General features: G+C 73.7%; 50 protein-coding genes (1 of these 50 only partly in view). 28 read left to right on the forward strand and 22 right to left on the reverse strand.

Going from position 1 to position 56,095, the window contains the following annotated elements; translation table 11 throughout:
• Positions 1–1,759 carry the 3' portion of an acyltransferase family protein gene (locus tag Q0963_RS04075; RefSeq protein ID WP_299442964.1) on the forward strand. It extends 305 nt beyond the left edge of the window, so the window shows 1,759 of its 2,064 coding nt (coding positions 306–2,064); its start codon lies off the left edge, out of view; its stop codon occupies positions 1,757–1,759.
• Here Q0963_RS04075 and Q0963_RS04080 read toward each other — a convergent pair.
• Positions 1,685–3,742 (reverse strand): glycosyltransferase family 2 protein, encoded by a 2,058-nt coding sequence (locus tag Q0963_RS04080; protein ID WP_299442967.1) that lies wholly within the window; start codon positions 3,740–3,742, stop codon positions 1,685–1,687. The genes Q0963_RS04075 and Q0963_RS04080 overlap by 75 nt on opposite strands.
• A gap of 81 nt (positions 3,743–3,823) precedes the next feature.
• On the opposite strand from Q0963_RS04080, the gene Q0963_RS04085 reads away from it, so the two are divergent.
• Together Q0963_RS04085 and Q0963_RS04090 are read left to right on the forward strand one after the other, a co-directional pair.
• The gene (locus tag Q0963_RS04085; protein WP_299442971.1) at positions 3,824–4,174 is read left to right on the forward strand and encodes a hypothetical protein; all 351 of its coding nucleotides are present in this window, start codon (positions 3,824–3,826) and stop codon (positions 4,172–4,174) included.
• Positions 4,171–6,990: a glycosyltransferase gene (locus Q0963_RS04090; RefSeq protein WP_299442974.1), complete on the forward strand. Its 2,820-nt coding sequence runs from the start codon at positions 4,171–4,173 to the stop codon at positions 6,988–6,990. Before Q0963_RS04085 ends, Q0963_RS04090 begins: the two co-directional genes overlap by 4 nt.
• Before the next feature lie 15 nt (positions 6,991–7,005).
• Here Q0963_RS04090 and Q0963_RS04095 read toward each other — a convergent pair whose 3' ends face one another.
• Complete coding sequence (locus Q0963_RS04095; protein WP_299442977.1) at positions 7,006–8,019, reverse strand: glycosyltransferase family 2 protein; 1,014 nt, start codon at positions 8,017–8,019, stop codon at positions 7,006–7,008.
• A gap of 8 nt (positions 8,020–8,027) precedes the next feature.
• Positions 8,028–9,548, reverse strand: coding sequence for an LCP family protein (locus tag Q0963_RS04100; protein ID WP_299442980.1), 1,521 nt, complete (start codon positions 9,546–9,548; stop codon positions 8,028–8,030).
• A gap of 131 nt (positions 9,549–9,679) precedes the next feature.
• Between Q0963_RS04100 and Q0963_RS04105 the strand changes: the two genes are divergently transcribed.
• The 3 genes from Q0963_RS04105 to Q0963_RS04115 all read left to right on the forward strand — a co-directional run bounded on the left by Q0963_RS04105 (position 9,680) and on the right by Q0963_RS04115 (position 13,822).
• Positions 9,680–10,900, forward strand: coding sequence for an LCP family protein (locus Q0963_RS04105; protein ID WP_299442983.1), 1,221 nt, complete (start codon positions 9,680–9,682; stop codon positions 10,898–10,900).
• A gap of 100 nt (positions 10,901–11,000) precedes the next feature.
• Entirely contained in the window at positions 11,001–12,530 is a 1,530-nt protein-coding gene (locus Q0963_RS04110; RefSeq protein WP_299442986.1) for an LCP family protein, read from the forward strand.
• Positions 12,527–13,822 (forward strand): GDSL-type esterase/lipase family protein, encoded by a 1,296-nt coding sequence (locus tag Q0963_RS04115; RefSeq protein WP_299442989.1) that lies wholly within the window; start codon positions 12,527–12,529, stop codon positions 13,820–13,822. Before Q0963_RS04110 ends, Q0963_RS04115 begins: the two co-directional genes overlap by 4 nt.
• 21 nt (positions 13,823–13,843) lie before the next feature.
• Here the strand turns inward: Q0963_RS04115 and Q0963_RS04120 are convergent, their stop codons facing one another.
• Complete coding sequence (locus Q0963_RS04120) at positions 13,844–15,010, reverse strand: acyl-CoA dehydrogenase family protein (RefSeq protein WP_299442992.1); 1,167 nt, start codon at positions 15,008–15,010, stop codon at positions 13,844–13,846.
• Between the two features lie 116 nt (positions 15,011–15,126).
• Here Q0963_RS04120 and Q0963_RS04125 point away from each other — a divergent pair, with 116 nt between their 5' ends.
• Positions 15,127–15,429 carry a putative quinol monooxygenase gene (locus tag Q0963_RS04125; protein WP_299442995.1) on the forward strand — a complete coding sequence of 101 codons (303 nt, stop codon included), beginning with the start codon at positions 15,127–15,129 and terminating at the stop codon, positions 15,427–15,429.
• Positions 15,430–15,499: 70 nt separating this feature from the next.
• Here the strand turns inward: Q0963_RS04125 and Q0963_RS04130 are convergent, their stop codons facing one another.
• Positions 15,500–16,561, reverse strand: coding sequence for an LLM class F420-dependent oxidoreductase (locus Q0963_RS04130; RefSeq protein WP_299442998.1), 1,062 nt, complete (start codon positions 16,559–16,561; stop codon positions 15,500–15,502).
• A gap of 138 nt (positions 16,562–16,699) precedes the next feature.
• Between Q0963_RS04130 and Q0963_RS04135 the strand changes: the two genes are divergently transcribed.
• Together Q0963_RS04135 and Q0963_RS04140 are read left to right on the forward strand one after the other, a co-directional pair.
• Positions 16,700–17,869 (forward strand): nucleotide sugar dehydrogenase, encoded by a 1,170-nt coding sequence (locus Q0963_RS04135; RefSeq protein WP_299443001.1) that lies wholly within the window; start codon positions 16,700–16,702, stop codon positions 17,867–17,869.
• Between the two features lie 56 nt (positions 17,870–17,925).
• Complete coding sequence (locus Q0963_RS04140; protein ID WP_299443004.1) at positions 17,926–18,381, forward strand: CoA-binding protein; 456 nt, start codon at positions 17,926–17,928, stop codon at positions 18,379–18,381.
• Positions 18,382–18,457: 76 nt separating this feature from the next.
• Here Q0963_RS04140 and purE read toward each other — a convergent pair whose 3' ends face one another.
• Together purE and Q0963_RS04150 are read right to left on the reverse strand one after the other, a co-directional pair.
• Complete coding sequence (gene purE, locus Q0963_RS04145) at positions 18,458–18,943, reverse strand: 5-(carboxyamino)imidazole ribonucleotide mutase (RefSeq protein WP_299443615.1); 486 nt, start codon at positions 18,941–18,943, stop codon at positions 18,458–18,460.
• Positions 18,944–18,981: 38 nt separating this feature from the next.
• On the reverse strand, positions 18,982–20,163 hold the full coding sequence (locus Q0963_RS04150; RefSeq protein WP_299443008.1) for a 5-(carboxyamino)imidazole ribonucleotide synthase: 1,182 nt from the start codon (positions 20,161–20,163) through the stop codon (positions 18,982–18,984).
• A 39-nt stretch (positions 20,164–20,202) separates the two neighbouring features.
• On the opposite strand from Q0963_RS04150, the gene Q0963_RS04155 reads away from it, so the two are divergent.
• Entirely contained in the window at positions 20,203–20,679 is a 477-nt protein-coding gene (locus Q0963_RS04155; protein WP_299443011.1) for a GtrA family protein, read from the forward strand.
• Between the two features lie 11 nt (positions 20,680–20,690).
• Here Q0963_RS04155 and Q0963_RS04160 read toward each other — a convergent pair whose 3' ends face one another.
• From Q0963_RS04160 to Q0963_RS04175, 4 genes are read right to left on the reverse strand one after another with little or no spacing between them, the layout of a single operon-like run.
• Entirely contained in the window at positions 20,691–21,680 is a 990-nt protein-coding gene (locus Q0963_RS04160; protein ID WP_299443014.1) for a sensor histidine kinase KdpD, read from the reverse strand.
• 6 nt (positions 21,681–21,686) lie between these two features.
• Positions 21,687–22,367, reverse strand: a complete 681-nt coding sequence (locus Q0963_RS04165) for a response regulator transcription factor (protein WP_299443017.1) — start codon at positions 22,365–22,367, stop codon at positions 21,687–21,689.
• Positions 22,368–22,381: 14 nt separating this feature from the next.
• Positions 22,382–23,482, reverse strand: a complete 1,101-nt coding sequence (locus Q0963_RS04170) for an adenylate/guanylate cyclase domain-containing protein (protein ID WP_299443020.1) — start codon at positions 23,480–23,482, stop codon at positions 22,382–22,384.
• A gap of 16 nt (positions 23,483–23,498) precedes the next feature.
• Entirely contained in the window at positions 23,499–24,266 is a 768-nt protein-coding gene (locus Q0963_RS04175) for a biotin--[acetyl-CoA-carboxylase] ligase (protein ID WP_299443024.1), read from the reverse strand.
• A 24-nt stretch (positions 24,267–24,290) separates the two neighbouring features.
• Between Q0963_RS04175 and Q0963_RS04180 the strand changes: the two genes are divergently transcribed.
• The 3 genes from Q0963_RS04180 to Q0963_RS04190 all read left to right on the forward strand — a co-directional run bounded on the left by Q0963_RS04180 (position 24,291) and on the right by Q0963_RS04190 (position 27,313).
• Positions 24,291–25,919, forward strand: a complete 1,629-nt coding sequence (locus tag Q0963_RS04180; RefSeq protein WP_299443027.1) for an acyl-CoA carboxylase subunit beta — start codon at positions 24,291–24,293, stop codon at positions 25,917–25,919.
• Positions 25,916–26,149, forward strand: a complete 234-nt coding sequence (locus Q0963_RS04185) for an acyl-CoA carboxylase epsilon subunit (protein WP_299443030.1) — start codon at positions 25,916–25,918, stop codon at positions 26,147–26,149. Before Q0963_RS04180 ends, Q0963_RS04185 begins: the two co-directional genes overlap by 4 nt.
• A gap of 333 nt (positions 26,150–26,482) precedes the next feature.
• Positions 26,483–27,313, forward strand: a complete 831-nt coding sequence (locus tag Q0963_RS04190; protein WP_299443033.1) for a hypothetical protein — start codon at positions 26,483–26,485, stop codon at positions 27,311–27,313.
• Positions 27,314–27,423: 110 nt separating this feature from the next.
• Here the strand turns inward: Q0963_RS04190 and Q0963_RS04195 are convergent, their stop codons facing one another.
• Positions 27,424–28,107, reverse strand: coding sequence for an MOSC domain-containing protein (locus tag Q0963_RS04195; protein WP_299443035.1), 684 nt, complete (start codon positions 28,105–28,107; stop codon positions 27,424–27,426).
• A 78-nt stretch (positions 28,108–28,185) separates the two neighbouring features.
• Between Q0963_RS04195 and Q0963_RS04200 the strand changes: the two genes are divergently transcribed.
• The 4 genes from Q0963_RS04200 (at position 28,186) to Q0963_RS04215 (ending at position 33,294) form a co-directional block, all read left to right on the forward strand.
• Positions 28,186–29,874: a DUF885 domain-containing protein gene (locus Q0963_RS04200; RefSeq protein ID WP_299443038.1), complete on the forward strand. Its 1,689-nt coding sequence runs from the start codon at positions 28,186–28,188 to the stop codon at positions 29,872–29,874.
• Positions 29,875–30,033: 159 nt separating this feature from the next.
• Entirely contained in the window at positions 30,034–30,639 is a 606-nt protein-coding gene (locus Q0963_RS04205) for a TetR family transcriptional regulator (protein WP_299443041.1), read from the forward strand.
• 58 nt (positions 30,640–30,697) lie between these two features.
• On the forward strand, positions 30,698–32,593 hold the full coding sequence (locus Q0963_RS04210) for a cation:proton antiporter (protein ID WP_299443044.1): 1,896 nt from the start codon (positions 30,698–30,700) through the stop codon (positions 32,591–32,593).
• Between the two features lie 41 nt (positions 32,594–32,634).
• Entirely contained in the window at positions 32,635–33,294 is a 660-nt protein-coding gene (locus Q0963_RS04215; protein WP_299443047.1) for a nucleoside triphosphate pyrophosphatase, read from the forward strand.
• A 22-nt stretch (positions 33,295–33,316) separates the two neighbouring features.
• Here the strand turns inward: Q0963_RS04215 and Q0963_RS04220 are convergent, their stop codons facing one another.
• Together Q0963_RS04220 and Q0963_RS04225 are read right to left on the reverse strand one after the other, a co-directional pair.
• Positions 33,317–34,873 carry an acyl-CoA carboxylase subunit beta gene (locus tag Q0963_RS04220; RefSeq protein ID WP_299443050.1) on the reverse strand — a complete coding sequence of 519 codons (1,557 nt, stop codon included), beginning with the start codon at positions 34,871–34,873 and terminating at the stop codon, positions 33,317–33,319.
• Positions 34,870–36,063, reverse strand: coding sequence for an acyl-CoA dehydrogenase family protein (locus Q0963_RS04225; RefSeq protein WP_299443053.1), 1,194 nt, complete (start codon positions 36,061–36,063; stop codon positions 34,870–34,872). The genes Q0963_RS04220 and Q0963_RS04225 overlap by 4 nt, the downstream gene beginning before the upstream one ends.
• A 125-nt stretch (positions 36,064–36,188) precedes the next feature.
• Here Q0963_RS04225 and Q0963_RS04230 point away from each other — a divergent pair, with 125 nt between their 5' ends.
• Positions 36,189–36,581 carry a MerR family DNA-binding transcriptional regulator gene (locus Q0963_RS04230; RefSeq protein WP_299443618.1) on the forward strand — a complete coding sequence of 131 codons (393 nt, stop codon included), beginning with the start codon at positions 36,189–36,191 and terminating at the stop codon, positions 36,579–36,581.
• A 265-nt stretch (positions 36,582–36,846) separates the two neighbouring features.
• On the opposite strand, the gene Q0963_RS04235 is transcribed toward Q0963_RS04230, so the two are convergent.
• The 4 genes from Q0963_RS04235 to Q0963_RS04250 are packed head-to-tail and all read right to left on the reverse strand — an operon-like array spanning position 36,847 to position 40,272.
• The gene (locus tag Q0963_RS04235; RefSeq protein ID WP_299443056.1) at positions 36,847–37,761 is read right to left on the reverse strand and encodes a PfkB family carbohydrate kinase; all 915 of its coding nucleotides are present in this window, start codon (positions 37,759–37,761) and stop codon (positions 36,847–36,849) included.
• Positions 37,762–37,783: 22 nt separating this feature from the next.
• Entirely contained in the window at positions 37,784–38,644 is an 861-nt protein-coding gene (locus tag Q0963_RS04240; protein ID WP_299443059.1) for a tryptophan 2,3-dioxygenase, read from the reverse strand.
• 33 nt (positions 38,645–38,677) lie between these two features.
• Entirely contained in the window at positions 38,678–39,241 is a 564-nt protein-coding gene (locus Q0963_RS04245) for an AAA family ATPase (RefSeq protein WP_299443062.1), read from the reverse strand.
• On the reverse strand, positions 39,238–40,272 hold the full coding sequence (locus Q0963_RS04250) for a DUF2090 domain-containing protein (RefSeq protein WP_299443065.1): 1,035 nt from the start codon (positions 40,270–40,272) through the stop codon (positions 39,238–39,240). The genes Q0963_RS04245 and Q0963_RS04250 overlap by 4 nt, the downstream gene beginning before the upstream one ends.
• Positions 40,273–40,369: 97 nt before the next feature.
• On the opposite strand from Q0963_RS04250, the gene Q0963_RS04255 reads away from it, so the two are divergent.
• From Q0963_RS04255 to Q0963_RS04290, 8 genes are all read left to right on the forward strand, one after another.
• Positions 40,370–41,311: a 1-phosphofructokinase family hexose kinase gene (locus tag Q0963_RS04255; protein WP_299443620.1), complete on the forward strand. Its 942-nt coding sequence runs from the start codon at positions 40,370–40,372 to the stop codon at positions 41,309–41,311.
• Entirely contained in the window at positions 41,308–42,312 is a 1,005-nt protein-coding gene (locus tag Q0963_RS04260) for a LacI family DNA-binding transcriptional regulator (RefSeq protein WP_299443069.1), read from the forward strand. The genes Q0963_RS04255 and Q0963_RS04260 overlap by 4 nt, the downstream gene beginning before the upstream one ends.
• A complete protein-coding gene (locus Q0963_RS04265) occupies positions 42,312–43,751 on the forward strand; it encodes an L-fuculokinase (RefSeq protein WP_299443072.1) in 1,440 nt (479 codons plus the stop codon). Before Q0963_RS04260 ends, Q0963_RS04265 begins: the two co-directional genes overlap by 1 nt.
• A complete protein-coding gene (locus tag Q0963_RS04270) occupies positions 43,748–44,656 on the forward strand; it encodes a hypothetical protein (protein WP_299443075.1) in 909 nt (302 codons plus the stop codon). The genes Q0963_RS04265 and Q0963_RS04270 overlap by 4 nt, the downstream gene beginning before the upstream one ends.
• Complete coding sequence (locus Q0963_RS04275; RefSeq protein WP_299443078.1) at positions 44,653–45,417, forward strand: ATP-binding cassette domain-containing protein; 765 nt, start codon at positions 44,653–44,655, stop codon at positions 45,415–45,417. The genes Q0963_RS04270 and Q0963_RS04275 overlap by 4 nt, the downstream gene beginning before the upstream one ends.
• Entirely contained in the window at positions 45,414–46,454 is a 1,041-nt protein-coding gene (locus Q0963_RS04280; RefSeq protein WP_299443081.1) for an ABC transporter permease, read from the forward strand. The genes Q0963_RS04275 and Q0963_RS04280 overlap by 4 nt, the downstream gene beginning before the upstream one ends.
• A gap of 107 nt (positions 46,455–46,561) precedes the next feature.
• Positions 46,562–47,551 carry an ABC transporter substrate-binding protein gene (locus Q0963_RS04285; RefSeq protein WP_299443084.1) on the forward strand — a complete coding sequence of 330 codons (990 nt, stop codon included), beginning with the start codon at positions 46,562–46,564 and terminating at the stop codon, positions 47,549–47,551.
• Between the two features lie 244 nt (positions 47,552–47,795).
• Entirely contained in the window at positions 47,796–49,955 is a 2,160-nt protein-coding gene (locus tag Q0963_RS04290; protein ID WP_299443087.1) for a bifunctional diguanylate cyclase/phosphodiesterase, read from the forward strand.
• 24 nt (positions 49,956–49,979) lie between these two features.
• Here Q0963_RS04290 and Q0963_RS04295 read toward each other — a convergent pair whose 3' ends face one another.
• The 4 genes from Q0963_RS04295 to Q0963_RS04310 all read right to left on the reverse strand — a co-directional run bounded on the left by Q0963_RS04295 (position 49,980) and on the right by Q0963_RS04310 (position 53,668).
• On the reverse strand, positions 49,980–50,495 hold the full coding sequence (locus tag Q0963_RS04295) for a GDYXXLXY domain-containing protein (protein ID WP_299443090.1): 516 nt from the start codon (positions 50,493–50,495) through the stop codon (positions 49,980–49,982).
• Positions 50,492–51,760: a DUF2157 domain-containing protein gene (locus Q0963_RS04300; RefSeq protein ID WP_299443093.1), complete on the reverse strand. Its 1,269-nt coding sequence runs from the start codon at positions 51,758–51,760 to the stop codon at positions 50,492–50,494. The genes Q0963_RS04295 and Q0963_RS04300 overlap by 4 nt, the downstream gene beginning before the upstream one ends.
• Positions 51,761–51,905: 145 nt before the next feature.
• The gene (locus tag Q0963_RS04305; RefSeq protein WP_299443096.1) at positions 51,906–52,748 is read right to left on the reverse strand and encodes an aldo/keto reductase; all 843 of its coding nucleotides are present in this window, start codon (positions 52,746–52,748) and stop codon (positions 51,906–51,908) included.
• Complete coding sequence (locus tag Q0963_RS04310; protein ID WP_299443099.1) at positions 52,736–53,668, reverse strand: DMT family transporter; 933 nt, start codon at positions 53,666–53,668, stop codon at positions 52,736–52,738. The genes Q0963_RS04305 and Q0963_RS04310 overlap by 13 nt, the downstream gene beginning before the upstream one ends.
• Positions 53,669–53,707: 39 nt before the next feature.
• Between Q0963_RS04310 and Q0963_RS04315 the strand changes: the two genes are divergently transcribed.
• Entirely contained in the window at positions 53,708–54,193 is a 486-nt protein-coding gene (locus Q0963_RS04315) for a MarR family winged helix-turn-helix transcriptional regulator (protein ID WP_299443102.1), read from the forward strand.
• A 73-nt stretch (positions 54,194–54,266) separates the two neighbouring features.
• On the forward strand, positions 54,267–56,066 hold the full coding sequence (locus Q0963_RS04320; RefSeq protein ID WP_299443105.1) for a biotin carboxylase N-terminal domain-containing protein: 1,800 nt from the start codon (positions 54,267–54,269) through the stop codon (positions 56,064–56,066).
• Positions 56,067–56,095: the final 29 nt, after the last annotated feature.

A 56,095-nucleotide genomic window follows, 5' to 3' on the forward strand; every position in this document is an offset into this window, starting at 1 on the left:
CACCTGGCTCCTCGCGCCGCGGACCCAGCGGGGGGTCTTCGGGCTCGACATCGCCGGGGCGGCGGGGTACGTCGTCAACTGGGTGTTCGCCGGGCGCTCGGTCGACTACCTCGCCGAGGACCTCGAACCCTCGCCGGTCCTGCACTTCTGGTCGCTCGCGGTCGAGGAGCAGTTCTACTTCGTGTGGCCGCTCGCGATCATCCTCGTGTTGTTCCTCCAGACCCGGCTGCGGTGGCGCAGCACCCGGCTCGGGCTGGCCGTCGGCCTGGCCGTCCTCATCATCGTGCCGACCTTCGTATGGTCGGTGCTGCTCACCGCCGACGACCCCGCCCGCGCGTTCTTCGTGACGACGACCCGGCTCTGGGAGATGGGGATCGGCGCGTTCGTCGCCCTCGGCGCCCGCCGCTGGGAGCGCCTCCCCCAGCCGCTGGCGGCGGCGCTTGGCTGGCTCGGGATCGTGGCCCTCGGCGTCTCCGCGGTCGTCTTCTCCTCGGCCACCGCCTGGCCCGGCTACGCCGCACTCCTGCCCACCGTCGCCACCGCGGCGGTCATCGTCGCCGGGTTCCGGGCCCACCGCACCGGCCCGGAGGTCGTCCTCGGGACCGGGCCGCTGCGCTGGGTCGGAGGGCTGTCGTACTCGCTGTACCTCTGGCACTGGCCGGTGCTGCGGGCCGCCGAATGGGTCCTCGGCCCGCTCGACACGTGGCAGGGCAGCGCGGCGGTCGCGGTCTCGGTCCTGCCCGCCTACCTCTCGTACCGCTTCGTCGAGAACCCGTTGCGCCGCAACCCGTGGCTCGGCGAGCACCCGCGCCGGGCCCTGGCCGTCGGCGCGTCCATCTCGGTCGCCTGCCTCGTCGCCGGGCTCGGGCTGTGGGCGGTGACCCGGGCCGCGGCCGAGGACACCGGCAGCGCGACGGGGGCCGGCTGGGCCTCGCTCACCGACCCGCCGAGCGCGGAGCAGCCCGGCGACACCCCGTTCTTCGACCGGCTGACCCCCAACCCGCAGGGCGCCACCGCCGACGTCCCCGCCCTGTACGCGCAGGGCTGCCAGACCGAGGTCGAGGACACCACGCCCAACCCCTGCCCGGCGGGTGATCCCGACGGCTCCGTCTCGGTGGCGGTCGTCGGCGACTCCAAGGTGGCGCAGTGGGTGCCCGCCATCGACGCGATCGGCGCCGAGCGGGGCTGGAAGGTCACGAGCTGGACGAAGAGCTCGTGCCCGTTCGTCGACGCGACCGTGGACTACCAGGGCGCGCCCTACACCCAGTGCCAGGAGTGGGGTCAGGAGGTCCTGTCCCGGCTCACCGGCCCGGACCGCCCCGACGTCGTCGTCACCTCGAGCGTCTACAGCGAGGCGCTCGAGGGCGGCCGGGCGTCCACCCGCGCCTACCAGGACGGGCTCGTGTCGACGTGGCGCGCCCTGCAGGACGCCGGCGTCACGGTCGTCGCGCTCTCGAACACCCCCTCGCCCCCGGGCGAGATCAGCCCGGCGTACGAGTGCGTCGCCACCCACGAGGACGACCCCGCCCAGTGCTCGTGGCCGTACGAGCAGAGCGCGGGCAGCGCGGCGCTCGAGGCCGCCGCGGAGCAGACGGGCGCCACCTACGTCGACATGGACCCGTGGGTCTGCCCCGGCGGGACGTGTGCCGCGGTCTACCGCAACGTGCTCACGTACCGCCAGGGGTCACACATCACCGGGACCTTCGTCGACGTGCTGACCGCCCCGCTCGAGCAGCGGCTCGTCGACGCCGTCGGCTGAGCCCACCGGCACCAGCGTCGCCGTGGGACCGAAGTGCCGGCGGGCCTGGGCCAGCGCGTCGTCGACGACCATCGCGTCCACGTCGCACGCGAGGGTGTCGGTGAGGTCGTCCGGGGTCGCGGGCACGCAGATCTCGACGACCTCGGCCCGGGCCCGGATCTCCTCCCCCGGGCTGACCGCGAGGTGGCGGGGGTCGGCGACGAGCAGCCGGCGGGCGTGCACGGCCTCGTTGCCGCTGACCGCGGCCGCGAGCGGCCCGGCGGTGACGAGGTCGAACCAGTCGGGGCTCATCTCGGATCGCCCCTGGCGGCGGTTGGGGGCCTCGACGTGCCACAGCGCGACGGCCGCGCCTGCCCGGGCGGCAGCGACGGCCTCGCGCAGGACCCGGGCGCGCACCTGCTCGCGGGCGGGGTCCAGGGTCAGGCAGTCGCTCGGCGGACGGCGCTGCCCGGGCTCGGCCACGGGCTCGAGCACGGCCTCGACCGGCAGGGACAGGTCGGCCATGACGACGAGGTCGAACCGGCGCTCCCGCGGGTGGACGTCGAAGGCCGCCGGCACCGGGAAGGGCAGGTCGGCGGCGCCGTCGACCCGGAGCCCCGGTGCTCCCGACTCGGCCCCGGCGCGGGCGTGCCAGGAGCGGAACAGTCCCTTGAAGGCCAGGCGCTGCGGCGTCGTCCACTGGAACGAGAAGTCGCCCCGGGACAGCGACCCCGAGCGCAGCCGGGTGATGGCGAGCACCGTGTGGGTGTCGACGATCTCGCCCCCGGCCGCCCGGACCCGCTCGGCGTACTCGGAGTCGGCGCCGCGCCGGATCGGCAGGAAGTCGCCGAGGACCTCGACGGCCCGCCGCCGGAGCATCAACGAGCTGGCGTTGGGCCGGACGGGGAGGTACCCGAGCCACTGGTGGCTCAGGTCGTCGCGGGCCCGCAGGGCGTCGCTGCGGCTGGCCCCGACCTCGGGAGCCTGCTCGAGCGCCCGCATCTGGTCCTCGATGCGCCGAGGATGCGACCAGTCGTCGCTGTCCTGGAAGGTGACGGCCGCCCCCCGTGCGAGCCGCATCGCCGCGTTGCGCCCCACGTAGCTGCCGCTGTTCTCGGGCATCCGCACGACCCGGACCCGCGGGTCCATCGCCTCGACCTCGGCGTAGAGGTCGTCGTGCTCCGGCCCGGACGCGTCGTCGACGACGAGGATCTCGAGGTCGCCCCAGGTCTGCTCGGTCATCGAGCGGACCGCGAGCAGCATCCCGGCGGCCTCCGGCCGGAAGCTCGGCACGATGACGGTGACGAGGTCGCCGGACACCGACCCCGGCGCGTGGCCGCGCGCGACCAGCCGGTCGAAGGGGGCCACGTCGTGCAGGTCCGCGCCGACGCCGACGGCCACGTCGCGGTGGTGGCCGAAGACGAGGCGTCCGAGGTGCTCGCCCCAGGCCCGCTCGGTGGCGGCGTCGGCGGGCACCCGGGCGTCCCAGGCGGCCGGGCGCTCGAGGTCGAGGGCGAGGAACCCGCGGACGAGCTCGGGGGCGGCGACGTACCGCTCGAGCAGCGGCCCGACCCGCTCCCGGCGCCCGGACAGGTACTGCGACTGGAGGGCGACGGTGTGGTGGGCCGGGGACAGGCCGAGCAGGTCGCAGCCCTGCGCGAGGCGGGCGTACAGGTCGGCGGCAGCGGCGAGGCCCGAGCCGTCGGTGCGGGCGGCCCACGCCAGGGCCACGGCCGACCAGGCGGCCGGCTCGGTGGCCGGCCACAGCACCACGACGTCCTCGCCCTCGAGGACCCGGGCCTCGAGGGCGTCGGCGCGGTCGGTGCCGCCGGTGGCCGCGAGCGCGAGCGCGTCCCGTACGAGCGGGGACTGGACGCGGGTGGCGTACCGGGCGAGCCGGTCGGGGCGCCGGCGCGCCGAGGCCAGCAGCGCACTCGTGGTCCAGCGTCCGGGGGACGCGGCCGCGGCCGCGCTCGGGGCCGCGCCGGCGTACCGCGCGGCCACATGACGGAGGGGCGCCGGGGAGGAGTGCGGATGCGTGAGCGAATACGCTGTCATGCAGTCCCGCCGAGCCAGAGGAGTTCCATGAAGTCAAGGATCGTACAGGCCGGCACCGTGAGCGGTGTCGTGCTGGGTCTGGCCCTCGTCCTGGGTGTCGTCACCCGGGAGTGGTGGCTCGTCGCCCTCGCCGGTGCCGGGGTCGGGCTGGCCGTCCTCGTGCTCTCCTCCGACACCAACCGGCGGGTCCGGCGGCTCGAGAAGGCGATGGCCTCCGGGATCCTGCCCGAGGGCCCGGCCGCCTCCGCCGACGTCACCGAGGCCGACGTCCTCGGCACCGTGCGCCTGCTCCAGGCGCAGTACACCGGGCGCCTCGACCGCCTCCAGCACGCCGTCGAGGAGATCGCCGCCGCGTCGCGGCGCGACCGGGCCTCGTGACGTCCCCCCCTGACGGGCAGCCGATCGCCGACCGGGCCACGGTCGCCCGCGACCACGCGGCTCGGGCCGAGCGCGACCGGGACCGGCTCCTCGTGACCGCACTGCGGACCCGGTCGGTGCACAGCCGCGAGATCCTCGCCGCTCTCGCGTGGCCCGGGCACAGCCCCGACGACCTCACCGCCTGGGCGCTGGCTCCGGGAGCCACCCTCGAGGACGAGATGGACGTCGACGGCCTGGGCCGGTTCGCCATGGTCCTCGGCCTCCAGCGCCCGCTGCCCGAGGAGGTCGAGGCCGCCCTCGCGATCGGCGCCGCCGTCGAACGTGCCGGCCGGGTCGGCGACCTGCCACCGCGCGCCGTCGAGGCGATCGGCCAGCAGCGGCTCGTCACCGGTGACGTCCCGGGTGCGATGCGGCTCCTCGAGCACCCGTCGGTCCGCGCCGACGTCCTGGCCGCGGCCCGCGCCGACGCCCTCAACCCCCACCTGCCGGGCGGCTCCGCCCACGACGCGGCCGACTGGGAGGCCGCCTTCGCGGCGGCCGTCGGCGGCGACACCGCAGCCGTCGCGCTGCGCGACGGGGCGGCCGCCGTCCCCTTCGACCGCCTCACCGCCACCGCGGAGCCGGTCCGGAGCCCGGTGCGGGTCACCGTCCTCATGAGCGCGTACCGGCCCCGTCGCAGCGACCTCCTCACGGCGGTCGACTCGGTGCTGGCCCAGACGTGGACCAACCTCGAGCTCTTCGTCGTCGACGACGCCTCGGGCCCGGAGTCGGACGCCCTCTTCGAGGAGGTCGCAGCGCGGGACCCGCGTGTCACCGTCGTGCGCAAGGCCGTCAACGGCGGCACCTACCGGGCCCGGAACACCGCGATGCGGCTCATGACCGGCGACTTCCTCACCGTCGTGGACTCCGACGACTGGGTCCACCCGCAGATGGTCGAGGCGGCGGTGCGCCACCTCCTGCGCCACCCCGGGCGCGCCGGCGTGCGCACCCAGGGCGTGCGGATCACCGAGGACCTGCGGCTCACCCGCCCCGGCTACACCCCCCGCTACCCCTCGGCGGCCTCGCTCATGGTGCCGCTGCACCCGACGGTGGCCAGGGTCGGCTTCTTCGACCCGACCCGCAAGGGCGCCGACACCGAGTACGCCCGCCGGGTCGAGGCCGCCTTCGGGCAGACCCTGCGGACCCTGCCGCACGTGCTGACCTTCAACCGCACCCTGGCGGGGTCGCTGTCGGCCGAGGAGTTCTCGCGCGGCTGGCGCCACGGCGCCCGGCACGAGTACAAGAGCGTCTACGCCGCGTGGCACCGGGCCATCCGGTCCGGCACCGCCGACCCGTGGCTCGACCCCGCCGCGACCCGCCCGTTCCCGCAGCCGCTGCGCTGGGCGACGAAACCGGCCGCCGGCTCCCGGAGGTTCGACGTCGTCTTCGGCGGGGACTGGCGGCGGTTCGGCGGCCCGCAGCGCTCGATGCTCGAGGAGATCCGGGCCTGTCTCGAGGGGGGCCTGCGGGTCGGCGTCCTCCACCTCGAGGCGCTGCGCTTCATGTCGACCGACGACCCGCCGCTGTGCGAGCCACTCGTCGAGCTGCTCACCGCAGGGGCGGTCACCCTGCTCCAGCTCGACGACGACGTCGACGTCGACCTCCTCCTCGTCCGGTACCCGCTGATCCTGCAGTACCCGCCGTGGAGCCCGGCTGCGTTCACGCCGCGCCGGGTCGTCATCGTCGCGAACCAGGCCCCGCTCGAGCGCGACGGGTCCGACCAGCGCTACGTCGTGCGCGACGTCACCGAGCGCACCGCCGAGCTGTTCGGGGTCGTGCCGCAGTGGTGGCCGCAGGGTCCCACCGTGCGCGAGCTGCTGAGCGTCCAGGACGGCACCGCCGAGCTGCTGCCCACCGACGACCTGGGCCTCATCGACGTCGAGCACTGGCGCGTCCGCGACGGGCGTGACCCCGCCGCCGACGGCAGGCCGCTCGTCGTCGGGCGGTACTCGCGCGACGACGTCATCAAGTTCCCCGAGACCTTCGCCGACGTCCTCGCCGCCTACGACCTCGGCCCGGGCCACCGGGTCCGGCTCATGGGCGCCCGCACCCAGCTGCGTCGCCTCGCCGAGGCGGCCGGGACCAAGCCCGCCGGCTACCCCGCCGAGTGGGAGGTCGTCCCGCACCGGGGCGAGGACACCCGGGAGTTCCTCGCCGGGCTCGACGTGTTCGTCTACATGGACAACCCCACGGCGCACGAGGCCTTCGGCCGGGTGCTCCTGGAGGCGGCCGCGAGCGGGGTGCTCGTCATCGCGCACCCCAAGCACGAGCCCACCTTCGGGGCGCTGCTCGACTACGCGCTCCCCCACGAGGTGCCGGCGCTCGTCGCCCGGTACCGCGACCCGGCGCTCTACCACGACCGGGTGCGCCGCACGCTCGACGGGGTGCGCGCCACGTTCGGCCACGGGCGCTTCCTGGCCGAGGTGCGAGGCCTGCTGTCGGCGCCCGGCGCGCCGGCGACCGCCGACCCCTCGCCGCTGCTCCACACCCCGCCGTGGCTCCCCGACGTGCCAGCGGGCGCCCGGGTGCTCTCGGTGCCCGTCCGCAGCCTCGCCGACGGCGAACGCGCTGACGGGGTCGCGCTCGTCCTCGAGGACGACGCCGACCCGGCGGAGGTCGCGGCGTGGCTCCTCGCCACGGTCCGCGACACCGCCGACGCCGACCTCGACGATCGGCTGGGGGCGGCCGCCGCCGAGCGCGGCGTCCGGGCCGTCGTGACCTGCCGCGACGGTGTCGTCGTCCCGGTCCGGTCGGTCAGCCCCGCGCCGGCCGGCTGAGCCGGACCCCGCCGGTCAACGGCCGAGCAGGCGACGGGGCCGGGACGTGAGGAACCCCCAGCCCCAGGACCAGTGCATCGTCGCCAGGACGGGTCCGGCCAGCAGTCGGGTCCGGGCCGGCTCCCCCGCGGTGATGGCGACGCCACCGGCGGCGACGGCGAGCAGGTAGGCCGCGGGCACGACCAGCGCCGGCGGCCAGACGAGCCCGAGGAGCGTCGCCGCGCTCGTGCCCACCACCATGGCCGGGGGCGCGAGGTAGCGGGGGTTGAGCGTGCCGTCGTGGGTGCTGGCGACGACCCGCCGCCACCGGCCGTAGTCGCGGTACTGCCGCGCGAGGGCGCCGAAGCCGGACCGCGGCCGGTACGTGACGACGAGGTCCGGGGTGAACCACACCGTCCCGCCGGTCGCCCGGATCCGGTGGTTGAGCTCCCAGTCCTGGGTGCGGGTGAACCGCGGGTCGTACCCGCCGACCCGGTCGAGGGCCGACCGGCGGAAGCAGCCGAGGTACACGGTGTCGACCGGGCCCGAGCCGCCGCCGGTGTGGAAGCGCGAGGAGCCGACCCCGAGCGGGCTGCGCATCGCCGCCGCCACCGCGCGCTCGAAGGGCGAGCGGCCCTGGGCGTCCATCGTGCCGCCGACGTTGTCGGCGCCGGTGGCCTCGAGCACCGCGACGGCGGTCGAGACGTAGTCGTCGGGGATCTCCGCGTGCCCGTCGACCCGCACGACGACCTCACCCCGGGCTGCGCCGAGCGCCGCGTTCAGCGCCTCGGGTGTCCGGCCGGTGGGGTTGGGGACGAGCCGGACCCGGTCATCGGCGGCGGCCAGGCGTGCGGCCACGTCGTCGGTCCGGTCCCGCGAGGGTCCCATTGCGAGCACGACCTCGAGCGGCCCGGGCCAGTCCTGCCGGAGCACCATCGCCACGGCGTCCTCGAGGTGACGTTCCTCGTCGAGGATGGGCATGACGACGCTGACGAGCGGACGGTCGCCCGGTGTGGTGGTCGGGGTCTGCGGTGCTGGCTCGGAGGACATCCGGCCCATCATCCCGCAGAGCACACGCTCGCGAGGTCGCCGGTGTCGGCGTCGGGGTCGGTGCCCGGCCGCTCCATGACGGCCGGGGTCGAGGCCGACGGCTTCGGGGTGCTCGCCGACGACGCCTTCGAGGTGCTCGCGGAGCCCGACGCGGGCGCCTCCGTGTCGGAGGGCGCCGGGCCGGCCTCACTCGTGGCGATGGCCGCGGCCACGGTGCTGCGGACGACCTCGGGGTCGTAGTCCCACGGCTTGATGAGCGGCGGCACGAAGTTCACCGACGTGATCTTCTCCTGCTTGGTCTTCACCGCGAGCTCGGCGAGGTCGGCGAGCGCGTCCTGCGGCACGTCGGTGCGGATCAGCCCGGTCGAGGCCTTGGCGATGTCGCCGAAGTTCAGCAGGAGGGTCTGCGGGTCCAGCTGCTTGACGAGGGCCGTCACGACGCAGCGTTGCCGGGCCATCCGCTCGTAGTTCGTGGAGTCGACGCGGCTGCGGGCGTACCAGAGCGCGTGGTACCCGTCGAGATGCTGCCGGCCCGGCTCGATCCAGCCGAGAATCGGCGACTTGCCGCCACCGATCGGGGTACGGCGCTGGACCGTGATGTCGAGGCCGCCGACGGAGTTGACGACGCTGGCGAAGCCGCGCAGGTCGACCATGACGTGGTACTGGATGTCGAGCCCGGTGAGCGCCTCCACCGCCTCGGTCGTCGCGAGCAGGCCCGGGTCCTCGGTGCCCGCCGGGAACTTGTCCTTGTTGTCGGACCCCCAGGTGTACAGCGCGTTGAGCAGGCACTCGTCGCCACAGGTCCAGCCCTGCGGCATCAGGCCCGCCATGACCGAACCCTCGCGGAAGCGGATGTTCTCGGTCTCCCGCGAGAAGCCGAAGAGCACGGCGCGCCCGGTGCGGGCGTCGACGCTGGCGAGCTGGATGCTGTCGGGCCGCAACCCGACCCGCCCGGAGCCGCTGTCGCCGCCGAGCAGCAGGATGTTGTAGCGGCCCTCCGCGGCCTCGGCGGCCGGCCCGCCACCGAACATCGCCGCCATGGCACCGCGGGCGTTGCCCACCCCCACCCCGGTCCAGCCGATGAGGCCCGGCACCAGCAGGACGGCCAGGAGCGCGCCGAGCATGCCGCGGCGGTCCCGCTGGGGCAGCCGGTCGGGGCGCCCGAGCCGCCACGCGTCGACGAAGAGCACGGCCCAGCCGACCGCGACGACCACGAGCACCACCTGGGCCGCGACGAGCACCGACTCACGGGTCAGGAGCCAGAGGACGGCCGACCTGCTGACGAGGGCGAGCAGCGCCAGGGCCACCAGGGTGCCGAGCACCGCCAGCCAGACCCGCATGGCGCCCCGCCCGAGCGCGCGGCTGCCCGCGACGAGCTGGGCCGAGCCGGGCACGGCGAGCGTCATGAGCAGGAGGGTCAGGGCGCGCCGGCGATGCCGGCGGTCGGCGGACGCCTGCCAGGCCGGGGCGCGCGGCGGTGCCGCGTTTCCGGCGCGCTCGAGCACGGCCGAGCCTGTGTCGCCTCCCATGACGGGTCAGTATTCGCGCGGATCGGGCCCGCGGCCGCCAGGCGCGCCGAGAACCCCGGGGTTTCCCGTGGTACCCCCAGGGCGGCAGTCCTTGGCACACTGGGTCCTCGGCCGCAGCCGAGAGGACCCCGATGACCGACGACCACGCCCGCCCCATCCCGCGGCGCCCCGCCACCCCCGGCAGCGCCGCTCCCGGGGGCGACGACGTCTACGTCGTCGACACCCGGCGCCGGGCCGCGGGTCGCCCCCGGCCGCCCGCCCCGCCGCCGGCCCCGGCCCCGGACTCCGGCTACGACGAGCTCGGCCGCCCGCTGCCTCCCCGCCGCGGCACCCCGCCGCCGCCCCCTCCCCCGCCGCCGGGTCCCCGGCGCCGCCGCTCCGGCCGGACCGGCCTGCGCGTGCTCCTGCTGCTGCTCCTGGCCTGGGTGGCGTTCGTCGTCGTCACGCCGGCGCACGCGTGGTCCACGGTGTCCCGCGTCGACGCGAGCCCCGAGGGCGAGCGGCCCCCCGCCGGTGACGGCCACACCTACCTGCTCGTCGGGTCCGACAGCCGCGAGGGCCTCACCGCCGAGCAGCGGAAGGTGCTGGGCACCGGCAGCTCCGAGGGGCGGCGCACCGACACGATCATCCTCGTCCACGTGCCGTCGGGTTCGGGCAAGGCGGCGCTCATCTCGGTGCCGCGCGACAGCTTCCTGCCGATCCCGGGCAACGGCGAGAACAAGGTGAACGCGGCGTTCGCGATCGGGGGGCCGAAGCTCCTGGCGCAGACCCTCGAGCAGGCCACCGGGCTGCGGATCGACGGGTACCTCGAGATCGGGTTCGGCGGGTTCGCCAACGTCGTCGACAGCCTCGGCGGGGTCGACATCTGCGTTCAGAACGACATCGACGACGAGAAGGCGCACATCAACCTCACGAAGGGGTGCCAGACCCTCGACGGGCCGACGGCGCTCGGCTACGTCCGCGCCCGCTACTCCGACCCCAAGGGCGACATCGGCCGCGCCGAGCGGCAGCGCCAGTTCCTCGGCGCGGTGATGAAGAAGGCCGCCACCCCCGCGACGGTGCTCGTACCGTGGCGCTGGTGGGGGTTCACGCATGCGGGCGCCGAGGGCGTCCTCGTCGGTGAGGACACCGGGCTCGTCGACGGGTACCGAATCGCCGCCACGATGCGGGCCGTCTCGAACGACGACGCGCTGAGCCTCGTCGTCCCGATCGCGAACGCGAACGCGACGACGTCCGCGGGCAGCTCGGTGGTGTGGAACGACGAGCGCGCCCAGGAGCTGTTCACCATGCTCCGCGAGGGGACCCCGCTCGACGCGCCGCCGCCCGGGACCGACGGCGAGCCGACCGGCTGACCGCACCCCGGTCGCACTCAGGGTCCGTCCAGACCCGGCGGTTAGACTCGCCCGGTCCCTCGACGGGGACGTCCAGGCGACACCGAAGGGGAAGTACCGAGTGGACGGCGCGCGGCCCGAGGGCTCCGTACCCCAGGACTCCGGCGACCCCTTCCCCCGGCGACGTGAGCTCCACGGCCGCGCCGCCCGCGGCTCCGGTCCGTGGCGGCGCCGCATCGTCGTCGGGCTCGTCGTCGTCCTCGCGCTCGGTGGCGCCGGCGCCGCGTGGGCCACCTGGCAGCTCAACTCCAACATCACCAAGGTCGACGTCTCGGACGCCATCGGCAGTGACCGTCCCACCCGTGCCCCGCAGGCCACCGAGGCCGTCAACCTCCTGCTCATCGGCTCCGACGACCGCACCGGCGAGGGCAACGACACCTACGGCGAGGTCGCCGAGGACCCGGGCCAGAAGTCCGACACCAACCTCCTCGTCCACCTGTCGGCGGACCGGACCTGGGCGACGGTCGTCTCGATCCCCCGCGACTCGATGACCATGGCGCCGCCGGAGTGCTCCGAGGACGCGCCGAAGGACCAGTGGGTCACCCGGCAGTGGAACCACAACTACAAGCTCGGCGGCACGGGCTGCCTCATCCGGACCCTCGAGGGCAACACCGGCGTCTTCGTCGACCACTACGCCGTCGTCGACTTCCGCGGGTTCAAGGCCATGGTCGACGCCCTCGACGGGGTCGAGGTGTGCACGACCGAGGCGATCGACGACCCCAACTCCAAGCTCCAGCTGACCGCGGGCTCGCACACCCTCGACGGGGAGCAGGCCCTCGCCTACGTCCGGACCCGCAAGTCGGTCGGCGACGGCTCGGACCTGGGCCGGATCAAGCGCCAGCAGGCGTTCCTGTCCTCGGTGGCCCAGGAGGCGACCTCGAGCCGGCTGCTCTTCCAGCCGACCCGGCTCTACGGGTTCCTGGACGCGGCCACGAAGTCGCTGACGACCGACCCGGGCTTCGGGCTCGGCACGATGAAGGATCTCGCGGAGTCGGTGCGCGGCATCGGCCTGGACAACATCGAGTTCCTCACGGTCCCCAACGAGCCCTTCCCGCAGGACCCCAACCGGGTGCAGTGGCAGGACTCCGCCGAGGTCATCTGGGAGTCGCTGCGCGAGGACCGCCGGATCGGGGAGGAGCCGGACCCCGAGGCGACCCCGTCGCCCAGCGCGAGCCCGCTCACGGCCTCCCCCGCCGACATCTCGGTGCAGGTGCTCAACGGGTCCGGGGCCCCCGGCCTCGCCGGCCAGGCCGGGGCGATGCTCGCCGTCCAGGGCTTCACCGTCACCGGCACCGGGAACGCCGCCGAGGCCCCGAAGGGGACCCTCGTCGAGTACTCGCCCGGTCAGGAGGAGTCCGCCCGCACGGTGGCGGCCGCGTTCCCGGGAGCGCGGCTCGAGGAGGCCACCGGCCTCGGCGCGGTCGTCCGCGTCACGCTCGGACCCGGCGCGGAGAACGTCGTCGAGGTGCCGAACCGCACTGGCTCGGACCCGCTGCCGACCCCCACCGTCACGGCGCCCTCGCCGACGCCGAGCCCGACGCCCACGATCGAGGCCCGCACGGCCGACCAGGACATCTGCTCGACGTCGTGACCCGGGCCGAGACCGGCAGGCGGCCGAGGCGGCGGCCGTCCCTGCTCTGGATCCCCGTGCTGCTCGCCGTGGTCGGGGTGGCCGTCGTCGTGGCGCTCCAGCTGCGGGTTCCCGCCCGCGGCGTCGACCGGTGCGCACCGCCCGCCTCCGCCGTGGCGGCCGACGGGGAGGCCTGGGTGGCCAGCTGGGGAGCCGCGATGCAGGCGTCCCTCCCGGACGGGCCGTCGGCGCAGGGGTTCGCCGGACGTACCCTGCGCCAGCCGGCCCACCTCTCCCTCGGCGGCCGGCAGGTGCGGGTCAGCCTGTCCAACGCGTTCGGGGACCGGCCGCTCGTGGTCGGGGCGGCCACCGTCGCGCGGTGCGACCCCGAGGGCGGGGCCCGCACGCAGGGGCCGCAGCACCCGGTCACCTGGGACGGCCGGACCGCCGTGACCATCGCCCCGGGCGCGACACGCAGCTCGGACCCGGTCGACCTCGCCGTGGCCGACGGCACCGACGTCCTCGTCAGCACCTACCTGTCGCAGCCGGCCGGCGCCGTCACCTGGCGGCCGTACGCCTGGGCACGGACCTTCGCCGCGGACGGGGACGCCACCGGGTCGGCCGGGGACGGCTTCGAGGTGCTCGGCTCGTCGCTGTACTTCCTCACCGGCGTCGACGTCCTCGCGCCCAGCGACGGGGCGGTCGTCACGCTCGGGGACTCGATCACGGAGGGGTGCTGCTCGTCGGCCTTCGTCGACGCGCACGTGTCCTACCCCGACGTCCTGGCCCGGCGCCTCGCCGCGCTGCCTCCCGGTTCGCGGATGGCCGTCGTCAACGCCGGGATCTCCTCCAACCAGGTGCTCACCGACCTCATCGGCGAGCGGATGACCGGGCGGGTGGCCCGCGACGTGCTCGAACGGCCCGGGGTGCGCACCGTCGTCGTGCTCGGCGGGGTCAACGACCTCGTCCGCTCCGGAGGCACCCTCCCCGCGGACCGGCTCACCGCGGGGTACCGCGAGATCGTCGCTCAGGCCCACGCCGCCGGGGTCCGCGTCGTCGGGGCCACCGTGCTCCCGTACGGGGCGAACCCGCGGCACACCGAGCAGGCCGAGCGGACCCGGCAGGCCGTCAACGAGTGGATCCGCACCAGCGGGGTGTTCGACGCCGTCGCCGACCTCGACGCCACGACCCGCGACCCCCTGGCGCCGGACCGGCTGCTGACGGAGTACGACTCCGGCGACGGCATCCACCCGAGTGCCGCGGGCTACGCGGCGATGGCCGAGGCGATCCGGCTCGCGGACCTCGCCCCGTGATCACCCGGAGGTCGACGCGGGTCAGCCCTTGAGCAGCTGGCGGGCCATGACGATGCGCTGCACCTGGTTGGTGCCCTCGTAGATCTGGGTGATCTTCGCGTCGCGCATCATCCGCTCGAGCGGGAAGTCCCGGGTGTAGCCGGCGCCGCCGAGCAGCTGGACGGCGTCGGTCGTCACCTGCATCGCCACGTCGGAGGCGTAGGCCTTGGCCGCCGCCCCGAAGAACGGCAGGTCGGGGTCGCCCCGCTCGGACTTGGCGGCGGCGACGTACACGAGCTGGCGGGCGGCCTCGAGCTGCATCGCCATGTCGGCGAGCATGAACTGGATGCCCTGGAACTCGGCGACGGCCCGCCCGAACTGCTGGCGCTCCTTGACGTACGCGACCGCGTGGTCCAGCGCGCCCTGGGCGATGCCGACGGCCTGCGCGCCGATCGTGACCCGGGTGTGGTCGAGGGTCTGCAGCGCGAGCTTCAGGCCCGAGCCGACCTCGCCGACGACCCGGTCGCCGGGGATGCGGCACCGGTCGAAGTGCAGCTCACGGGTGGGGCTGCCCTTGATGCCGAGCTTGCGCTCCTTCTCGCCGACGGTGAAGCCCGCGTCGTCCTTCTCGACGACGAACGCGGTGATGTTGTTGCCGCGCGGCCCGTCGGGGTCGGTGACGGCCAGGACGGTGTAGAACCCCGAGACCCCGGCGTTGGTGATCCAGGACTTCTGCCCCGAGATGACCCAGTCGTCGCCGTCCCGGACGGCCTTGCACCGCATCGCGGCGGTGTCGGAGCCGGCCTCGCGCTCGGAGAGACCGTACGAGAACGTCGTCTCCCCGGCGGCGAGCGGGGTGAGGTAGCGCTTCTTCACGTCATCGTCCGCGGCGAGGATCAGCGGCATCGAGCCGAGCTTGTTGACCGCCGGGATGAGGCTGGAGGAGGCGCAGACCCGAGCGACCTCCTCGATGACGAGGCACGTGGCGAGGGCGTCGGCCCCGACGCCGCCGTACTCCTCGGGGACGTGCGGGGCGAAGAAGTCGGACGCGACGAGCGCGTCGTGCGCCTCCTGCGGGTACCGCGAGTCCTCGTCGACCTCGGCCGCGTACGGGGCGATCTTGTCCTCGGCCACCGCACGGACGGCCTCGCGGATCGCCTCGTGGTCCTCGGAGAGGCGGTAGGTGTCGAAGTCCGGGTTGCCGCTCATGACCTCGATGTTACGGGTCAGTACGACCGGGCGGCCCAGCCGTCAGGCCACTCCTGGTGTGCTCTGCACCACCTGCCCGGAGTCACACCCTCCGGCCGTCTCTGGGATGCTGGCCCATGACCTTCGTCAACGTAGGGACCCTTGGATCAGTCACGGGCAAGCGAGACCTTCTCGTCGAGATCCTGACCCGGCGCAGTGCGGACCTCGAGTCGGCCGGCTGCCTGCTCTACGAGGTCGGGGTCAGCGACGACCAGCCGGACACCGTCTTCGTGGCGGAGCTGTGGACGTCGGCCGCGGCACACGGCAGGTCCCTCCAGCTGGACAGCGTGCAGGCGGCCATCGCGGAAGCTCGCCCGCTCCTGTCCGGAGACATGGGCGGCTTCCGATTCGAGGTCGTCGGCTCCCCACTCAGGGACTGACCCGAGCCGGCATCGCACCGATCTGCCGCGCCGGCGAGCCCGGGCCCGCGACCTGGCGGAAGCCCCCCGGTCACTCCCCGCGCAGCAGGTGCCAGAGGTGGCCGTGGTGCTCCCGGTCGCCGAGCTCGGGCAGTACCTCCCGCTCGAACAGCTGGACGCCGCTGAGGTCGTAGGCCTGCTCGACGAAGTACGTGATGGCGTACGTCATGCCGCGCCGCTCGAGGTCGCGCAGCGTCTCGACGATCTGCTCGGGGGTCCCGACGAGCGGTCCGTCGGCGAACGACTTCACCGCCTTCTCGACGACGTCGTCCGGCAGCCCGGCCGAGGCGTAGTGGTCGCGGATCCAGCCGAGCCGGTCCTGGACCTCGCGGTCGGTGCGCCCGATGACGACGTTGAAGTTCGCGCTCCGGACGATCTCGTCGTAGTCCCGCCCGAGGTCGCGGCAGTGCTCCTGGAGGATCTGCGACTTGTGCGTGAACTCCTCCGGCATCCCCGAGAAGTTCGTGTAGTCCGCGTACTCCGCCGCGATGCGCAGCGTCTTCCGCTCCCCGCCGCCGGCGACCCACATCGGGATCCCGTTCATCTTCGAGCCCGGCTGGACCGTGCCCTGGAGGGGCTGCGGGTAGCACATCGCGCCGTCGGCCTGGTAGTGCTCGCCGTCGAGGGTCGCCGACCCGGTCGTCCACATCTGGCGCATGATCTCGACGCCCTCGCGGAGCCGCGCCAGCCGCTCGCCCGCCCGCGGGAAGCCGTAGCCGTAGGCACGCCACTCGTGCTCGTACCACCCCGCGCCGATGCCCATCTCGAGCCGACCCTCGGACACGGCGTCGACCGTCGCGGCGACCTTCGCGAGGTAGGTGGGCTCGCGGTACGACATGCACGTGCACATCTGGCCGAGCCGCACCCGGCCGGTCACCCCGGCGAACGCCGCCATGAGCGACCACGCCTCGTGCACGCCGGCCTCGGTGGGGTCGGGCACGGGGTGGAAGTGGTCGTAGACCCAGATGGAGGACCAGTTCTCGATGCCGTCGGCCCGGCGGGCCAGCCCGGCCATGACGCCCCAGTGCTGCGCCGGGTCGATGCCGACCAGGTCGTGGCGCCAGCCCTGCGGGATGAACAGTCCGAACTTCATGCGGGTCTCCTCGCGGTGTCGTGGTGCTCCCGATCATGCCGCAGCGTCGTGGGCCCGGACGCCCAGGGCTCCGCCGCCGCGGCCAGGGACGCCCTCCCGGCTGGGGTCGGGCGGGCGCGCGACCCTAGTCTGTACGTCGTGAGCCCCACCATCTGCGTCGTCGGCACCTCCTACGTCGGCCTCTCCCTGGCCGTCCTCCTGGCCCGCACCCACGACGTCGTCGCCTACGACATCGACGAGTCCCGGGTCGAGATGCTGCGCGCGGGTCGCAGCCCCATCGCCGACCCCGACATCGAGGAGCACCTGCGCGCCGGCGGTCTGCGCCTCACCGTCACCGCCGACATGAACGAGGCCTACCCCGGCTGCGAGTACGTCGTCGTCGCCACCCCCACGAACTACGACGAGCGCACCAACTACTTCGACACGAGCAGCGTCGAGCAGGTCGTCGCCGACATCCGCCGGCTCGAGCCCGGCGCCACCGCCGTCGTGAAGTCGACCGTCCCGGTGGGCTTCACCGCCGCCCTGCGCGAGCGGCTCGGCACCGACCGGGTCGTCTTCTCGCCCGAGTTCCTCCGCGAGGGCAAGGCGTTGCACGACAACCTCCACCCGTCCCGGGTGGTCGTCGGCGACCGCGGCCCCGCCGGCGAGCGCTTCGCCCGGATGCTGGCGGACGCCGCCCTCGACGAGGACGTGCCGGTGCTGCTCACCGACAGCACCGAGGCCGAGGCCATCAAGCTGTTCGCCAACACCTACCTCGCGATGCGGGTGGCCTACTTCAACGAGCTCGACACCTACGCGGCGACGCACGGCCTGGACACCCGCCAGATCATCGAGGGCGTCGGGCTCGACCCGCGCATCGGCGCGCACTACAACAACCCGAGCTTCGGCTACGGCGGGTACTGCCTGCCGAAGGACACCAAGCAGCTGCTCGCCAACTACGCGGACGTGCCGCAGACCCTGATCGGCGCCATCGTCGACGCCAACACGACCCGCAAGGACTTCGTCGCGACCGACATCCTCGCGCGGCGGCCCGAGGTGGTGGGCATCCACCGGCTCATCATGAAGGCGGGCTCGGACAACTTCCGGTCCAGCAGCGTCCAGGGCGTCATGAAGCGCATCAAGGCCAAGGGCGTGCACGTCATCGTCCACGAGCCGGAGCTGGACGGGGAGGACTTCTTCGGGTCCCCCCTCGTCTCGCTCGAGGAGCTCAAGGAGCGCAGCGACGTCATCGTCGCGAACCGGCTCGTCCACGAGCTCGAGGACGTGGCGGAGCGCGTGTACACCCGCGACCTGTTCGGCCACGACTGAGCAGCACGCCGCGACGGGCAGGTTTGCGGACCGTCGCAGGGGGCATGATGAGGGCCATGGGCACACTGCGACACCAGAACGACCCGCACCTCATCCGTGAGCTGCTCATGGACCCCGGCATCTGGGTGATCGTCGGGCTGTCCACGAACGAGTCCCGGCATGCCTGGTCGGTGTCGCGCTGGCTCCATGTCGAGCTCGGGAAGCCGATCATCCCGGTGCACCCCAAGGCCGAGACCGTGCACGGCGCCCAGGGCTACGCGTCGCTCGCCGACATCCCCGACCAGGACCTCAAGGTCATCGACTGCTTCGTCAACTCCGAGCACGTGGGCGCCGTCGTCGACGAGGCGATCGAGCACAAGGACCGGCTCCTCATCGACGCCGTCTGGCTGCAGGCCGGGGTCATCGACGAGGCCGCCGCCGAACGGGCCCGCGCGGCCGGCCTCGGCGTCGTCATGGACACCTGCCCCAAGATCGAGTGGCCGAAGATCCGCAGCGACGGCATGTACCGCTGACCTCGACATGTCGGGGTCACCCCGGAATGTCAGCGAGACCGGGCCTCCGAACCCGTGCCCGCCTGACGAACCCCGGTCAGGCGTCCCGTCGCTCCCGCAGCGCCGCGCCCTTCGCGTGGGCCTGGTCGCGCAGTGCGCCGCGGAACTCGCCCATCGCCGCGCGCAGCCGCTGGGCCTCGGCCCCTTCGCCCGCACCGAGGATCCGCGCCGCGAGCAGCCCCGCGTTGCGCGCCCCGCCCACCGACACCGTCGCCACCGGCACGCCGGCCGGCATCTGCACGATGGAGAGCAGGGAGTCCATCCCGTCGAGGTACCGCAGCGGGACGGGTACCCCGATGACCGGCAGCGACGTCACCGACGCGAGCATCCCGGGCAGGTGCGCCGCCCCGCCGGCACCGGCGACAAGCACGCGCAGCCCGCGGGCCTCGGCGATGCGGCCGTACTCGAGCATCTCCTCGGGCATCCGGTGCGCCGACACGACATCGACCTCGCACCTGACGCCGAACTCGTCGAGCGCCTCGACCGCCGCCTCCATGACGGGCCAGTCCGAGTCCGACCCCATGACGACGCCGACGACCGGCGACTCGTGCTGCTGCGTGCTCACTCCGTCACCACTCCTGTGAGGTAGTCCGCCGCGTGCCTCGCCCGCTCACGCAGGTCGGCGAGGTCGTCGCCGGAGACGTTGACGTGGCCGATCTTGCGGCCGGGACGCACGCCCTTGCCGTACAGGTGCACCTTGGCCTCGGGGTCGCGCGCCATGACGTGCCGGTAGGCCGGGTACAGCTCGGGGTAGTCGCCCCCGAGGACGTTGGCCATGACCGTCCACGCGGCCCGCGGCCGCGGCGCGCCGAGCGGCAGGTCGAGCACCGCCCGCAGGTGCTGCTCGAACTGGCCGGTCACGGCCCCGTCCATCGACCAGTGCCCCGAGTTGTGTGGGCGCATCGCGAGCTCGTTGACGAGGACGGTCGTGCCGCCCCCGGGCGTCTCGACCTCGAACAGCTCGACGGCCATCACGCCCGTGACGCCGAGCTCGCCGGCCACCCGCAGCCCCGCCTGCACCGCCCCTGCTGCGACGTCCGCGTCGAGATCGGGCGCGGGCGCGAGCACCTCGGTGCAGATGCCACCGGTCTGCACGGTCTCGACGACCGGCCACACGGCGGCCTGCCCGGACGGGCTGCGGGCGAGCAGCACCGCCAGCTCGCGGCGGAACTCGACCTTCTCCTCCAGGAGCAGCCCGGTGCCGGCCTCCGCCGCCCGGCGCAGCCAGTCGTCGAGCTCGGCCGCCGAGGACGCCACCAGCACCCCCTTGCCGTCGTACCCGCCGCGCGGCGTCTTGGCGACGACCGGCCAGCCGACCTCGGCGCCGAACGCCTCGACGTCCTGCACGGTGTCGGCCCGGACCCATCGCGGGCACGGCACGCCGAGGCCGGTGAGCCGCTCGCGCATGGCGAGCTTGTCCTGGGCGAACAGGAGGGCCTCCGGCGACGGGTGCAGCGCGACGCCGTCTGCGACGAGCAGGGCGAGGATCTCCTGGGGGACGTGCTCGTGGTCGAAGGTCACGACGTCGCACTCGGCCGCGAACCGGCGCACGGCGTCGACGTCGGTGTGCTCGCCGACCGGGGCGCTGGGCACGACGAGCGCCGCACTGGAGTCGTGCGCGTCGGCGAGGACGCTGAGGGTGACCCCGAGCTCGGCCGCCGGGCCAGCGCACATCCGGGCGAGCTGGCCACCCCCGACGATGCCGACGACGGGGAAGCCTCCGGGCGCACGACGTGGGGTCACTCGGCGAGGATAACGACCCCGCGTCGTTAGGCTGCACGGGTGACCGCCCAGGACACCCCGACCCAGGGGCCCATCGGCCGCGCGCTCGACGCCGCCCGGGGGGCGCTCGACGTCCTCTACCGCGAGATGATCAAGTTCGGCGTGGTCGGCGCCGTCGCCTTCGTCGTCGACCTGGGCCTGGCGAACATCCTGTGGCACACCGTGCTCGACGACAAGGTCACGACCGCGAAGATCATCTCGGGCGCGGCCGCCACGCTCGTCGCCTGGCTCGGCAACCGGCAGTGGACCTTCCGGCACCGGCGGAGCCGCCCGATGCACCACGAGGTCGCCATGTTCTTCGGCGTCAACCTCATCGCGCTCGGGATCTCGGCCTTCACCCTCGCCGTGTCGCACTACGGGCTCGGCTTCACCTCGACCCTCGCCGACAACATCGCGACGATCGTCGGGATCGGCCTCGGCACGCTGTTCCGCTTCTGGGCGTACCGGCGGTTCGTGTTCGCGCGCGAACCCCTCTGACCGGCCCGGGGTCAGCGTTCGCTGGAGGACAGGAACAGCGCGAAGACGGGCGGGGTCGCGCGGGCCAGCTCGAGCCGGCCGCCGACCGCCTCGGCGAGGTCCCGCGCCAGGGACAGCCCGAGCCCGGACCCGGAGGACGACACCGACCGCTCGAAGATGTGCGGGGCGATCGTCGGCGACACCCCGTCGCCCTCGTCGCTGACCTCGATGACCACCGACGGCCCGGCCCGGCGCGCGCTGACCTCGACGGTGCCCCGGCCGTAGGCGAGGGAGTTCTCGAGCAGCGTCGTGAGGATCTGCCCGAGCGAGACCGGCGTCGCCCGGACGACGAGGCCGCGCTCGCCGCTGACGTGGATGCTCCGCCGGGCGGAGGCGAAGGCCGGCTGCCACTCCCGCTGGAGGGAGGCGAGGACGGAGTCGAGGGACACCGCCGGGTTCGCCTCGACCCCGCTGCGGGTCCGGCTCATGAGGTCGTCGACGACCTTGCTCAGCCGCTCGACCTGGCCGATCGCGATCGCCGACTCCTCGGCGACGACCGCGAGGTCCTCGGTCACCGAGATCTCCTCGAGCCGCATGAGCAAGGCGGTGAGCGGCGTCCGGAGCTGGTGCGAGGCGTCCGCGGCGAAGTCCCGCTCGGACGCCAGCCGCTTGGCCCCCTGCTGCGCGCCGCGCACGAGGGCGGCGTCGAGCCGGTCCATCTCCTCGATCCCGGACTCGAGCGGGACGGGGCGGGTGTCACCCGCCGCGAGCCGCTCCGCCCGCTCCCGCAGGGTCCCGAGCAGGCCGGTGATCCGCAGTGCGGAGCGCTCGCCGAGCCATGCCGCGGCAAGGAGGGCGAACCCGGCCGCCCCGACCAGCGCCGCCGTCGGGACCCACCAGCTCGCGCCGACCCCGTCGAGCGACACCGCGCCCTGCTGGACGAGCAGGGCGCCGGCGAAGGACATCGCGAGGAGTGCGACGACGGCCGTCTCCAGGGCCGTCAGGACGACGATGCGGCGCACCGGCGATCACTCGTCCGGTGCGTCGAAGCGGAACCCGAGACCTCGGATCGTCGTGATGTACCGCGGGTGGGCGGCGTCGTCACCGAGCTTCCGCCGAAGGACCGAGATGTGCATGTCGAGCGTCTTGGTCGACCCGTACCAGGCGCTGTCCCAGACGTCGCGCATGAGCTTCTCGCGGGAGACGACCTTGCCCTCGTTCGCGACGAGGACGCGGAGCAGCTCGAACTCCTTGCCGGTGAGCTGCACCTCGTCGCCGCGCAGGAAGACCCGCCGCCCCTCGGGGTCGATGTCGATGAGCGGGTCCCCCTCGCCGTCGGCGCCGTCCACGACGCCGCGCCGCAGCAGCGCCCGGGCCCGGGCGAGCAGCTCGGCGAGCCGGAAGGGCTTCGTGACGTAGTCGTCGGCACCGGCGTCGAGCCCGACGACGGTGTCGACCTCGTCGGCCCGCGCCGTGAGCACGAGGACGGGCACGCTGCTGCCCTCGGCCCGGAGCCGCCGGCACACCTCGAGGCCGTCCATCTTCGGCAGGCCGAGGTCGAGTACGACCAGGTCAGGGGTCTGCAGGGCGTGCTCGAGCGCCGACTCCCCGTCCGTACACACCTCGACCTCGTACCCCTCACGGCGCAGTGCACGGGCGAGCGGATCGGAGATCGCCGGGTCGTCCTCGGCGAGCAGCACCTTCGTCATGGGCCCGATGGTAGTCACGAAGTGGCGTCCGCCACGGGTGGACGCCTCTCACCCGGCGCGCGTCGCAGCTCGTGCAGCGTCACGACGCCGATCCCGCGCAGCATCCGGCGGCGGCGTTCGATGGCCGAGAAGCCCGACACCGACCCGAGCGCGCGCGCCATGTCCTCGTCGACGAACACCGTCCCCGACGGGGTGACGGCGGTGATGCGGCTCGCCTTGTTGACCGTCATCCCGAACACGTCCCCGAGCCGGGACACGACCCGCCCGTGGGCCAGCCCGACCCGCACCGGCGGGAGCAGGTCGTCCTCGGCCATGGCGTCGACGAGGTCCAGGGCGATGGCCGACGCGGCCGCGGCCTCGGTGTGCACGAAGAGGACCTCGTCGCCCACCGTCTTGATGACGCGCCCGCCGTGCTCGGCGATGACGTCGCTGGCGAGGAGCTCGAAATGCTGGACGAGCCGGGCGAGCTGCCGCTCGCTCATCCGTCGGACGAAGGAGGTGAAGGCAACGAGGTCGGCGAACCCGACGGCCCGCACCGGTGCCGACGGGTCCGAGCGCACCGCCGGGTCGGCGTCCGCGAGCATGCGCTGGATCGCGTTGGTCAGGTGGCGGCGCCAGACGTACACGAGCAGCGGCTCGACGTCGTCGATGGTGCGGGCGAGCAGGGCCGCGGCGTCCGCGGCGACCCGCGGTTCCGGGACCGAGCGACTGTCCTTGCCCTCGAGCTCCTCGGAGAACGCCGGGGTCAGCGACTCGGCGACGAGCTGGGTCTGCCACACCGCCAGCCGGTCGGAGGTCCGCGCGAAGGCGCGGGTCATGCCGAGGGCGAGCTCCTCGCTCACGACGCCGCTGCGGACGAGCCGGGTCACCCGGGCCAGCGCCTCGAGGTCGGCGTCGGTGAACATCGCCTCGTCGTCCTCGACCACCTGGAAGCCCATCGCGTGCCAGAACCGCCGCGCCTCGCCGGGGTCGACGCCGGCCCCCTCGCTGACCTCGGCCCGGGCCATCGAGGCGGAGCGGCCGAGCAGCGCCTGCTCGATCCACTCGGGGAGGTCCGCGGTGGCCGGGGCTGCGGGGACGGCCGGCTCCCCCGCCTGCTCGGGCTCCTCGGTCATGCCGCCTCCTCCCGTCTCAGCGTGCACGGACGTGGACGACGTCGCCGGCCGAGACCTGGACCGTCCCGGCGCCGGTGTGCACGGTCAGTCTGCCCTCGCCGTCGATCCCTGTCGCGCGGCCGTGGCGGACGGCCCCGCCGGGCTCGTGGACCTCGACGTCGCGGCCCAGCGTGGCGCAGGCGGCGCGGTACGCCGCGGCCGCCGGGCCGGAGGGCCCGGAGTCCTCCCGGAGCACGGCCGCGAGCTGCCGGAGGTAGGCGGTGAGCAGGACGGCCCGGTCGACCCCGGGATGCCCGGCGGCGCGCAGCGAGGTGGCCGTCCCGAGCGGGAGGTCCGCACGCGTCGTGTCGACGTTGACGCCCACGCCGACGACCACGCCGTCCGGCACCCACTCGCACAGGACGCCCGCGAGCTTGCGGTCGCCGTCCTCCGGCACGAGGACGTCGTTGGGCCACTTCAACGCCGTGACCGGCCCGGCGACCTCGTCGACGGCGCGGTGCACGGCGAGGCCGGCGAACAGCGGCACCCAGGACGCTCCCGAGGCCGGAACCGGGACGAGCACGCTCACGGCCAGGGCCGTCCCGGGGGTCGTGGACCAGGCGCGGCCGAGCCGGCCACGGCCGCTCTCCTGGACGTCGGCGACGACGACCCGCCACAGCGCGGGCCGGTCGCGGACGAGGTCGTTGGTGGACCCGACCCGGTCGTGGACCTCCACCGGCAGCCACGGCTCGCCGGGTGTGACGGACGCCGCGTCGATCGGTGGCGGAGGGAGGGGCTGGTCCACGGGCCCAAGGCTAGGCTCTCGCCCATGGCGACCAGTGACCTGCACTCGATCGGAGGCACCGACGTCCCCCAGGACATCGACGTCACGACCACGGCCGGCAAGCTGGCCGACCTCAAGCGGCGCGTGGCCGAGGTCGCGAACGCCGGGTCCGAGCGTGCCGTCGACAAGCAGCACGCCCGCGGCAAGAAGACCGCCCGCGAGCGCCTCGAGCTGCTGCTCGACGAGGGCTCGTTCGTCGAGATGGACAAGTACGCGCGGCACCGCTCCGTGGCGTTCGGTCAGGGCGCGAACCGTCCGTACGGGGACGGGGTCGTCACCGGGTACGGCACGGTCGACGGCCGGACCGTCGCGGTGTTCGCCCAGGACTTCACCGTCTTCGGAGGCTCCCTGGGCGAGGTGTTCGGCGAGAAGATCTGCAAGGTCATGGACTTCGCCATGAAGGTCGGCTGCCCCGTCATCGGGCTCAACGACTCCGGCGGGGCGCGGATCCAGGAGGGGGTCGTCTCGCTCGGGCTCTACGGCGAGATCTTCCGCCGCAACGTCCACGCGAGCGGTGTCGTGCCGCAGATCTCCCTCGTCATGGGGCCCTGCGCGGGTGGCGCCGTGTACTCCCCGGCCGTCACCGACTTCACCGTCATGGTCGACCAGACCTCGCACATGTTCATCACCGGCCCCGACGTCATCAAGACCGTCACGGGTGAGGACGTCGGCTTCGAGGAGCTCGGCGGGGCGAAGACGCACAACACCAAGTCGGGGGTCGCCCACTACATGGGCTCCGACGAGGACGACGCCATCGAGTACGTCAAGGCGCTGCTGTCGTACCTGCCGTCGAACAACCTGGAGGACCCGCCCGTCTTCGGGGACGAGAACGACCTCGAGGTCACCGAGGACGACCGCTTCCTCGACACGATCATCCCGGACTCCCCGCACGTCCCCTACGACATGCACGAGGTCATCGAGCGGGTCCTGGACGACGGTGAATTCCTCGAGGTCCAGCCGCTGTTCGCCCCGAACATCGTCATCGGGTTCGGGCGCGTCGAGGGCCGCTCGGTGGGCATCGTCGCGAACAACCCGATGCAGTTCGCCGGCACCCTCGACATCGACGCCTCCGAGAAGGCCGCCCGCTTCGTGCGCACCTGCGACGCGTTCAACGTCCCGGTGCTCACCTTCGTCGACGTCCCCGGCTTCCTGCCCGGCACCGACCAGGAGTGGGACGGCATCATCCGGCGCGGGGCCAAGCTCATCTACGCCTACGCCGAGGCCACCGTCCCGCTCGTCACGGTCATCACCCGCAAGGCCTACGGCGGCGCCTACGACGTCATGGGCTCCAAGCACCTCGGCGCCGACATCAACCTCGCCTGGCCCACCGCGCAGATCGCGGTCATGGGCGCGCAGGGGGCGGTCAACATCCTGTACCGCAAGGAGCTGCGCGCGGCCGAGCAGCGGGGCGAGTCCGTCGACGAGATCCGGGCGCAGTTCGTCACCCAGTACGAGGAGGCGCTCGCCAACCCGTACGTCGCGGCCGAGCGGGGGTATATCGACACGGTCATCACCCCGTCGAACACCCGGATGAACGTGACGAAGGCGCTGCGCGCGCTGCGCACGAAGCGCGCGAGCCTGCCGCCGAAGAAGCACGGGAACATCCCGCTATGACCGAGCCGTCGGCGATCCGGGTACACGGTCCGGCCACCGCGGAGGACATCGCGGCCGTCGTCGCCGTCCTCGCCGCCGCCTCCGGAGGCACGGGGGGCGCCGGTGGCGCGAGCGGCGACGGCTGGCACGGCCGGGCGCAGGAGTCCCGGTGGGCGTCGCACCGGTCGCTGCTGCTGCGGGGTCGGCACGACCCGGGCCCGGCAGCCTGGCGCAGCACCTTCCGCGGCTGACGCCGTACACGCCGGCCGTCCCCACATCGACCAATAGGTCACGCCAGGTACACGCCCGCCGCCCCCACATCGACCAATAGGTCACGCCAGGTACACGCCCGCCGCCCCCACATCGACCAATAGGTCACGCCAGGTACACGCCCGCCGTCCCCACATCGACCAATAGGTCACGCCAGGTACGCCTGTGGAAAACGAAAGCTGGCCCTGCCGCGGAATGGGCATGCTCGACGGATGGGAATGGCGCAACAACGAGACGTATGGCCCCTCCTCCGTCGGGAAGCGCGGACGCTGGGCCTCAGTGACCGACTGGTGAGGTCGGCTGCCTTCAGGACCGTGCTGCCGGGCGTGGTCGTGGCGGCGGCCGTCCCGGACACCGTCGTCGTGCGGTCACGGGCCGCACTGCTCATCGCACCGGAAGGCGCCGTCCTCAGCCACTGGACCGCCGCCCGGCTCTGGGGTGGGCTGGTGCCCGACAACGAATGGGTGCACGTCGCGTTCATGCGCGACGTGCGGTTCCGGGTCGGCGGCGTCCGAACGCACCGCTTCCGCCACCGACTGCACATCACGCGACGGCACGGTCTGCCGGTCACGTCGCCGGAGCAGACCTTCTGCCATCTTGCGCGGTTCCTCGGCCTGATCGACCTCGTCATCCTCGGTGACTCGCTGGTCCGCAAGTCCCGCTGCACCCCGACGGAGCTGACGGCGTACGCCGAGGACTGGGTCGGCCAGTGTCGCGACGACGCCGTCACGGCGGCGCGGCTCGTGCGGGAACGGGTGGACTCCGGCCCGGAGACGGCCCTGCGCCTCCTCATGGTGCTCGCCGGGCTGCCGGAACCCGAGGTGGACATCCAAATCGTCGACGATGACGGGTCCGTCCGTTTCCGGCTGGATCTCGGCTACCGGGGGGCTCGGATCGCCATCGAGTACGACGGACGGTGGCATCGCTCGCCCGAGCAGCGCGCGAAGGACGAGGCTCGGCGGGAGTGGCTCTCCGAGGAGGAGGGCTGGACCTTCGTCGTCGTGGGGGCCGACGAGCTCTTCACGGCGCCCGCTGAGCTCGTCGCTCGTCTCGCGCGGGTACTCAGGGAGCATGGCGTGGAGGTCCCGTCCCGGCTGTCGGACCGGTGGCGGGCGCACTTCCGCGTCGCCGAGGTCGCGGGCTGAGCGCCGGCGCACCGGACGTGACCTATTGGTCGATGTCGGGACGGGGCCCGGCGTACCTGGCGTGACCTATTGGTCGATGTCGGGACGGGGCCCGGCGTACCTGGCGTGACCTATTGGTCGATCTGGGCACGGGCACGGGTGCGGCGGGCCACGCTGCGCTTCAGCTGCGCGTGGTCGTCCTCGCCGAGCACCTCCGCCTCCAGGACGCGGCGTCCGGCCTCGAGGTCGCCGGCGAACGCGCGCAGGACCAGCGTCACCGTGACCCCGTGGTCGGGACGGTCCAGCACCTCGACGGGGTCGCCCGCGGTGATGGTCCCGGGCTCGACGACGGCGAGGTACGCCCCCGGCTGCCCGTGCTCGGTGAACCGCCTGACCCACCCCTTCTCGCCCATCCAGGCTGCGAAGTTGGCGCACGGGATGCGCGGGCCGCACACCTCGAGCAGCACCGGCCCCACCCGCCAGCGCTCGCCGACGAGAGCGCCGTCCACGTCGAGCCCCCGCGTCGTGAGGTTCTCACCGAAGACGCCGTCCGGCAGCTCGCGGCCCAGCTCGCCGGCCCAGTGATCGAGCTCCTCGCGCGCCACCGCGTACACGGCCTGCCGCGAGCCGCCGTGGTGCTTGCGCGCGACGACGTCGTCGCCGAGCACTCCGCTCCCCAGCCCGCCCTGCTTGGGCCCCGGGTCGCGGACCTCGATGGACGGCACCGGCCGCTTGTCGATGGCTGTCGTGCGCCCCTTGGCGCCGATGCCCGCTCGCCCCGTCCCCACGTTGACCGACCACACCCGTGCCTGCATCCCTCGAGGCTATGCCGTCCGCGCGCGACCCGGCGCACCCCCGCCCACGTCGGCGGACTCTCGGGTAGCCTCGCGCCGGTGACCGAGCCCAACGCCACGCGCCAGCCCACCGCCGTCGACGCCGTCGCCGACGCCCACTTCGACGCCGTCGTCGCGGCGAGCCCGATGGAGGCCACCCACCTCGGGGTGCCCGGGCACGACCACGAGCTCGACGACCTCTCCCCCGCGGGCTACGAGCACCACGCGACCCTCGCCCGCGAGACCCTCGCCCGCCTCGACGCGGTCGAGCCGGTCGACGACGTCGACCGGGTCACGGTGGCGGCGATGCGCGAGCGGCTCGGGGTCACCGTCGACAGCCACGAGGCCGGCTACGACCGGATGGCGCTCAACGTCATCGCCTCCCCGCTGCAGGGCGTACGCGACGTCTTCGACCTCATGCCGACCGCGACCCAGGACGACTGGGCCACCATCGCCACCCGTCTCGGGGCGCTGCCCCGCGCCCTGGACCAGTACCTCGGCACGCTGCGCGAGTCGGCCGACCGCGGCCTGGTCACCCCGCGCCGCCAGGTCGAGGCCTGCATGCGCCAGTGCCAGGACCTCGTGAGCTCCGACGGCTACTTCGCGACCTTCCTCGCCCGGGCCACGGCCGGCGAGGACCCCCTCGACGACGCCGTCGCGGCCGATCTGGAGCGCGCCGTCGCAGGTGCCGCCGACGCCTACCGCCGGGCTCGCGTCGTCCTCGGCGACAGCCTGCTCGACCGCGCCCCCGAGAGCGACGCTGCAGGCCGGGAGCGCTACCAGCTGGCGTCCCGCTCGTTCCTCGGCGCCACCATCGACCTGGAGGAGACCTACGCCTGGGGCCAGGAGGAGCTGGCCCGGATCACCGCCGACATGGAGGCGACGGCGCGTCGTATCGTCCCTGGCGGCGGCGTCGCCGAGGCCATCGGTCATCTCGACGCCGACCCCGCCTACCGGCTCCACGGCACCGCCGCCCTGCGCGACTGGATGCAGGTCAAGGCCGACGAGGTCGTCGCCGACATGGCCGACCGACACTTCGACATCCCGGAGCCGGTGCGCACCATCGAGTGCCGGATCGCCCCGACCCAGACCGGCGGCATCTACTACACCGGCCCGAGCGACGACTTCTCGCGGCCCGGCCGGATGTGGTGGTCGGTGCCCAAGGGCGTCACCGAGTTCTCCACGTGGAAGGAGCTGACCACCGTCTACCACGAGGGCGTGCCGGGCCATCACCTCCAGGTGGCCCAGACCATCTACCGCCGCGCGACGCTCAACCGCTGGCGCCGGATGATGTGCTGGGTCAGCGGCCACGGCGAGGGCTGGGCGCTGTACGCCGAACGCCTCATGGCAGAGCTCGGCTACCTCGACGACCCCGGCATGTACCTCGGCATGCTCGACGCCCAGTCGCTGCGCGCCGCCCGGGTCGTCATCGACATCGGGGTGCACTGCGGCTTCGACGCCCCCGCGGAGGTCGGCGGCGGCGCCTGGACCTACGACAAGGCCTGGACCTTCCTCACGAGCCACTCGAACAACGACAAGAGCACCCTGCGCTTCGAGCTCGACCGGTACCTGGGCTGGCCCGGGCAGGCCCCCAGCTACAAGGTCGGCGAGCGCCTGTGGATGCAGCTGCGCGAGGAGTCCGCGGCCCGCGCCGGGGCCGACTTCTCACTCCAGGCCTTCCACCGGCGCGCCCTCGACGTCGGGTCGGTCGGCCTCGACGTGCTCCGCGAGGCGGTGCTGACCCCCTGACCGGTCCGCCCACGGGGAAATCCCCGGAAATGGCACGACGCGGACATTAGGTCCGGTCCGGGCCAAACGTGGAAATGGCTCGGTCGGGGGGTATTTCCATACGCCCCCGCGGGACATACTGACGAGCGGACGTGGTCCACCGGGGTCGGAGGTGACGAGGTGCCACGAGCACGAGGGCGACGCCCGGCGGGGAGCCACACACGTGAGGACATCGCCTGCGCCGCGAAGCGCCAGTTCGCCGAGCTCGGCTACCCGAGGACGACTCTGCGGGGCATCGCGCGGGAGGCCGACGTCGACACCCGTCTCGTCACGCACTACTTCGGCAGCAAGCAGAACCTGTTCGCCAGCGTCGTCGAGCTCCCCTTCGAGCCCGACGCCCTCGTCGAGGACCTCATCGCGGCCGGGCCCGAGGCCGTGGGCCACAAGCTCGCGACCCTCGTCCTCTCCACGCTCAGCCAGCCCGAGGCCCGCCAGACCCTGACCGGGCTCGTGCGGGCCGCGGCCTCCGAGGACGAGGCGGCCGCGCTGGTGCGGCGGTTCCTCACCGACCGGCTGCTGACCCCGCTCGCCCGGCTGCTGGGCAGCGACCACCCCGAGCTGCGCGCCGGGCTCATCGGCGCCCACATGACCGGGTTCCTCGTCGGCCGGTACGTCGTGGAGTTCCCGGGGCTCAACGAGGTCAGCGACCACGACCTCGCGGACGCCATCGGGCCGGTGCTCCAGCACTACCTCACCGGGGACCTCGGAGGCCGCGCCTCGGCCTGATCCGGCCGATCCGCGGGCACTCGCCGGGCCCACCACCGGCAGGGGCGAGAATCGCCTCGTGCAGCCTGCCGTCATCGTCGTCGCCCTCGTGCTCGTCGTCATCGTCGTGAGCCGCCTCGCCGGGCCGCGCGGGGTGCCTGTCCCCCTGGCCCTGCTCGTGCTCGGCGGCGTCCTGTCGTTCGTGCCCGGCATCCCCGAGGTCCGCCTCTCGCCCGAGGTCGTCCTCTTCGGGCTCCTCCCACCGCTGCTGTACGCGGCCGCACTCTCGACCTCCCTCATCGACATCCGCGCGTACCGTTCGACGATCCTCAGCCTGTCGGTGGGTCTGGTCCTCTTCACGGCGCTCGGGGTCGGCCTCGTCGTCTGGCTGCTGCTGCCGGTGCCCTTCGCCCTGGCCATCGCCCTCGGTGCGATCGTGGCCCCACCCGACGCCGTCGCGGCGACCGCGGTGGCGCGGCGCATCGGCCTGCCCCGCCCGATCACGACGATCCTCGAGGGCGAGTCGCTGCTCAACGACGCGACGGCGCTCGTGACGCTCCGGACGGCGCTCGCCGCCACGGGTCTCGCGGTGCACGGCACGGGCAGCGCCGACGCGGGTGAGGTGACACCGGCGTCCGTGGCCGTCGACCTGGCCGTCGCCTCCGTGGGCGGTGTCGCCGTCGGGCTCGTCGCGTTCCTCCTCGTGGGCTGGCTGCGCCGGCGGCTCACCGAGGTCCCCGCCGACACCGCCCTGTCGTTCGTCGTCCCGTTCGTCGCCTACGCTCCGGCCGAGGCCATCGGCGGGTCCGGCGTCCTCGCGGTCGTCACCGCCGGCCTGCTGCTCGCCCACTGGTCCACGAGCCTGCAGTCCGCGCCCTCACGCCTCGCCGAGCGGATCAACTGGTCGAGCGTGACCTTCGTCCTCGAGAACGCGGTCTTCCTCCTCATCGGGCTCCAGGTCTGGGGGCTCGTCGAGGACACCCGCGCCGGTGACCTGGGGACCGGACGCACCCTCGTCGTCGCGCTCGCGGTCCTCGGCACCGTCCTCGTGCTGCGGCCGGTGTGGCTCCTGGCGATGAACGGGGTCCGGCTCGTGCGCGGCCGTCAGGACCGCCGGGCCATGCTCGCGGCCTCGCTCGTCGGCGGCTGGGCCGGGATGCGCGGGGTCGTCACACTCGCGGCCGCCCTCACCCTGCCCGAGGACACCCCGATGCGGGCCGACCTCGTCCTCGTGGCGCTCGTCGTCACCGTCGGCACCTTGCTGCTCCAGGGCACGACCCTGCCGTGGCTGGCTCGGGGGCTCGGGGTGCGCGGTCCAGACCCGCGCCAGGACGCCCTCGCGGAGGCGACGGTCCTGGGGGCCACGACCGGCGCCGGGCTGCGGGCCATCGAGGACGACCCGGCAGCCGACCCGGCCGTCGTCGCGGTTCTCCACCAGCAGGCCACGGACCGCGTCAACCGCAGCTGGGAGCGACTGGGCAGTCTCGGGCCCACCGAGCGCGAGAGCCCGGCCGAGGCCCGGGCCCGGGTGCGGCTCGCCATGATCCGGGAGGAGCGACGCGAGCTGCTCCGGATCCGCCGTCGCGGCGGGGTCGACCACGCAGTGTTGACGAGCGTCCTCGGCCAGCTCGATGCCGAGGAGACCGTCCTCGCGTGGAGCGCCACCCGCGCAGCGGAGGTGCACGCCTCCGAGCTGCTCCCGACCGAGCGGCTCGGCGGGGCCTGCGACCACCTCGTCGACGACGCCGCGCCGCATCCACCGAGCGAGACCGACGGCTGCCCGGAGTGCCGGGCGGCCGGGCTGACGTGGGTCCATCTGCGGTCGTGCACCGCCTGCGGACACGTCGGGTGCTGCGACTCCTCCGAGGGTCGGCACGCGTCCGCGCACTTCCGCGCCTCGGGGCACCCGGTGATGCGCTCCATCGAGCCCGGCGAGGCGTGGCGCTGGTGCTTCGTCGACGAGGTCCTCGGCTGAGCGGTGACCACCCGGCGCGCGCGCCCGTCTACGGTGGCGCCATGCCGCCGGTCACCCTGCTCCTCGCCTCCGCCTCCCCCGCCCGCCTCGCGACCCTGCGCGCCGCCGGCGTCGACCCCGCGGTGCTCGTCTCCGCCGTCGACGAGGACGCCGCAGTCGCTGCCGCGGAGGCGACGCACGGCCCACTCGCGGCGGCCGACGTCGCGCTGCTCCTGGCGCGGGCGAAGGCCGAGGACGTCGTGTCCGCCCTCGACGCCCGGGACGACACCGTCGCCGACCTCGTGCTCGGGTGCGACTCCGTCCTCGAGCTCGACGGCGAGGTACACGGCAAGCCGGCGGACGCCGCGGAGGCGGTCGTCCGGTGGCGCCGGATGCGCAACGCGTCCGGGGTGCTGCACACCGGGCACTGGCTCGTCGACCGCCGCGACCACGGCGCCGGAGGCAGCGGCGGGATGGTCGGTGGGACCGCATCGACCACGGTGCACTTCGCGGACCTCAGCGACGACGAGATCGACGCCTACGTCGCCACCGGCGAGCCGCTGCGGGTGGCGGGCGCCTTCACCCTCGACGGCATCGGCGGGCCGTACGTGGCCGGGATCGAGGGCGACCCGAGCAGCGTCATCGGGGTCTCGCTGCCGCTGCTGCGTGAGCTCGTCGGCGAGCTGGGCGTGACCTGGCACCTGCTGCGCCGCACGGCCTGAGCCGCCGGCCGGGGCGCCGGGGTCAGACCGGGGGCACGTCCCGCCGCTTCGTCGCGAAGTGCCGCTCCCGGTGCGCGGCGTAGCGCAGCCGGTGCAGCAGCTCGGCCCGCAGCGCGTCGGCCTCGACGACCTCGTCGACGACGAGGTCCGCGGCGAGCCGCTCGAGGTCGACGTCGGCGAGGTACTCGGCCCGCTTGGCGGCGACGAACTCCTCGCGCGCCTCGGGGCCCTCGGCTGCTTCGACCTCGGCGATCCGGTTGGCGTACACGGCGTTGACGGCGGCTTCGGGCCCCATGACCGCGATCCGGGCGGTCGGCAGGGCGATCGTCGCGTCCGGGCCGAAGCCCGGCCCACCCATCGCGTACAGCCCGGCCCCGTACGCCTTGCGCACGACGACGCAGAACTGGGGCACCGTGGCCGATGCGACGGCGGACACCATCTTCGCGCCGTGCCGGATGATCCCGCCGCGCTCGACCTCGGAGCCGATCATGAACCCGGGCACGTCCGCGAGGTAGATGAGCGGGATCGAGTAGGCGTCGCACAGCCAGATGAACCGGGACGCCTTGTCGGCGGAGTCGGTGAAGAGCACCCCGCCCTTGACCGCCGAGTTGTTCGCGAGGACGCCGACGGTCTCGCCGCCCATCCGGGCGAACCCCACGACGAGCTCGGGGGCGAAGAGGGGCTTGACCTCGAAGAAGCTGTCGTCGTCGACGAGCCCGTCGATGAGCTCGTGGACGTCGAAGGGCTGGCTCTCGCGCTCGGGCACGGTGGCCCGGGTGAGCGGCACGGTGGGCTCCTCGACCGAGTACGAGGGCGGCGGCACCCGCCAGCTGTCGGGCAGGTACGAGAAGTACAGCCGGGCCAGCTCGATGGCCTCGGTGTCGTCGGCGGCGAGCAGGTCGCCCACCCCCGAGACGGTGCAGTGCATCCGGGCGCCGCCCATCTCCTCGAGCGAGACCTTCTCGCCGACGACCATCTCGGCCATCCGCGGGCTGCCGAGGTACATCGAGGCGTTGCCCTCGACCATGATGATGACGTCGCAGAAGCTCGGGATGTACGCGCCACCGGCGGCCGACGGCCCGAACAGGCAGCAGATCTGCGGGACCTTGCCCGAGAGCGCGACCTGGTTGTGGAAGATGCGCCCGGCGCCGCGACGACCCGGGAACATCTCGACCTGGTCGGTGATGCGCGCCCCCGCCGAGTCCACGAGCCAGAAGACCGGCAGCTCCTCGCGCAGCGCCGTCTCGGTGGCCCGGACGATCTTCTCGACGGTGCGCGAGCCCCACGACCCGGCCTTGACCGTGGGGTCGTTGGCGATGACGACGACCGGCCGGTCGTCGACGGTGCCGCGCCCGGTGACGACGCCGTCGGCCGGCAGCCCGGCTGCGAGGGCGTTGGCGTACCGGCCGTCCTCGACGAACGAGCCGTCGTCCAGGAGCAGCGCGAGCCGGTCGCGGACGTACAGCTTGCCCTGGGCCTCGAGCTTGGCCGCCGCCTTCTCGGTGGGCCGGGCCGACGCGGTGTGCGCGGCCTCGAGCCGGGCCCGGACGTCGGCGACGCGGGGGTCGGTGTCGCTCATGCGGGCAGGCCCAGCCCCTTCGCGAGGACCATCCGCTGGACCTCGGAGGTGCCCTCGCCGATCTCGAGGATCTTCGCGTCCCGGTAGAAGCGCGCGACCGGGTACTCCTCCATGAAGCCGTTGCCGCCGAAGACCTGGGTCGCGATCCGGGTCGCGGTGACGGCGGCCTCGGAGGTGTACAGCTTGGCCTTGGCGGCCGCCTGGGTGACCTCCGCGGCCGAGCGGCGCCCGGCCTCGTGCTCGTCCTTGAGCCAGGCCGCCCGGTACGTGAGGAGGCGGGCGGCGTCCTCCATGACGGCGAGGTCGGCGATGGGGAAGGCGACGCCCTGGTTGACCCCGATGGGGCGACCGAAGGCGGTGCGGGTCGTGGCGTAGGCGGCGGTCTCCTCGCGCATCCGGGTGATGAGCCCGAGGGCCAGCGCGCTGATCGCGATGCGGCCGTCGTCGAGGGTCTTGAGGAACTGGCGGAAGCCGCGCCCGCGCTCGCCGAGCAGGTGGTCGGCCGGCACCCGGCAGCCGCTGAAGGACAGCCCGTGGGTGTCGGAGATGTTCCAGCCCAGCTTCCGGTACGCCGGCTCGACGACGAACCCGGGGGTGCCCGAGGGCACCATGACGGCCGAGATCTCGGGGCGGCCGTCCTCGAGGGTGCCCGTGCGCGCGGTGACGGTGACGACGGAGGTGATGTCGGTGCCGGAGTTGGTGATGAAGGCCTTCGCGCCGTCGATGACCCACTCGCCGGTGGCGTCGTCGAGGACCGCCTTGGTGCGGGTGGCGCCGGCGTCGGAGCCGGCGTCCGGCTCGGTGAGGCCGAACCCGGCCAGCGCCCGCCCGGCGACGAGGTCGGGCAGGAAGCGCTGCTTCTGGGCGTCGGTGCCGTAGGTGAGGATCGGGTTGATGCCGAGCCCGACCCCGGCCGAGAGGGTGATGCCGATGGACTGGTCCACCCGGCCGAGCTCCTCGATGGCGACGCACAGGCTCGTGAACGCCCCGCCCTCGGAGTGCTCGAGGGACCCGCCGAAGGCCTCGGGGACGACGAGCCCGAACAGCCCGAGCTCGCCCATCGTCGGCACGAGGTCGGCCGGGAAGTGGTGGTCGCGGTCCCACTCGGCGACGTGCGGCTCGACGGCCTCGGTCGCGAACTCCCGGACGACTGCCCGGAACTCCTCGTGGTCCTTGCTCAGCTCGAACATCGGCGCTCCTTCGCGCTGGGGGCACCGGCTCCGGGTCACGGCGGCCGGCGGGTGGCACGTTCTTGACGTTAACGTCAACGTAAAGCAATACTCACCTCGTGACAAGCCCGAGCACCACTGCCGCCATGCCGCGGTCCGACGCGTCCCGGACCTGGTCGATCGCCGAGATCGCCGAGGAGTTCGGCGTCACGCACCGCACCGTGCGGCACTACGAGGACCTCGGCCTCATCTCCCCCGAGCGTCGCGGCACGACGCGGGTCTACCACCGGCGCGACCGCACCCGGCTCGGCCTGGTCCTGCGCGGCCGGCGCCTCGGCTTCCCGCTCGAGGAGATCCGCACCATCATCGACCTGTACGACGCGCCGCGCGGCCGCCGCAGCCAGCTCGAGTACGTGCTCGACCAGATCGACGAGCGCCGGGCCGACCTCGAGCAGCGCCGACGCGACATCGAGGCGGCGCTCTCGGAGCTGGACGGGTTCGAGGGTCGCTGCCGCGAGGACCTGCGCCGGCTGACCTGACGGGGCGAGGCCTGGCCCCGGGCCGCCCGCTCCGCCCCGGAGAGAGCAAGCATGCGACCCGAGGCCGCCCACCTCTGGCCGGTGACGGCCCTGCAACCGTCACCTCTTCGCTCGGCCGGTGGCGGACTTCCGTCCCGTCCCACCGCACCGGTACACGACGACCACCCGCCAGGGATCTATCGCCGTGACATCGATCCTCGCCCGTGGGCGACCCGTTGTGAATGACCCGATCGAGCCATCTCGCCCCGTCGGGCCGCTCGGGCGGTCAGCCCCGCAGGAAGGCGTCGATCTCGGCCCGGGTCGGCGCGGTGTCGGGGCCGCGCCGGGTGACCTTGATGGCGGCCGCGGCGTTGGCGCGTACCGCCGCGTCGGCCCACCCGGCGCCCGCCGCGCGCTCCGCGAGCAGCACCCCGGTGTGGGTGTCGCCGGCGCCGTTGGTGTCCAGGGGCCGCCGCGGGTGACCGGGCACGAAGACCTGCCGGCCCTCGCTGCGGACCAGGCACCCTCGGGGGCCGTCGCGCACGATGACGACGGCACCCTCGGGCAGCAGGGTGGCGAGCACCTCGGCGCTCTCGGTGATGCCGTCGACCCCGGCGAGCGCGGCCGACTCCTCGGCGTTGCCGGTCCAGACAGTGGTCCGCGCGAGGACCGCGTCGCGGACGGCCGGGGGCACCTCGACGAAGGTGGCTCCCGGGTCGAGGACGACGTGGACCCCGGTGGCGAGGGTGTCGAGCCAGGTGACGAGCGGCTCCGTCGTGCGGCCGACGAGCGAGTACCCGCTGATGCAGACGAGGTCACCGGCGGTGGGGGCGCTCATCGCAAGGGAGTCGACCGTGATCTCCCGTTCGGCCCCCTGGGTCGTCACGAAGGTCCGTTCGGCGCCCGGCTCGACGAGCACGACGCACACGCCGGTGTCGACGTCCAGCACGGGCTCGGCCGACAGGCTGACGCCGTCGGCTTCGAGGGCCTGGCGGATCAGGTCGCCGTTCGGCCCCGTGCCCACGGCCCCGGCATGGACGGCCCGGGCGCCGGACCGGGCGGCGGCGAGGAGGATGGTGACCGCTCCCCCGGCGTACCGGCGGTAGGAGGACGCCATGACGTTGCCGCCCCGGCGGGGCAGCCCGGGGACCTCCATGACGGCGTCGACGAGCGCCTGCGCGGTGTGGATGACCCGGGTCATGGGCCCGACCCTATGCCGGGGGTCAGCCGACCCGGCTGCGGACCTCGTACAGCTCGGGGAAGAAGGTGAGGTCCAGGGCCCGGCGCAGGAAGTCCACGCCGCTCGAGCCGCCGGTGCCGGCCTTGTGGCCGATCGTGCGGGTCACGACCTGGAGGTGGCGGAAGCGCCACTGCTGGAAGAGGTCTTCGACGTCGACGAGCTCCTCGCACGTCTCGTAGACCCCCCAGTGCTCGGCGGGGGCGGCGTACACGGCCGCGACGACCTCGACGAGGGCCGGCACGAGCCGGTAGGGCAGGGTGACGTCGCGCTCGAGCACCTCGGCGGGCACGGGGTAGCCCCGGCGGGCGAGCAGCCGGAGGAACTCGTCGTACAGGGTGGGCTCGGCCAGGAGGGCGCCGAGATCGTCCCGCGCGGCGGCGTCGTGCTCGAACACCCGCACCATCTCGGCGTTCTTGTTCCCGAGGAGGAACTCGACGGCGCGGTACTGGTGGCTCTGGAAGCCCGAGCTGGTGGCGAGGAAGGGCCGGATCTGGGCGTACTCGCTCGGGGTGAGCGTCGCCAGCACGTCCCACATCTCCACGAGCTGGCGCTGCACGTGCTTGACCCGGGCGAGGCGCTTGAGCGCCGGTGCGAGCTCGTCCGCCGCGAGCAGGGACCGGGCGGACCGCAGCTCGTGGAGCAGCAGCTTGAGCCACAGCTCGGCGACCTGGTGCTGGACGATGAACAGCAGCTCGTCGTGCTGCGGCGGCGAGCTGCGGGGGTGCTGCGCCGACAGCAGGGTGTCGAGGTCCAGGTAGTCGGCGTACGACATCGCGGCGCCGAAGTCCCGCGAGATGCCCTCCTCCAGCGCGCGCTGGGCCCGGTCGACCGCGTCGTCACTCATGCGGTCATCGTGCCATCGGCGCCGGGCCGGGCGTCAGCGCCCCGGCCAGGACGACAGGATCCGCGCAGCGAGCCCGCCGGGGACCTCGGCGGCGGTGTCGAGCACGAGGTCGAGACCGGCCCGGTCGACCGGTGGAGCGGGCGGCGGCGCCGGGGCACCCTTGGCGAGGTCGCGCGCGGCCGCCCGGGCTGCCGTGCGCGCCGCAGCCGTCGCGGGGTCGACGTCGAGCCAGCACGTCGTGACCGAGCGCGCCCCGAGGCCCAGGCCCCAGGACCGCCACGCGGACCCGTCCGCGGCCTCCCGGGTGAACGGGGCGACCGCCACCGCGTCGACGCCCGCGCGCAGGCAGTCCGCGAGGACGGCGGCGAGGCAGGCGTACCGCGCGTCGCGCAGCGCGGCGAACCGGGGCGCGTCGAGGTCCGCGGCGACGCCGAGGCCGGCGGCGACGGCCTCGACGAGCGGGGTGCTCACGCTGTCGAGGTCGACGAGGGCGGCCCGCCGCCCGCCCGCCACGAGCGCCCCGACCGTCGTCTTGCCCGCCCCGGGGGCCCCGCCGACGCAGAGCAGGCGCCCCGGGTCGGCGGGGCGGGTGGTCATGCCTGCTCGCCCACCGCGCCCAGGTACCACTGCGGCCCGATGAGCGAGGCCACCTCGGCCTGGTCGACGGGGGTGTACGCCGGGCGGCCACGCCCCTCGAGGACCTCGGCGAGCTCGTCGAGCCGACGGGCCGCGAGGTCGGCGCCGGCCCGCCTCGCCGCGGCGTCCATCCGGCCGACGGCGTCGCCCCAGATCGCGCGGCCGGCCATGAAGCCGCTGCACCCGTGGTCGGCGGCGACGTCGAGCTGGGTGCGGAAGCCCTCGAAGGTCACCCCGGCCGACAGCAGCACCCACGGGCCGGAGACCGCCTCGTCCAGGGCCTGGCAGGCCTCGTGTGCCGCGTCGAGGTCGGTGAGGTCCAGGACCGGGAACTCCACCTTCATGATGTCGGCGCCCGCCTCCCGGAACGAGCGGGCCGAGGACAGGACGCTGCGACGGCGCACCGCCCGCACGGCCGGGTCGGCGAGGTCCTCGTCACCGGTCGGGAACCACAGCGGCTCGACGACGAGCGGCAGCTGGTGCGCCCGGCAGGCGGCGGCGGCCTCGGCGACGACCGCGTGCTGCTGGGCGACGACGTCGGCGTCCTGGTCGTCGCGGTGGAAGACGACGAGCTTGGCGGCGTCGGCGCCGAGGGCCGCGAGCACGGCGGGGTCCCAGCCCGGCTTCAGCTTCAGCTCGGTGTCGAAGCCGACGGCGCTCGAGGGCTCGTAGTACAGGTCCTCGATGCCGCTGAGAATGCCGACGTCCCCGGGGACCGCCCCGGCGGCGATGGCCTGGCCGAAGCTCCACACCGGGTCGATGAGCACCGAGGTGGAGTGCTGTGCGAGCACGCGGATCATGTCGAGCTTGGACTCGACGACCTCGTCGAAACCGACCCTGTCGAGGTCGGCGTCGAAGAGCTTGAGGTAGTTCTCGGGATGGTCGATGGCCATCGTGCGGATGTGTCCGGCGGCGTCGCTGATGCGGGCGAGGCGACGGCGCAGACCGATCGAGGAGGAAAGTGGGCTCTGGGGTGTTGACAGCGCTGTCATACCGCCTTACGGTACTTGAAACACCGGATGGGAACAAGGTCCGGACGCAAGATTGACAGCGCTGTCGCTCTGGGCGAGGAGGCCCCCGTTGCTGGTCGTGACCCCCAACACGTGCATCGACGTGACGACGTGGCTCGCCACGCTCACGCCCGGCACGGTGAGCCGGTCGACCCGCACCGTCTCGACCGCGGGCGGCAAGGGCGTCAACGTCTGCCGCACCATGCGGGTCCTCGGGCGCTCCCCTCGCCTCCTCGGCCTCGCCCCCGCCGAGGACCACCGCCTCGAGCAGCTGCTCGAGGCCGAGGGCACCGACTTCGTCCCCGTGCCGCACCGCGGCCAGGGCCGGATCGCGATGATCTTCCTCGAGGACGGCGGGCGGGTGACCGTCGTCAACGGGCGCGGCCCCGAGCCGCAGGACTGGGACACCGAGTCACTGCTCCCCCGTGTCCGCGCCGAGCTCGCACAGGCCCCAGCCGTCGCCTGCTCCGGCTCCCTGCCCCCGGGCCTGCCCGACACCTTCTACGCCGACGTCGTCACGGCCGCGCACGAGAGTGGGGTCGAGGCCTTCGTCGACGCGGCCCCCGCCGTTCTCGCCGCCACCCTGCCCAGCGGGCCGGACCTCGTCAGCCCGAACGTCGGCGAGGCGGAGGCGCTCCTGTACGGCCGCACCGACGAGCACGTCGAGGAGTCCGGCGACGACCTCCCCGAGCGCTGCCTCGAGGCCTCCCGGACACTGCACGGCCGCGGGGCCCGTCGCGCCGTCGTCACGGCCGGGTCGCACGGCGCGGCGCTCACGACCGCGTCCGGCAGCTGGTGGATCGGCGCCGCCCGGGTGCCCGTGGTCAACCCCATCGGGGCCGGCGACTCCTTCCTCGCCGGCTGCTGCGACGCCATCCTCGGGGGCGCCGCCGACGTCGAGGCCGTCCGGCACGGCATGGCGGTCGCGGCCGCCGCCGTCCAGCACGAGAGGGGCGGCATGCTCGACGCGGCTCTCGTCGCCCCGGCCCTCGCCCTGCTCCCGGCCGGAGTGCCCGCATGAGCCGCCCGACGATCTACGACGTCGCCCGCGAGTCGGGCTACTCCATCAAGACCGTCTCCCGGGTCATCAACGAGGCCCCGAACGTCCGGGACGAGACCGTCGCCCGGGTGCGGGCGGCGATCGAGCTCCTCCAGTACCACCCCGACCCTGCGGCCCAGCGCCTCGGCGGAGGGAAGCTGCCGACCATCGGCGTCCTCGTCGACTCCATCGACGACCCCTTCTTCGCCCAGGTCGTCGCCGTCATCGAGGCCCGGGCCATGGACGTCGGGATGGACGTCCTCGTCGCGTCCACCGGCATGGACCAGACCCGCATGCGCACCCAGATCCAGCGCCTCGCCCGCCGCGGGGTGGCCGGGCTCGTCATCGCCCCGTTCGGTGACGAGAAGGTGGTGGCCGAGGCCCTTCCGCACGACGTGCCCGTCGTCGTCATCGACCGCAAGTGCGGCGTCACCGACAAGGACGTCGTCCGGGTCACCGACGAGCAGGGTGCGACCGACGCGGTGCGCCACCTCGTCGCCCGGGGCCACCGGCGCATCGGCTTCCTCGGCAAGACCTCGGCCTTCACCACCCTCGTCGACCGGTACGCCGGGTACGAGCGGGCGCTCGGCGAGGCCGGGATCGAGGTCGACCCGCGACTCGTCGAGACCCGGGCCTGGTCCGCCGAGGAGGCCTACCCCTACGCCCTCGCCATGCTCGCCACTCCCGAGGCTCCCACCGCCGTCTTCGCCGCCTCCCCGATGATGGGGCTCGGCGTGCTGCGCGCCCAGCGGCGCCTGCACCGCCAGGACGTCGCTCTCGTCATCTTCGGCGACTACCCCGTGGCCGAGCTGATGACGCCCCCCACGACGGTCGTCGACCAACGGCCGGGCGCCATCGCCGACACCGCCTTCGACCTCCTCGCCCGCCGGATCCAGGACCCGGGGGCCGAGGTGCTCGACACCGTCCTGCCGACCCTCCTCGTCCCCCGCGGCTCCGGTGAGCTCGCCCCGAGGGGCTCGTGATGGCCGTCGTCGACCTGGGCTTCGACCTGGGCACCACCATGACCAAGGTGAGCGCCGTCGCCGACGACGGCACCCGCGTCCTCGACCGCTCGCTGGCGACCGCCTGGCGCGAGACCGGCGAAGGCCGCGTCGAGCGCACCGCGGCGTCCGTCGTCGAGGCCGTCGAGCAGCTGCTCGCCGAGGTCGGCGAGGCCCTGGCCCCCGGCACCAGCGTCCGGTCCGTCGGGTTCACCTCGATGGCCGAGGCAGGCGTCCTCGTCGACGCCGCCGGCCGCGCGCACAGCCCCGTCATCGCGTGGTACGACCCCCGGGGCACCGAGCACGCGGAGGCCCTGCCCCCCGCCCTGGCCCATGCCTTCCCCGCGATGACCGGCCTGCCGGTCAGCCACGTCGCCTCCCTCTTCAAGCTGCTGTGGCTGCGCGACCAGGGGGTCGACCTCCAGGGGCTGCAGTGGCTCTCGGTCCCCGAGTGGGTCATCCTCCGCCTCGGGGGCCGCCGGGTGGCCGAGCTCTCCCTGCTCGGGCGCACCGGCCTGCTCGACGTGCACACGAACCGCGCCTGGGCGCCGGCGCTTGACCACCTCGGGGTGGGCCCGGACCTGCTCCCCGAGATCGTCGAGGCCGGATCCCCGGCCGGGACCATCCGCGCCGACCACCCCGTCGCCGCCGTCCGCGGGGCGGTCCTCACCGTCGCGGGGCACGACCACGCCGTCGCCGCCGCAGCGGCCGGGTGCGGCTCACCGGGGTCGGCCCTCGACAGCTTCGGCACCGCCGAGGCCTACGTCGCCTCCGCCTCGCGCGTCCCCGCCCCCGACGTCGTCCGCGACCTCGCCCTCCAGGGCATCTCGGTCTACCCGCACGTCGTCCGCGGCAGCACCGGCTTCATCGGCGGGACCCGCACCGGCCTCGTCCTCAAGCGGGTCCTGCGGGTCCTCGGCGCCGAGCGCGACCCGGCCCGCGGGGAGCTCGACACCGCCACCCTCGCGCTCGCCCCCGGCGAGACCGCCGACGTGCGGGTCACCGGGTTCGCGATGGAGGACCACGAGGTCGCGATCCACCTCGGGTCCGAGGCCCACACCTCCGCGCACGTGTGGCGAGCCGCCCTCGACGGAGGCACCACCCGGGGGCGCCGGCTGCTCGGCATCCTCCGGGCGGCCGACGTCCCCGTCGAGCGGCTCGTCGTCGCGGGCGGCTGGACCCGGATGCGGTCGGTCGTCCAGGCCCGCCGCGACCTGGCCCCCGTCGTCGAGGTCGCCGACATCGAACAGCCCGGGACGTGGGGGGCCGCCCGCTTCGGCGCGTGGGCCGCCCGACAGCCCGAGGCCACCCAGGGCGACCGCCGGCCGCCCGCCGAGTGGTTCAGCCGCCACCGCGCCGCTTCCAGACCCTCGCAGGACCCCACGCCCAGCACCGCACTCACCCAGGAGATCACCCCGTGAAGACCACCACCTCCGGCCTCGACGCCATCGCCACCGAGGCCGGCACGTTCGCCGTCCTCGCCATGGACCAGCGCGGCACCCTCAAGCGGATGCTCGCCGACGTCGACCGCGCCGACACCCCGGACGAGGAGATCACCGCGTTCAAGCGCGACATGATCGCCTCCCTCGCCGGGAGCGCCTCGGCGTTCCTCGTCGACCCGACCTACGGCCTCCCTGCCTCCCAGGCGGCCGAGACCACCGCCCCCTACGGCATCCTCCTCGCGGCGGAGCCGTCGACCCGCCCGACCCACAACGGGGAGCCCACCGTCTCCCTCGACCCCGCGCAGGACGCGGCGTGGGTCCGGGACAGCGGCGCCCACGCGATGAAGTTCCTCGTCCAGGTGCGGGCCGACCGCACCCCCGGCGCCGACGGTCGCGACACCACGGCCGAGGCCGTCGAGGTCATGCGCACCCTCGTCGCCGACTGCGCCGCGGCGGGCATCCCGTCGGTCATCGAGAACCTCATCTTCCCGCTCGCCGGCGAGGAGCCGCTCTCCCCGCAGGCCCGCGCCGACGCGATCATCGAGGCGGCCGTCCTCATCGACTCCCTCAACCCGACCCTCCTCAAGCTCGAGTACCCCGGGAGCCCCGAGGCGTGCCGCCGCCTCGCGTCGAGCATCACGGCGCCGTGGGCGGTGCTGTCGGCCGGGGTGTCGTCGGAGGAGTTCAGCGACGTCCTGCGGGTCAGCTGCGACGAGGGCGGCGCGAGCGGCTTCATCGCGGGCCGCTCGGTGTGGCGCGAGACCGTCGCGATGGACCACGCCGAGCGGGTCGCCTTCCTCGCCGACACCGGGCGCCGCCGGCTCGACGACTACCGCCAGATCATCGAGGGCCGTGCGCGGTCCTACCGGGAGGTCACGTCATGACCGCACTCTTCGAGGCCCGGGGCCTCCAGCGACGGTTCGGTCGGGTCCAGGCACTGGACGGGGCCGACTTCGACGTGGCCGAGGGCGAGGTCGTCGCCCTCATCGGGGACAACGGCGCCGGGAAGTCGACGCTCGTCAAGGCCCTCACCGGGAACCTCGACGTCGAAGAGGGTGAGGTGCTCTTCCAGGGCCGGCCCGTCCACTTCGCCACCCCGCACGACGCGTCCGCCCTCGGCATCGAGGTCGTCCACCAGGACCTGGCCCTCGCACCGCACCTGGACTCGGCCCAGAACATGTTCCTCGGGCGCGAGATCATGCGGCCCGGCCTGCTCGGTCACCTCGGCTTCATGGACACGTCGCGGATGCGCGAGGACGCCGCCAAGGCGTTCACCCAGCTCGGCTCCGCCGTCCGCAGCGTCGTCGTCCCGGTCGGCTCGATGTCCGGCGGGCAGAAGCAGACGGTCGCCATCGCCCGGGCCGTCGCCTGGGCCGACAAGGTCCTCTTCCTCGACGAGCCGACCGCGGCCCTCGGGGTCGTCCAGACCCGCAACGTCCTCGACACCATCAAGAAGGTGCGCGACCGCGGCATCGCCGTCGTCCTCATCTCCCACTCGATGCCCCACGTGCTCGAGGTCGCCGACCGCGTCCAGGTCCTGCGGCTCGGCCGGCGCGTGGCCACCTACCAGGCCTCCGACACCAGTGTCGAAGAGCTCGTCGGCGCCATGACCGGCGCGCTGGACTCCAAGGAGGGAGCAGCATGAGCACCCCCACCGAGACCCCGTCACGGGCCTCCGCGACGATCGAGACCGCTGCCAAGCACGAGAACCTCGGCGAGCGCGTCAAGGCCATGCAGTCGGTGTGGATCCTCGGGGTCCTCGTCGTCATCGTCGCGGTCTTCGGGGTCCTGTCCCCGAGCACGTTCCTCACCGCGGGGAACATGACCAACATCGCCCAGAACATCTCGATCTGGGCCGTGCTCGCCGTCGGGATGACCTTCGTCATCATCACCTCCGGCATCGACCTGTCCGTCGGGTCCGTCCTCGTCGTCTCCTCGGTCGTCGCCGCCCAGGCGATGGAGCGGCTGGGCGACCAGGGCTGGGGCACGGCCCTCGTCGGCCTCACCCTGTCCGTCGTCGTCGGCACCTTCTGGGGGTGCCTCAACGGCTTCCTCGTGACCAAGGCGAAGGTGCCGCCGCTCATCGTCACCCTCGGCACGCTCTCGGTGGCCCTCGGGGTCGCCCAGATCCTCACCGGCGGGCTCGACATCCGCTCCGCCCCCACCGTGCTCGTCGACAACATCGGCTACGGGCGGCTCCTCGGCGTCCCGGTCATCTCGATCATCGCCCTGGTCATCGTCATTCTCGGCGGGATCCTGCTCCACAAGACCAGGTTCGGCCGCTACACCTACGCGATCGGCTCGAACGAGACCTCGGCCCGACGCGTCGGCATCCCCGTCGACCGCAAGCTCATCCAGATCTACGCGCTCACCGGCTTCCTCGCCGGCGTCGCGGGCATCCTGTCGCTCGCCCAGTACGGCACGACGACGATCGCCGGCCAGTCCCTGACGAACCTCAACGTCATCGCGGCGGTCGTCATCGGCGGCACGTCGATCTTCGGTGGCCAGGGCTCGATGTTCGGCTCGATGGTCGGCCTCTTCATCCCGGCCGTCCTCCAGTCCGGCTTCGTCATCATCGGCGTCTCGCCGTACTGGCAGACGGTGGCCGTCGGCTCGATCCTCATCACCGCCGTCTACGTCGACCAGCAGCGCCGCGCCAACGACGCCCGAGGGAAGTCCTAGGGACCCATCAGCCGCACCACAGCACGTCGCACCATCGCCAGTCAGACCGCACCACAACCGCTGTATCGCACCACCGACAACGACGTCACCACCAGAAAGGCATTCCCATGCGTAGCACCACCCGGATCGCCGCAGCCCTCGCCGGCTCGGCCCTCGCCCTCTCCGCCTGCTCCACCGGAGCCCCCGAGTCCACCGACGGGGACACCACCGCCGCCGGCGGCAACGACAACAAGACCATCGCCTTCGTCCAGGGCGTGGCCGGCGACGAGTTCTACATCACGATGGAGTGCGGCATCCAGGCCAAGGCCCAGGAGCTCGGCTACACCGTCACCACCCAGGGTCCGCAGAAGTTCGACCCGACCCTGCAGAAGCCGATCGTCGACGCGGTCACCGCCTCGAAGCCGGCCGCGCTGCTCGTCGCGCCGACCGACGTCCAGGCGATGGAGGCTCCGCTCAAGCAGGCCGCCGACGCCGGGATCAAGGTCGTCCTCGTCGACACCACCGTCAACGACCCGTCCTTCGCGGTGTCGCAGATCAGCTCGGACAACGTCGGCGGCGGGGCTGCGGCCTTCGACGCCATCAAGCAGGCCAACCCCGACGGCGGCAAGGTCCTGGTCATCTCCACCGACCCGGGCGTGTCGACGGTCGACGCCCGCGTCAAGGGCTTCGAGGACGCGGCCAAGGCCGACAGCACCTTCGAGTACCTCGGCGTCCAGTACAGCCACAACGACCCGGCGACGGCCGCGAACCTCGTCTCGGCGGCGCTGCAGAAGGACAAGGACATCATCGGCATCTTCGCGACGAACCTGTTCTCGGCCGAGGGTTCGGCCACCGGGGTCCGTCAGGCCGGCGCGTCGGGCATCACCATCGTCGGCTTCGACGCCGGCCCGAACCAGATCAAGGCCCTGGAGGACGGGACCGTGCAGGCCCTCGTCGCCCAGCAGCCCGCCACCATCGGCATGGACGGCGTCGTCCAGGCCGACGCCGCACTGAACGGCGGCTCGGTCGAGGCGCAGATCCAGACCGGCTTCACCATCATCACCAAGGACAACCTCGAGGGTGAGGGCGGCGACGCCGCGTACAAGTCCAGCTGCTGACGCAGCACCCCGGACCACGGGGCCGTCGCGAGCCATCGGGCCGCGGCGGCCCCGTGCCGTGCCCGGCGGCACCGAGCGGGGGACACCCGATCGGTCGAACGGCCAGTCCTGCACCGAACCGCCTCGACCCCGGCGCGTCGCCTTGTAGCGTCGCCGCGGCGTGCCTCCCTCTGGCACCACCCGCGACCGAGAGAAGGCCGTCATGTCACGGAGCGGACAGATGCGACTGGGTACGACCGCAACAGTGGTCGGGACGCTGATCGTCGTCGTCCTCGAAATGGCCCTGCTCACCGGGGTGTGGCACCTCGGTGACGGGCTGGACCGGCAGCGGCAGGCCGCGTCGACGCTCGCGGGCACGCTCGCCCCGCTGACGCCCGACACCGCACCCGCCGCCACCGGCCTCGTCCGCACCGCGGTCGACCAGGTCGTCGCCGCCGGGGTCGACGTGTCGGCCGGGACGCCCGGGGCGGCCCTCGTCGCGGGGGCCGAGGCCTTCGCCGCCACCCCGACCGACCCCGCCGCCCTGGACACCCTGCGCCAGGCCGACTCGGCGCTGCGCGTGGACCTCGACGCCGCGGCGACGGCACGGTCCTGGCTCGCGGCCGCCCTCCACGCCGCACTGCTCCTCATCGCCACGGCCGGCGTCCTCGCCGTGCTCCGCCGCCTCGTCGACCGGCACCGCGCCGTCGAACGCCGGCTGACCGCCCAGCAGCTCGTCGACCAGCGGGAGCGGCGGCTGCTGGCCCTGGTCCAGAACAGCGCCGACCTCATCGTCGTCGTCGAGTCCGACGGCACCGCCTCCTTCGTCAGCCCCTCCGCCCGCAGCGTCCTCGGCCGCGACCCGGAGGCCTGCGTCGGCCAGCACCTCGAGCGCCTCCTCGGCGAGGAGTCCCTCGTCGTGGACCGGATGATCCGGGCCGGGCGTCAGGGGGACCAGCCGGTGCGGGTCCACCTCGTCCACGCCGAGGGCCGCTCGCTCGTGGCCGACGGGACCCTGACCAACCTCCTCGACGAGCCGTCCGTCGGCGCCTGGGTCCTCACCCTGCGCGACGTCACCGACCAGCACGCCGCCGCCGAGCAGCTCCAGCACCAGGCCTTCCACGACTCGCTGACCGGGCTCGCCAACCGGGCCCTGTTCACCGACCGGCTCGACCATGCGCTCATGCGGCGCCGCAACCCCGGCTCGGCCGCCGTCCTGTTCTGGGACATCGACGACTTCAAGCACGTCAACGACACGCACGGCCACTCGGTGGGCGACCGCCTGCTCGTCGTCGTGGCCGACCGGCTGCGCGGGGCGTTCCGGCCCACCGACACCGTGGCCCGGCTCGGCGGCGACGAGTTCGCCGTCCTCCTCGAGGACATCGACGAGGAGTCGGCGCAGATGGTGACGCACCGGGTCCTGGAGGGACTCTCGGCACCGATCGAGGTGGACGGCCGGGTCTGGACCGTCCACGCGAGCGTCGGCATCGCGACGGCCGTGGCCGGCGAGAGCACCGGCGAGGAGCTGCTGCGCAACGCCGACATCGCCATGTACTGGGCCAAGGAGCAGGGCAAGGGTTCGATCTCGGTGTACGACCCGATGCGGCACGCGGCCTCGCTCGACGTCGTGGCCCTGCAGAACCAGCTCATCAGCGCGATGGAGACCGGCGAGCTCGTCCTGCTGTTCCAGCCGACGGTCGACCTGGAGTCACGGGCCGTCACCGGCTACGAGGCCCTCGTGCGCTGGCAGCACTCCGAGCGCGGCATGCTGTCGCCCGCGGAGTTCGTGCCCGCCGCCGAGCGGTCCGGGCTCGTCGTGCCGCTGGGGTCGTGGGTGCTGCGCGAAGCCTGCCGTGCCGCGATGACCCTGTCCGCGGACAGCGCCGGACCGACGATCTCGGTCAACGTGTCCTCGCAGCACCTCGTGCGCCCCGGCTTCGTCACCGAGGTCGCCGACATCCTCGCCGACACGGGCCTGCCCGCCGTCCGGCTCGTCGTCGAGGTGACCGAGTCGGTGCTCCTCGACGACTTCGAGGCTGCCGAGAACGCCCTCAACGGGCTGCGCGACCTCGGCGTCTGGATCGCGATCGACGACTTCGGCACGGGCTACAGCTCGCTCTCGTACCTGTCCCAGCTCCCCGTCGACATCCTCAAGGTCGACAAGTCCTTCATCGACCGGGTGTGCTCCGAGGACCACGCTGCCTCGGTGACCCTCGCGATCCTCGAGATGAGCCGGTCGCTGCGCCTGCTCACCATCGCCGAGGGCATCGAGACCGAAGAGCAGGCCACCTGGCTCGCGGAGCGGGGCTGCGTGCGCGGCCAGGGCTACCTGTGGTCGCGGCCGGTGCCCCTGGCCGACGCCCGGGCCCAGCTCATGGACAGCGACGACCTGCCCGACGCCGACGCCGAGTCGGTCGACGCCTGAGCGGTCCGCGGCGCCCGCCGGGGGTCAGGACGGGCCGGTGGTGACCTCGACGAGCGCGGCGTTGCCGCGGCCGTCGACCTTGACCGTCGCGACGGCCCGCCCGGCGCCGACCGCGTCCTGCATGGCCGCGGCGTCGGCCTGCGGGAGGAAGAGGCTCTCGATGCCGCAGCGGAGCCGCCAGTCCGAGTCGTCGCAGGTGAGGTACAGGCCGTCGGGCCGGGTCCGCTGGACGGGGCCACCGACCCACACCTCCCCCTGCTGCGTCAGCGGGACGTACGCCCGCCCCCGCCGGTCTGCCTCGGCCTCCTCCCCCGAGCCGCCGACCTCGCTGTCGCGGGCGAGCGGCTGGTCCGGCAGGTCCGGGTAGCCGAGGTCGACGTAGGCGCCGCGGAAGGGGTCGATCGGGTCGACGGGCTCCACCCGGAGCCGGATCTCCTCGCCCGTCAGGCGGGCCGAGAGCGGGGAGAGGACTGCGACCCCGACGAGCGCGAGCTGCGCGAGCACGGCGACCGCGACACGGGTGGTCCGGGCCGGGGTCATGACCGCGCCTCCTGTCCCTCGCGGATCAGTCGCCGGCGCCCGCGGTCGGCGAGCACCCCGGTGGCGAGGAGCACGAGGCCGACGGCGAGGAACAGCACCGCACCGGAGAGGATCGGCGCGAAGACGGCGAAGGCCTGGGTGGTCGTGAAGACGACGAGGGCCGCGGTGGCGATCCAGGTGAGCCGGCCCGAGTCGCGCATCGCGCCGAGGACGGCGTAGCCGCTGGCGGCGGCCAGGTAGACCGCGACCGAGACGACGGCCCGGGCCCAGTCCGCCGTGGAGAGGTCCGCGGTGTCGGCGATCCCGGACGTGGTCCGCCACAGCGCGAGCACGGCGACGAGCCCGACCACGACCACCCCGAGACCGACTTCGAGGCGGTCGAGACGGTCGCCGGTGAGCATCGCGCCGACCGCGAGGACGACCGCGACGCCGACGACCGTCCACATGAGCGGGGTCCCCCCGGCGACCTCGTCGTCGAAGGGCAGCGCCGCGAAGAACAGGGCTCCCAGCGCCAGCACCGCGCCGATCTCCCGCCACGGGACGCCGAGGTCCCGCCACGCCGCGGCCCGCCCCGTGAGCCGGTGATGCAGGGCGCCGACGGCCACCGCGAGCAGCGCGGTCGACGCGACGGCGAGGGTCACGGTGAGGACGTCCTCGGACCCCTCGACGGTCTGCCAGACCACCCAGTAGGCGCCGAGGCCGATGCCCAGCACGGCCGGGCCGATCGCGGCCACCGCGTACGCGTACAGGAGCGCGCCGGCGGCCCAGATGCCCACGAGCAGCGGCTCGTACGCGGGGACCTGCAGGCTCTGCGCCGCCTGGAAGACGACGGCCCCGAACGCACCGGCAGCGAGCAGCCGGACCGCGCCCACGACCGGGGACGCCACGTCGCCGGACCGCTCGCGGCGGTAGGCGAGCGCCTCGGCCGCTGCGACGAGCCCGAGCCACACGAGGGTGACGAGGCCGAAGCGCATCCACGGCGAGAGCTGGTCGAGGTTCGACGCCACGAGCCAGATGAGCCCGAGCCCGACGAACAACGCGCCGAGGGTCAGGACGATCCGGGCCAGGGTGACCCGCCGGTGGGCGACGTACCGGGCCCGGATGGCGGCGGCGGCCCCGTCGTCGACGAGGCCCTCCGAGCGCCAGGCCCGCAGCTGGGTCTCGAGCCAGGCGAGCTGCGCCGGCGTGGCCGGGTGCCGGGAGGTGGGCTCGTCGCCGGGACCCGGGGCCTTCGGGACCGGGGCGACGGTGGGTGGCGCGGTCATCGCGGCCTCCTGGTGCGAGTGGACACCCGGGAACGGGCTCACCCCAAGTGTCCCGCCGTACCGCGCCACCCGCTATGAGCAGGACTACTCAGGGGGCCGTTCGTCGCGCCGGTCCCAGCCACAGGACCCGCGGGCGCGCGTGCGGTCAGGCCTGGTTGAAGGTGTCGGGGTCCGGGCCGGTGCGGAACCCGCGGTCGAGCGCCGCCAGCCGCTCGAGGTCGTCCTCGGTCAGGGTGACGTCCGCCGCGGCGAGGTTCTCGACGATGCGGGACGGGGTGACCGACTTCGGGATGACGACGTTCCCGATCGCGAGGTGCCATGCGATGACGGCCTGGGCGGGGGTGACGCCGTGCGCCGCCGCGACGGCACGGACGACCTCGTCCTCGAGGACCTGCTTGCCGGACGCGAGCGGGCTCCACGCCTCGGTGACGACCCCGTGCTGGTCGTGGAAGGCCCGCAGTTCCTTCTGCTGGAGGTAGGGGTGCAGCTCGACCTGGTTGATCGCGGGCCACTCCCCTGTCTCGTCGAACAGCCGCTGCAGGTGCGCGGGGTGGAAGTTCGAGGTGCCGATGACCCGGACCCGCCCGGCGTCGCGGAGCTCCTGGAACGTCCGCCACGTCTCGACGTAGCGGTCCTGCGCGGGCACCGGCCAGTGGATGAGGAGCAGGTCGAGCACGTCCAGCCCGAGCCGGTCCATCGAGCCGTCGAACGCGCGCAGCGTGGCGTCCCGCCCGTGGTCGTCGTTCCACACCTTCGTCGTGACGACGATGTCCTCGCGCGCCACGTCGGAGTCCGCGATCGTGGCGCCGACGCCGCGTTCGTTGCCGTACAGACGCGCGGTGTCGATGTGCCGGTAGCCGGCGTCGAGCGCGGCCGCGACGGCGGGGCGGACCTCGTCGTCGGGCACCTGCCAGACCCCGAAGCCGAGGCTGGGGACGTCGACGGGACCGGTGGGGGTGGCCAGGGCGGTGGTGCTCACGGTCGGCATGGCTCCACGGTAGGCGGCACCGGCCCGCCGGTGGGGCGCAGCAGCCGGCCGGCCGCCCGGCGCACGGGCGCCTGCGCGAGGAGGACGCTGCCGAGCACGAGCGCCATCGCACCGAGGTGTCCGGCGCCGAACGGCTCCCCGAGCAGCAGGACCCCGAGCAGCGTGCCGACGACCGGGTTGACCAGGCCGACGACGGCGACGGCGCCGGCGCTCATCCGGGTCAGCCCGCGGAACCACACGGCGTAGCCGACGACCGACCCCGCGAGGCCGAGGTAGGTGAGGGCCAGGACGGCGGGGAGGTCGAGCGCAGGCGGGGCCCCCTCGGCGAGCAGCGCGACCGGCAGCAGCAGCGCACCGCCGGCGACGAGCTGCCACGACGTCGTGACGAGCACCCGGCCCGGCGGTGTCCAGCGCTTGACGAGGACGAAGCCGACCGACGCCGAGACGACGGCCCCGACCGCCGCCGCGACGCCGACCGGGTCGACGGCGCCCCCGCGCTCGTTCTGCCAGACGAGCAGGACGACCCCGAGGATGCCGACGAGCGCGGCTCCGAAGGTCACTCGGGGCTGCCGCTCCCCGATGGCCAGCCACGCGACGGCCATGACGACGAGCGGGGACAGCGCGGTGAGGGTGGCGGCGAGACCGCTGGGCAGCCGGAAGGCCGCGACGTACAGGAGCCCGAAGAACACCGCGTGGTTCAGCGTGCCGAGGACGGCAGCGCGACCCCACCAACGGCCGCGGGGCAGCCGGCGGAGCCACAGCATCATGAGCAGGCCCGCCGGCAGGATGCGGAGCACGGCGGCGAACAGCGGCCGGTCGGGCGGGAGGTGGAGCTGGGTCACCGCGTAGGTGGAGCCCCACACGACGGGGGCGACCGCCGTGAGCAGGACGGTGGGCACCGTCGCCGTTTTATCTTCCATGGAAGAGATATTACCTTCCATGGAAGATATAATCCAGTGATGGACCACGTGAGCACCGTCCACGAGCAGTGGCTCGCCGAGCGCCCGGACCTCGACACCACGCCCGTACTCGTCATCGGCCGCATCCACCGGATCGCGGCGGCCCTCACCCCCGAGCTCACCGCGGTCTACGCGGAGTACGGCCTCGGGGAGGGCGAGTTCGACATGCTCGCCACCCTGCGCCGCCAAGGGGAGCCGTACGCGCTGACGCCCGGCGAGCTGGGCGAGCGGACGATGGTCACCTCGGGGGCGGTGAGCAAGCGGCTCGACCGGCTCGAGGCGCGGGGGCTGCTCGAGCGTCGCCGGACGGCCGGCGACGGGCGCTCCCGCACCGTCCACCTCACCGAGGCCGGACGGGCGCTCATCGACGAGGCGATGGCTGCCCACATGGCGAACGAGCACCGGCTGCTCGCCGCCCTCCCGCCGCGCGAGCGCGACGCCCTCGCCCGGCTGCTCGGCCGGCTGGCCGAGTCGCTCGGAGCGTGACCTGCGTCGCACCTGGCGGCCACGGTCACCGCGCCCGGGCCCGGCCGGGCGCCGGGCGCTAGAGTCCACGACCATGGCCATCACCAAGGTCCTCATCGCGAACCGGGGCGAGATCGCCGTGCGCATCGCCCGTGCGTGCGCGGACTCCGGCATCGGGTCCGTCGCCGTCTACGCCGACCCCGACCGGGACGCCCTCCACGTCAAGGTCGCCGACGAGGCGTACGCCCTCGGCGGGTCCACGCCCGGGGAGTCCTATCTCCGCCAGGACCTGCTCATCCAGATCGCGCAGGAGGCGGGCGCGGACGCCGTGCACCCCGGGTACGGGTTCCTCGCCGAGAACGCCGGCTTCGCGCAGAAGGTCATCGACGCGGGCCTCACCTGGATCGGCCCCGGCCCCGAGGCCATCGACAGCCTCGGCGACAAGGTCAAGGCCCGGCACATCGCGCTCGACGCCGACGCCCCGCTCGTGCCCGGCACCAAGGACCCGGTGAGCGGCCCCGACGAGGTCGTCGCGTTCGCGCAGGAGCACGGCCTCCCGGTCGCGATCAAGGCGGCCTACGGCGGCGGCGGCCGCGGCCTCAAGGTCGCCCGCACGATCGAGGAGATCCCCGAGCTCTTCGACTCCGCGGTGCGCGAGGCCGTCACCGCGTTCGGCCGGGGCGAGTGCTTCGTCGAGCGCTTCCTCGACCACCCGCGCCACGTCGAGACCCAGTGCCTCGCCGACCAGCACGGCAACGTCGTCGTCGTCTCGACCCGCGACTGCTCCCTGCAGCGGCGCAACCAGAAGCTCGTCGAGGAGGCGCCCGCCCCCTTCCTCACCGACGCCCAGCACACCGAGGTGGTGCGGGCGTCGAAGGCGATCCTCGCCAAGGCCGGGTACGTGGGCGCCGGCACCTGTGAGTTCCTCGTCGCCCCGGACGGCCACATCTCCTTCCTCGAGGTCAACACCCGCCTCCAGGTCGAGCACCCGGTGTCCGAGGAGGTCACCGGCATCGACCTCGTCCGCGAGCAGCTCCGCATCGCCGACGGTCAGCGCCTCGACTACCCCGACCCCGAGCCGCACGCCCACTCCATCGAGTTCCGGATCAACGGCGAGGACGCCGGCCGCGGCTTCCTCCCCGCGCCCGGCACGGTGAGCCGGATGGTCGTCCCGCACGGTCCGGGCGTGCGCTGGGACGCCGGCATCGTGGAGGGCGACACCGTCGCCGGTGCGTTCGACTCGATGATCGCCAAGCTCGTCGTCACCGGCCGCACCCGCCAGCAGGCGCTCGAGCGCGCGCGCCGAGCGCTGGACGAGCTCGTCGTCGAGGGCATGCCCACCGTCATCCCGTTCCACCGGAAGGTCGTGGCCGACCCCGCGTTCGCACCGGCCGACCCGCAGGCCCCGTTCACGGTGCACACCCGGTGGATCGAGACCGAGTTCGACAACGACATCGAGCCCTACGCGGGGCCCACGTCCGACACTCCGGAGCCGGCGGAACGGCAGACGATCGTCGTGGAGGTCGGGGGCAAGCGCCTCGAGGTGTCGGTCCCCGGCGGACTGTCCTTCGGCGGCGGCGGCGGCGGTGGCGGCAACCCCGGGCCCGCGAAGAAGAAGGCCCCGCGGCGCAGTGGGCGCGGCGGGGGCGGCGCCGCGGTCTCGGGCGACTCCCTCACGGCTCCCATGCAGGGCACGATCGTCAAGGTCAGCGTCGAGGAAGGCGCCACCGTCGCCGCCGGCGACCAGGTGGTCGTGCTCGAGGCGATGAAGATGGAGCAGCCCATCACCGCGCACAAGGCGGGCACCGTGTCGGGGCTCGCGGCGCAGGTCGGGGCGACCGTCGGCAACGGCGCCGTCATCTGCGAGATCAAGGACGCCGAGCCGCAGGCCTGACCCCCGGCCGGCGCTCGCGCGCCGGGCCG

This window comes from uncultured Phycicoccus sp. (assembly GCF_947495705.1).
Lineage (GTDB): Bacteria > Actinomycetota > Actinomycetes > Actinomycetales > Dermatophilaceae > Phycicoccus.

Bases quoted from the DNA above. Each gene is read 5' to 3' on its own strand.
- Q0963_RS04130 (WP_299442998.1), bottom strand. From the start codon at position 16,561: ATGAAGTTCGGACTGTTCATCCCGCAGGGCTGGCGCCACGACCTGGTC.
- purE (WP_299443615.1), bottom strand. From the start codon at position 18,943: ATGGGGTCGGACTCGGACTGGCCCGTCATGGAGGCGGCGGTCGAGGCG.
- Q0963_RS04265 (WP_299443072.1), top strand. From the start codon at position 42,312: ATGGCCGTCGTCGACCTGGGCTTCGACCTGGGCACCACCATGACCAAG.
- Q0963_RS04100 (WP_299442980.1), bottom strand. From the start codon at position 9,548: ATGGGAGGCGACACAGGCTCGGCCGTGCTCGAGCGCGCCGGAAACGCG.
- Q0963_RS04095 (WP_299442977.1), bottom strand. From the start codon at position 8,019: ATGTCCTCCGAGCCAGCACCGCAGACCCCGACCACCACACCGGGCGAC.
- Q0963_RS04235 (WP_299443056.1), bottom strand. From the start codon at position 37,761: ATGACCCGGGTCATCCACACCGCGCAGGCGCTCGTCGACGCCGTCATG.
- Q0963_RS04140 (WP_299443004.1), top strand. From the start codon at position 17,926: ATGGGCACACTGCGACACCAGAACGACCCGCACCTCATCCGTGAGCTG.
- Q0963_RS04315 (WP_299443102.1), top strand. From the start codon at position 53,708: ATGGACCACGTGAGCACCGTCCACGAGCAGTGGCTCGCCGAGCGCCCG.
- Q0963_RS04085 (WP_299442971.1), top strand. From the start codon at position 3,824: ATGAAGTCAAGGATCGTACAGGCCGGCACCGTGAGCGGTGTCGTGCTG.
- Q0963_RS04275 (WP_299443078.1), top strand. From the start codon at position 44,653: ATGACCGCACTCTTCGAGGCCCGGGGCCTCCAGCGACGGTTCGGTCGG.
- Q0963_RS04215 (WP_299443047.1), top strand. From the start codon at position 32,635: ATGCCGCCGGTCACCCTGCTCCTCGCCTCCGCCTCCCCCGCCCGCCTC.
- Q0963_RS04305 (WP_299443096.1), bottom strand. From the start codon at position 52,748: ATGCCGACCGTGAGCACCACCGCCCTGGCCACCCCCACCGGTCCCGTC.
- Q0963_RS04220 (WP_299443050.1), bottom strand. From the start codon at position 34,873: ATGAGCGACACCGACCCCCGCGTCGCCGACGTCCGGGCCCGGCTCGAG.
- Q0963_RS04165 (WP_299443017.1), bottom strand. From the start codon at position 22,367: ATGACGAAGGTGCTGCTCGCCGAGGACGACCCGGCGATCTCCGATCCG.
- Q0963_RS04320 (WP_299443105.1), top strand. From the start codon at position 54,267: ATGGCCATCACCAAGGTCCTCATCGCGAACCGGGGCGAGATCGCCGTG.
- Q0963_RS04170 (WP_299443020.1), bottom strand. From the start codon at position 23,482: ATGACCGAGGAGCCCGAGCAGGCGGGGGAGCCGGCCGTCCCCGCAGCC.
- Q0963_RS04225 (WP_299443053.1), bottom strand. From the start codon at position 36,063: ATGTTCGAGCTGAGCAAGGACCACGAGGAGTTCCGGGCAGTCGTCCGG.
- Q0963_RS04285 (WP_299443084.1), top strand. From the start codon at position 46,562: ATGCGTAGCACCACCCGGATCGCCGCAGCCCTCGCCGGCTCGGCCCTC.
- Q0963_RS04280 (WP_299443081.1), top strand. From the start codon at position 45,414: ATGAGCACCCCCACCGAGACCCCGTCACGGGCCTCCGCGACGATCGAG.
- Q0963_RS04250 (WP_299443065.1), bottom strand. From the start codon at position 40,272: ATGACAGCGCTGTCAACACCCCAGAGCCCACTTTCCTCCTCGATCGGT.
- Q0963_RS04185 (WP_299443030.1), top strand. From the start codon at position 25,916: ATGACCGAGCCGTCGGCGATCCGGGTACACGGTCCGGCCACCGCGGAG.
- Q0963_RS04125 (WP_299442995.1), top strand. From the start codon at position 15,127: ATGACCTTCGTCAACGTAGGGACCCTTGGATCAGTCACGGGCAAGCGA.
- Q0963_RS04240 (WP_299443059.1), bottom strand. From the start codon at position 38,644: ATGAGTGACGACGCGGTCGACCGGGCCCAGCGCGCGCTGGAGGAGGGC.
- Q0963_RS04230 (WP_299443618.1), top strand. From the start codon at position 36,189: ATGCCGCGGTCCGACGCGTCCCGGACCTGGTCGATCGCCGAGATCGCC.
- Q0963_RS04245 (WP_299443062.1), bottom strand. From the start codon at position 39,241: ATGACCACCCGCCCCGCCGACCCGGGGCGCCTGCTCTGCGTCGGCGGG.
- Q0963_RS04310 (WP_299443099.1), bottom strand. From the start codon at position 53,668: ATGGAAGATAAAACGGCGACGGTGCCCACCGTCCTGCTCACGGCGGTC.
- Q0963_RS04120 (WP_299442992.1), bottom strand. From the start codon at position 15,010: ATGAGCGGCAACCCGGACTTCGACACCTACCGCCTCTCCGAGGACCAC.
- Q0963_RS04260 (WP_299443069.1), top strand. From the start codon at position 41,308: ATGAGCCGCCCGACGATCTACGACGTCGCCCGCGAGTCGGGCTACTCC.
- Q0963_RS04180 (WP_299443027.1), top strand. From the start codon at position 24,291: ATGGCGACCAGTGACCTGCACTCGATCGGAGGCACCGACGTCCCCCAG.
- Q0963_RS04195 (WP_299443035.1), bottom strand. From the start codon at position 28,107: ATGCAGGCACGGGTGTGGTCGGTCAACGTGGGGACGGGGCGAGCGGGC.
- Q0963_RS04295 (WP_299443090.1), bottom strand. From the start codon at position 50,495: ATGACCCCGGCCCGGACCACCCGTGTCGCGGTCGCCGTGCTCGCGCAG.
- Q0963_RS04105 (WP_299442983.1), top strand. From the start codon at position 9,680: ATGACCGACGACCACGCCCGCCCCATCCCGCGGCGCCCCGCCACCCCC.
- Q0963_RS04300 (WP_299443093.1), bottom strand. From the start codon at position 51,760: ATGACCGCGCCACCCACCGTCGCCCCGGTCCCGAAGGCCCCGGGTCCC.